This is a genomic window from Janthinobacterium sp. RA13, from assembly GCF_000745325.1.
Classification (GTDB): domain Bacteria; phylum Pseudomonadota; class Gammaproteobacteria; order Burkholderiales; family Burkholderiaceae_D; genus Janthinobacterium; species Janthinobacterium rivuli.
This window is the reverse complement of sequence record NZ_JQNP01000001.1, coordinates 115,344-173,014: the sequence shown is the minus strand read 5'-3', so window position 1 is coordinate 173,014 and position 57,671 is coordinate 115,344. Positions and strand designations below refer to the sequence as shown.

48 protein-coding genes, 1 tRNA gene and 1 pseudogene (1 of these 50 only partly in view) are annotated in these 57,671 nt (G+C 61.9%); 30 read left to right on the top strand and 20 right to left on the bottom strand.

Annotation, left to right across the window (positions count from 1 at the left end; genetic code table 11):
• Positions 1-133: 133 nt before the first annotated feature.
• Together FG13_RS00730 and FG13_RS00725 are read left to right on the top strand one after the other, a co-directional pair.
• Entirely contained in the window at positions 134-709 is a 576-nt protein-coding gene (locus FG13_RS00730; RefSeq protein WP_035817497.1) for a CGNR zinc finger domain-containing protein, read from the top strand.
• A gap of 46 nt (positions 710-755) precedes the next feature.
• Positions 756-2,136, top strand: a pseudogene (locus FG13_RS00725) (NAD-dependent succinate-semialdehyde dehydrogenase).
• A gap of 23 nt (positions 2,137-2,159) precedes the next feature.
• Here the strand turns inward: FG13_RS00725 and dmeF are convergent.
• The 5 genes from dmeF to FG13_RS00700 all read right to left on the bottom strand — a co-directional run bounded on the left by dmeF (position 2,160) and on the right by FG13_RS00700 (position 5,773).
• Positions 2,160-3,128, bottom strand: coding sequence for a CDF family Co(II)/Ni(II) efflux transporter DmeF (gene dmeF / locus FG13_RS00720; protein ID WP_035817494.1), 969 nt, complete (start codon positions 3,126-3,128; stop codon positions 2,160-2,162).
• 10 nt (positions 3,129-3,138) lie between these two features.
• Positions 3,139-3,414 (bottom strand): metal/formaldehyde-sensitive transcriptional repressor, encoded by a 276-nt coding sequence (locus FG13_RS00715; RefSeq protein WP_034756961.1) that lies wholly within the window; start codon positions 3,412-3,414, stop codon positions 3,139-3,141.
• Positions 3,415-3,451: 37 nt separating this feature from the next.
• Positions 3,452-4,282, bottom strand: a complete 831-nt coding sequence (locus FG13_RS00710; RefSeq protein WP_035817491.1) for a TlpA disulfide reductase family protein — start codon at positions 4,280-4,282, stop codon at positions 3,452-3,454.
• A 74-nt stretch (positions 4,283-4,356) separates the two neighbouring features.
• Positions 4,357-4,893 (bottom strand): DUF2325 domain-containing protein, encoded by a 537-nt coding sequence (locus FG13_RS00705; protein WP_225242253.1) that lies wholly within the window; start codon positions 4,891-4,893, stop codon positions 4,357-4,359.
• A 274-nt stretch (positions 4,894-5,167) separates the two neighbouring features.
• Positions 5,168-5,773 carry a hypothetical protein gene (locus FG13_RS00700; protein ID WP_035817488.1) on the bottom strand — a complete coding sequence of 202 codons (606 nt, stop codon included), beginning with the start codon at positions 5,771-5,773 and terminating at the stop codon, positions 5,168-5,170.
• A 223-nt stretch (positions 5,774-5,996) separates the two neighbouring features.
• Between FG13_RS00700 and FG13_RS00695 the strand changes: the two genes are divergently transcribed.
• From FG13_RS00695 to FG13_RS00620, 16 genes are all read left to right on the top strand, one after another.
• Positions 5,997-9,338 (top strand): type VI secretion system Vgr family protein, encoded by a 3,342-nt coding sequence (locus FG13_RS00695; RefSeq protein WP_081922355.1) that lies wholly within the window; start codon positions 5,997-5,999, stop codon positions 9,336-9,338.
• On the top strand, positions 9,335-10,876 hold the full coding sequence (locus tag FG13_RS00690) for a hypothetical protein (protein ID WP_035817485.1): 1,542 nt from the start codon (positions 9,335-9,337) through the stop codon (positions 10,874-10,876). The genes FG13_RS00695 and FG13_RS00690 overlap by 4 nt, the downstream gene beginning before the upstream one ends.
• Positions 10,877-10,878: 2 nt before the next feature.
• Positions 10,879-11,889, top strand: coding sequence for a PoNe immunity protein domain-containing protein (locus FG13_RS00685; RefSeq protein ID WP_081922354.1), 1,011 nt, complete (start codon positions 10,879-10,881; stop codon positions 11,887-11,889).
• 92 nt (positions 11,890-11,981) lie between these two features.
• Positions 11,982-12,248, top strand: a complete 267-nt coding sequence (locus FG13_RS28640; RefSeq protein ID WP_161784131.1) for a PoNe immunity protein domain-containing protein — start codon at positions 11,982-11,984, stop codon at positions 12,246-12,248.
• Between the two features lie 225 nt (positions 12,249-12,473).
• Positions 12,474-13,499, top strand: coding sequence for a PoNe immunity protein domain-containing protein (locus tag FG13_RS28635; protein WP_051958289.1), 1,026 nt, complete (start codon positions 12,474-12,476; stop codon positions 13,497-13,499).
• A gap of 232 nt (positions 13,500-13,731) precedes the next feature.
• On the top strand, positions 13,732-14,985 hold the full coding sequence (locus tag FG13_RS28630) for a type VI immunity family protein (RefSeq protein WP_200880237.1): 1,254 nt from the start codon (positions 13,732-13,734) through the stop codon (positions 14,983-14,985).
• A gap of 136 nt (positions 14,986-15,121) precedes the next feature.
• On the top strand, positions 15,122-16,147 hold the full coding sequence (locus FG13_RS00665; RefSeq protein WP_161784130.1) for a PoNe immunity protein domain-containing protein: 1,026 nt from the start codon (positions 15,122-15,124) through the stop codon (positions 16,145-16,147).
• Positions 16,148-16,237: 90 nt separating this feature from the next.
• Positions 16,238-17,263: a PoNe immunity protein domain-containing protein gene (locus FG13_RS28625; protein WP_051958282.1), complete on the top strand. Its 1,026-nt coding sequence runs from the start codon at positions 16,238-16,240 to the stop codon at positions 17,261-17,263.
• A complete protein-coding gene (locus FG13_RS00655; RefSeq protein WP_035817482.1) occupies positions 17,263-17,505 on the top strand; it encodes a hypothetical protein in 243 nt (80 codons plus the stop codon). Before FG13_RS28625 ends, FG13_RS00655 begins: the two co-directional genes overlap by 1 nt.
• A 176-nt stretch (positions 17,506-17,681) precedes the next feature.
• Positions 17,682-18,758, top strand: a complete 1,077-nt coding sequence (locus FG13_RS30590; protein ID WP_081922351.1) for a type VI immunity family protein — start codon at positions 17,682-17,684, stop codon at positions 18,756-18,758.
• Positions 18,755-19,780, top strand: coding sequence for a PoNe immunity protein domain-containing protein (locus FG13_RS00645; RefSeq protein ID WP_081922350.1), 1,026 nt, complete (start codon positions 18,755-18,757; stop codon positions 19,778-19,780). The genes FG13_RS30590 and FG13_RS00645 overlap by 4 nt, the downstream gene beginning before the upstream one ends.
• Entirely contained in the window at positions 19,780-20,856 is a 1,077-nt protein-coding gene (locus tag FG13_RS30585) for a type VI immunity family protein (RefSeq protein WP_200880236.1), read from the top strand. The genes FG13_RS00645 and FG13_RS30585 overlap by 1 nt, the downstream gene beginning before the upstream one ends.
• Complete coding sequence (locus FG13_RS28610) at positions 20,853-21,734, top strand: PoNe immunity protein domain-containing protein (protein WP_051958274.1); 882 nt, start codon at positions 20,853-20,855, stop codon at positions 21,732-21,734. Before FG13_RS30585 ends, FG13_RS28610 begins: the two co-directional genes overlap by 4 nt.
• A 1-nt stretch (position 21,735) precedes the next feature.
• A complete protein-coding gene (locus FG13_RS00630) occupies positions 21,736-22,653 on the top strand; it encodes a PoNe immunity protein domain-containing protein (RefSeq protein WP_081922349.1) in 918 nt (305 codons plus the stop codon).
• Between the two features lie 33 nt (positions 22,654-22,686).
• Positions 22,687-23,040 carry a PoNe immunity protein domain-containing protein gene (locus FG13_RS29245; protein ID WP_081922348.1) on the top strand — a complete coding sequence of 118 codons (354 nt, stop codon included), beginning with the start codon at positions 22,687-22,689 and terminating at the stop codon, positions 23,038-23,040.
• The gene (locus tag FG13_RS00620; protein ID WP_035817478.1) at positions 23,037-24,140 is read left to right on the top strand and encodes a hypothetical protein; all 1,104 of its coding nucleotides are present in this window, start codon (positions 23,037-23,039) and stop codon (positions 24,138-24,140) included. Before FG13_RS29245 ends, FG13_RS00620 begins: the two co-directional genes overlap by 4 nt.
• An 18-nt stretch (positions 24,141-24,158) precedes the next feature.
• On the opposite strand, the gene FG13_RS00615 is transcribed toward FG13_RS00620, so the two are convergent.
• The 5 genes from FG13_RS00615 to FG13_RS00595 are packed head-to-tail and all read right to left on the bottom strand — an operon-like array spanning position 24,159 to position 31,070.
• Positions 24,159-25,802 carry a T6SS phospholipase effector Tle1-like catalytic domain-containing protein gene (locus FG13_RS00615; protein WP_051958272.1) on the bottom strand — a complete coding sequence of 548 codons (1,644 nt, stop codon included), beginning with the start codon at positions 25,800-25,802 and terminating at the stop codon, positions 24,159-24,161.
• A 3-nt stretch (positions 25,803-25,805) separates the two neighbouring features.
• Positions 25,806-26,468: a DUF3304 domain-containing protein gene (locus FG13_RS00610; protein ID WP_035817477.1), complete on the bottom strand. Its 663-nt coding sequence runs from the start codon at positions 26,466-26,468 to the stop codon at positions 25,806-25,808.
• Positions 26,465-27,400, bottom strand: coding sequence for a DUF4123 domain-containing protein (locus tag FG13_RS00605; protein WP_161784129.1), 936 nt, complete (start codon positions 27,398-27,400; stop codon positions 26,465-26,467). Before FG13_RS00605 ends, FG13_RS00610 begins: the two co-directional genes overlap by 4 nt.
• Positions 27,401-27,402: 2 nt before the next feature.
• Positions 27,403-30,300, bottom strand: a complete 2,898-nt coding sequence (locus tag FG13_RS00600) for a type VI secretion system Vgr family protein (RefSeq protein WP_051958270.1) — start codon at positions 30,298-30,300, stop codon at positions 27,403-27,405.
• Entirely contained in the window at positions 30,297-31,070 is a 774-nt protein-coding gene (locus tag FG13_RS00595; RefSeq protein ID WP_152598639.1) for a hypothetical protein, read from the bottom strand. The genes FG13_RS00600 and FG13_RS00595 overlap by 4 nt, the downstream gene beginning before the upstream one ends.
• A 220-nt stretch (positions 31,071-31,290) precedes the next feature.
• On the opposite strand from FG13_RS00595, the gene FG13_RS00590 reads away from it, so the two are divergent.
• The 7 genes from FG13_RS00590 to tssA are packed head-to-tail and all read left to right on the top strand — an operon-like array spanning position 31,291 to position 40,571.
• The gene (locus FG13_RS00590; protein WP_051958267.1) at positions 31,291-32,133 is read left to right on the top strand and encodes a M15 family metallopeptidase; all 843 of its coding nucleotides are present in this window, start codon (positions 31,291-31,293) and stop codon (positions 32,131-32,133) included.
• Positions 32,134-32,144: 11 nt separating this feature from the next.
• Positions 32,145-32,414, top strand: a complete 270-nt coding sequence (locus FG13_RS00585; RefSeq protein WP_035817470.1) for a PAAR domain-containing protein — start codon at positions 32,145-32,147, stop codon at positions 32,412-32,414.
• A 31-nt stretch (positions 32,415-32,445) separates the two neighbouring features.
• A complete protein-coding gene (locus FG13_RS00580) occupies positions 32,446-33,882 on the top strand; it encodes a hypothetical protein (RefSeq protein ID WP_035817468.1) in 1,437 nt (478 codons plus the stop codon).
• A gap of 55 nt (positions 33,883-33,937) precedes the next feature.
• Entirely contained in the window at positions 33,938-37,690 is a 3,753-nt protein-coding gene (gene tssM / locus FG13_RS00575) for a type VI secretion system membrane subunit TssM (RefSeq protein WP_035826700.1), read from the top strand.
• Complete coding sequence (tagF, locus tag FG13_RS00570; protein WP_035817466.1) at positions 37,687-38,670, top strand: type VI secretion system-associated protein TagF; 984 nt, start codon at positions 37,687-37,689, stop codon at positions 38,668-38,670. The genes tssM and tagF overlap by 4 nt, the downstream gene beginning before the upstream one ends.
• Before the next feature lie 2 nt (positions 38,671-38,672).
• Positions 38,673-39,485 carry an OmpA family protein gene (locus FG13_RS00565; RefSeq protein ID WP_035817463.1) on the top strand — a complete coding sequence of 271 codons (813 nt, stop codon included), beginning with the start codon at positions 38,673-38,675 and terminating at the stop codon, positions 39,483-39,485.
• A 48-nt stretch (positions 39,486-39,533) separates the two neighbouring features.
• Entirely contained in the window at positions 39,534-40,571 is a 1,038-nt protein-coding gene (gene tssA / locus FG13_RS00560) for a type VI secretion system protein TssA (protein ID WP_051958263.1), read from the top strand.
• A gap of 13 nt (positions 40,572-40,584) precedes the next feature.
• Here tssA and tssH read toward each other — a convergent pair whose 3' ends face one another.
• The 8 genes from tssH to FG13_RS00520 all read right to left on the bottom strand — a co-directional run bounded on the left by tssH (position 40,585) and on the right by FG13_RS00520 (position 49,825).
• Positions 40,585-43,242 (bottom strand): type VI secretion system ATPase TssH, encoded by a 2,658-nt coding sequence (gene tssH / locus FG13_RS00555; protein WP_035817457.1) that lies wholly within the window; start codon positions 43,240-43,242, stop codon positions 40,585-40,587.
• A 55-nt stretch (positions 43,243-43,297) separates the two neighbouring features.
• Positions 43,298-44,383: a type VI secretion system baseplate subunit TssG gene (gene tssG, locus FG13_RS00550; RefSeq protein ID WP_035826695.1), complete on the bottom strand. Its 1,086-nt coding sequence runs from the start codon at positions 44,381-44,383 to the stop codon at positions 43,298-43,300.
• Positions 44,347-46,191 (bottom strand): type VI secretion system baseplate subunit TssF, encoded by a 1,845-nt coding sequence (gene tssF, locus FG13_RS00545; RefSeq protein ID WP_035817455.1) that lies wholly within the window; start codon positions 46,189-46,191, stop codon positions 44,347-44,349. Before tssF ends, tssG begins: the two co-directional genes overlap by 37 nt.
• Before the next feature lie 2 nt (positions 46,192-46,193).
• On the bottom strand, positions 46,194-46,685 hold the full coding sequence (gene tssE / locus FG13_RS00540; RefSeq protein ID WP_035817453.1) for a type VI secretion system baseplate subunit TssE: 492 nt from the start codon (positions 46,683-46,685) through the stop codon (positions 46,194-46,196).
• Between the two features lie 97 nt (positions 46,686-46,782).
• A complete protein-coding gene (locus FG13_RS00535; RefSeq protein WP_035817450.1) occupies positions 46,783-47,274 on the bottom strand; it encodes an Hcp family type VI secretion system effector in 492 nt (163 codons plus the stop codon).
• A gap of 33 nt (positions 47,275-47,307) precedes the next feature.
• Positions 47,308-48,792: a type VI secretion system contractile sheath large subunit gene (gene tssC / locus FG13_RS00530; RefSeq protein ID WP_035817448.1), complete on the bottom strand. Its 1,485-nt coding sequence runs from the start codon at positions 48,790-48,792 to the stop codon at positions 47,308-47,310.
• Between the two features lies 1 nt (position 48,793).
• Positions 48,794-49,303 carry a type VI secretion system contractile sheath small subunit gene (gene tssB, locus FG13_RS00525; RefSeq protein WP_035817446.1) on the bottom strand — a complete coding sequence of 170 codons (510 nt, stop codon included), beginning with the start codon at positions 49,301-49,303 and terminating at the stop codon, positions 48,794-48,796.
• 72 nt (positions 49,304-49,375) lie between these two features.
• Positions 49,376-49,825, bottom strand: coding sequence for a hypothetical protein (locus FG13_RS00520; protein ID WP_225240734.1), 450 nt, complete (start codon positions 49,823-49,825; stop codon positions 49,376-49,378).
• On the opposite strand from FG13_RS00520, the gene FG13_RS30580 reads away from it, so the two are divergent.
• From FG13_RS30580 to FG13_RS00500, 5 genes are all read left to right on the top strand, one after another.
• The gene (locus FG13_RS30580; RefSeq protein WP_200880418.1) at positions 49,818-50,039 is read left to right on the top strand and encodes a hypothetical protein; all 222 of its coding nucleotides are present in this window, start codon (positions 49,818-49,820) and stop codon (positions 50,037-50,039) included. The genes FG13_RS00520 and FG13_RS30580 overlap by 8 nt on opposite strands.
• 199 nt (positions 50,040-50,238) lie before the next feature.
• The gene (gene tssK, locus FG13_RS00515; protein WP_035817442.1) at positions 50,239-51,585 is read left to right on the top strand and encodes a type VI secretion system baseplate subunit TssK; all 1,347 of its coding nucleotides are present in this window, start codon (positions 50,239-50,241) and stop codon (positions 51,583-51,585) included.
• Between the two features lie 9 nt (positions 51,586-51,594).
• Complete coding sequence (gene icmH / locus FG13_RS00510) at positions 51,595-52,377, top strand: type IVB secretion system protein IcmH/DotU (protein ID WP_035817440.1); 783 nt, start codon at positions 51,595-51,597, stop codon at positions 52,375-52,377.
• Complete coding sequence (gene tssI / locus FG13_RS00505; RefSeq protein WP_081922346.1) at positions 52,377-56,186, top strand: type VI secretion system Vgr family protein; 3,810 nt, start codon at positions 52,377-52,379, stop codon at positions 56,184-56,186. The genes icmH and tssI overlap by 1 nt, the downstream gene beginning before the upstream one ends.
• A 41-nt stretch (positions 56,187-56,227) precedes the next feature.
• Positions 56,228-56,698, top strand: coding sequence for a hypothetical protein (locus FG13_RS00500; protein WP_035817437.1), 471 nt, complete (start codon positions 56,228-56,230; stop codon positions 56,696-56,698).
• Positions 56,699-56,887: 189 nt separating this feature from the next.
• On the opposite strand, the gene FG13_RS00495 is transcribed toward FG13_RS00500, so the two are convergent.
• Both FG13_RS00495 and FG13_RS00490 read right to left on the bottom strand, forming a co-directional pair.
• Positions 56,888-56,980 (bottom strand) — tRNA-Ser (locus tag FG13_RS00495).
• Positions 56,981-57,090: 110 nt separating this feature from the next.
• Positions 57,091-57,671 carry the 3' portion of an aspartate kinase gene (locus FG13_RS00490; RefSeq protein ID WP_035817435.1) on the bottom strand. 667 nt of this gene lie beyond the right edge of the window, so the window shows 581 of its 1,248 coding nt (coding positions 668-1,248); its start codon lies beyond the right edge, outside the window — the gene reads right to left on this strand; its stop codon occupies positions 57,091-57,093.

The window sequence follows — 57,671 nt, the reverse complement described above, 5'->3', positions numbered from 1 at the left end:
GGTGGCGGCGGCGAGAGTGGTGGTCTTGATATTCATGGCAATGTCCTTGTAACCTTTAAAGTGAGTATTTGAAGGTTACAAGCATTTCTGGTAACCTGTCAATATTATTTTCAGAGGTTACAAAGGATTTCAAATGACGCCGCATCCCGAGCACGCTCCGCACTTCATCGGCAACCACCTGGCGCTCGATTTCATCAACAGCGCCTTTGGCATGGGGGATGACAGCTGGGATTGCCTGGCCGACAACGCCGGCGCGCTGGCCTGGCTCAAGGCAGCGGGCCTGCTGGCACCCGACTTCAATACACCGCCTACCGGACTGGCAACGCTGGCACAGTCGCTGCGGACGGCGGCGGGACGGCTGATCGATTTGAACATGCCGCGTGAGCCAACCGACTTCGCGGTGGTGAACCGGATACTGGAGGCTGGCCGCCCTGTGCGCACGCTGGCGCAGGGCGAAGGCGACAACGTCGTATTATGGAAACGGCGCCGCGACGACAGCGCGGCCAGCTTGCTCGAACCGGTGGCAGCGGCGCTGGTCCAGCTGCTGACGCAGGGCGAGCTGGCGCAAGTGCGCCAGTGCGAAGCGCATGATTGCACGCTGCGTTTCCTCGATGTCACCAAATCGGGCCGCCGGCGCTGGTGCAGCATGGCCGTTTGCGGCAACCGGATGAAGGTCGCCGCTTTCCGGGCGCGCAAGGATGCCAGATAGCGCCGGCAGGCAACACCCTAATTTTCACTGACAGGAGTGACCAGTAATGACGACATCCAGCTATCCCGATACCCGCCTTTGATCGCCAACGCATGGGTGGAGGCCAGCGGCGGCAAATCCATACCCGTGCTCAATCCTGCCACCGGGCAGGCCATCGGCACGGTGGCCCATGCCAGCATCGCCGACCTCGATCGCGCGCTTGCCGCCGCCCAGCAGGGTTTCGAAACGTGGCGCGCCGTCGATATCGCCCGGCAGATGACGCAGGAGCAGGGCAAGCCGCTGACCGAAGCGAAAGTGGAAATACTGGCCGGCGCCGACATCATCGACTGGTTTGCCGCCGAAGGCATGCGCGCCTATGGCCGCATCGTGCCGTCGCGCAACCCGGCCGCGCAGCAGCTGGTGCTCAAGGAACCAGTCGGCCCGGTTGCCGCCTTCACGCCGTGGAATTTCCCGATCAACCAGATCGTGCGCAAATTGTCGGCCGCGCTGGCCACCGGTTGCTCCTTCCTGTGCAAGGCCCCGAAAGAAACGCCGGCCTCGCCTGCGGCGCTGATGCAATGCTTCGTCGACGCCGGCCTGCCACCGGGCGTGGTGGGCCTGGTGTTCGGCGACCCGGCCGAAATCTCCGGCTATCTGATCCCGCATCCGGTGATACGCAAGGTGACGTTCACTGGCTCGACGCCGGTAGGCAAGCAGCTGGCCGCGCTGGCCGGCGCCCACATGAAGCGCGTGACGATGGAACTGGGCGGCCGCGCCCCGGTGATCATTGCCGAAGACGCCGATGTGGCACTGGCCGTCAAGGCCGCCGGCGGCGCCAAGTTCCGCAATGCGGGCCATGTGTGCATTTCGCCGACCCGCTTCCTCGTGCACAACGCCGTCAAGGCCGAATTCACCAGCGCGCTGGTCAAGCACGCCGAAAGCCTAAGCTGGGCGATGGCCTGCAACAGGGCACCACGCTGGGGCCGCTGGCCAATGCGCGCCGCCTCAGCGCCATGGCGAAGGTAGTCGAAGACGCGCAGGCCAGAGGCGCCACCCTGGCCACCGGCGGCAGCCGTATTGGCGACACCGGCAACTTTTTCGCGCCGACCGTGTTTGCCGACGTGCCGCTCGACGCGAGCATATTCAACGATGAACCGTTCGGCCCGATCGCCGGCATCCGCGGTTTCGACAGTCTGGAGGAAGCCAACCTTGAAGCGAACCGCCTGCCGTTCGGCCTGGCCGGCTACGCTTTCACGCGCTCGATCAAGAACGCCCACCTGCTGATGAACCGCATGGAGGTGGGCATGTTATGGATCAACCAACCCGCCACCCCGAGCGCCGAAATGCCCTTCGGCGGCATCAAGGATTCGGGACATGGCACGGAAGGCGGGCCGGAGGCGCTGGAGTCCTACCTCAATACCAAGGCCGTATCGCTCGTTGGCGTGTAAGCGGGTATCGGCGACGCCGTCGTTCAGCTACGCAGCACTATCTCGATGGTGCTGTGGACGATTTCCTCGTGGATGCTTATCCGTGCGCGCAGCCGCGCAGCCGTCAGGGTGGGGTCGCGGCTGACCACCGACAGCGCGCACGAGTACAGCTGCTTGCCAACGCGCCAGACATGCAGGTCGACGATGCGCGGCGTGTCGCCCCCCTCTTCCACCTCGACCGCCTCGCGGATTTCCTGCACCACCGGGTGATCCATTTCGCGGTCCAGCAAGACCTTGCCGGTCTGCTGCGTCAGCTTTTTCGCCCACAAGGCCACCAGCACGGCGCCCGCGATGCCCATCACGGGATCGAGCCACTGCCAGCCGTAAGCCCACGCGCCGGCCAGCGCAAGGATGGCCAGCACGGACGTGGCGGCATCGGCCAGCACGTGGATGTAGGCGGCCTTCATGTTCAGGTCTTCGCCATGGCCATGGTGGTCGTGGTGATCGTGGTGGTCATGCCCATGGCCGTGGTCATGATGGTGGTCATGGTGCCCACCGAGGATCAGCGCGCACACGAGGTTGACGGCCAGGCCGAAGGCCGCTACCGCCATGGCCTGCGCATAGTGGATGGGCTGCGGCGAGAACAGGCGCTCGACGGAGGCCACGACCATCAGCACGGCCACCCCCAGCAGCAGGATGGCGCTCGTGTAGCCGGCCAGCACCTCGATCTTCCACGTGCCGAAGGCAAAGCGTGGGTCGCGCGCATAGCGGCGCGCGGCCGCATACGCAAACGCGGCCAGGCCGATGGCCAGCGCGTGCGAACTCATATGCCAGCCATCGGCCAGCAGGGCCATGGAGTTGTACCACCAGCCGGCCACGATTTCCAGCACCATCGTGGCCAGGGTGATCCACATGACGATGCGCGCGCGGCGTTCGGCCTTGCCATTGCTGCTGTCAAAAACGTGTTCGTGCTGCCAGGCGGAGAGGTCTTCCTTGATAAATGTCGTTTGCATGACGGTCTCCTTATTTAAGGTAGGTGCGCAGGATGCCCGCGATGTCGTCGGCGCCCCTGGCCCGCTCCTCGCCGGAGATATCGGGACTGGCCACGTGCTCACGCAAGTGTTCTTCGATGACTTCGGCCATCAGGCCATTGACGGCGCCGCGCACGGCGGCGATCAGCTGCAGCACTTCGCCGCAATCGCGCCCCTCTTCCAGGCCCCGCTCCAGGCCCTCCACCTGGCCCCGAATACGCTTCACGCGATTGAGCAGCTTGGTCTTGTTGTGCGCCGTGTGTCCCATGATTCACCCTCGATAAATACTATAGGGGGGTATACTATCAGAGGGAACCGGACGGCGCGATCTTTTGCAGCTTGCTGGCCAGCGAGGCGTCGGACAATTCGCCCAGGTGCGTATCGACCAGGCGCCCTTGTGCGTCATAAAACAGGGTGGTGGGCAGGGCCGAGGAACCGGCCGCCTTGCCCAGCGCCGCGTCGCTGTCGAGCAGCACGTTGCGCAGGGTCACGCCGCTCCGGTCCAGAAAAGCGCTGGCGGCAGGCGCATCCTCGCGCTGGTTCGCATACACGAAGACGATATCGGCGCGCGCCTGCTGCGCGGCGGCCAGCACGGGCATCTCGCGCCGGCATGGCGGGCACCAGCTGGCCCACAGGTTGACCACCATGGGCTTGCCGCTGGCCAGCGCCGCCAGGGTCACCGGCGCGCCGTCGAGCGCCTGCAACGCCACGGCCGGCAAGGCCGACGGCTTGTCGTACGCCAGCGAGATCCCTGCGCTCAGCACGCCCCAGGCCAGCGCGCCAGTAGCCACGCTGATGGCCAGCGGACGGCGCATGGCCGCCATGGCGGGGCGCCGGCAGCGCCACGCGGCGATGGCCAGCGCGGCCGCGATGCCGGCCGGCGCGAGAAAACCGCCATCGCGGATATTGATGATGGACCACGGCGCCACCAGATATTGTTCGTGCCAGCGTAGAACGAATGCCAGGCGCGCCGCCAGCAGGCCGGCGATCAGCATGTCGGAAACGAGAGGACCGGCGTCCGGCTGTTGGCGATACCGCCTTAGCGACCACGCCACGCCATAAGCGACGCACAGGGAAACGAACAGCAGGACGAGGCCCGTGGGCAGGGCCAGGGGACCGATTTGCAGGGACAGCATGGGCGCTTTCAGGAACGTCGGGGGACGGCCATTGTGGCCCATGCGGATTAAGCAGGCGTTAAGCGGTGCGAAGGTCAGGTGAGCAGCGCTTCCTTGCGCACGAAATGCATGGCTTGCGGCTGGTCCACCAGCACGCACTGCTTGCCCGTGCGCTTGCAGTGGTCGTGCACGCGCCAGTAGGCATCGTGGCTGACGCAGCCCGTCTGGCAAATCACCAGGTCGGCCGCCACCAGGCCCGCTTCCAGCGCCGCTACGTCGTCGGCGCCATCGTCACCGCCAGCATGGTGCAGGAAGCGCCCGCCGGCCTGCTCGATGGCTTGCTGCGCCACATTGGCGCCGGCGGCCTGCTGGCCCGCATTCTGCTCCAGATAGCTGCCCACATACAGCACGGCTTTTTCGCGCACGTCGGCCTGCAGGGCTGGCGCAGGCAGCCACTGCAGGCGCAGCAGCTCGCGCATCAGGTCCTGCACCCGCTCACCGAGCCATTCGACCCGGCGCGCCAGCCTTGCACGCGTCGGCAGGCCCGGCACGCTGGCCGCCAGTTCGGCCAGTTCATCGCGCGCCAGCGCCAGTTTTGTATCGCGGATCACGACCTGCGCCCGCGCGCGCATCAATTCAGACTCCAGCTGCGCGATGCGGGCCGCCTGCGCAGCCATCTGCGCACTGCAGCGCGCCTGCGCGCGGCCATATTCCGCCATCAGCACGCGATGCTCGCGCGCGATCATGTCCTCGTTGCCATACATACTGCCCATCATGCCCTCCTTCACCGACCGTGGCGCCATGGCGCCAGCCCATCGCTACCCCATGGATCCGCATTATAAATGAGAATCATTATTATTTATCCATGCGCGCACGCTCAGTAGGGGTATGCGGTGGCCGCCAGCGTCACGCAGCCGGCGGGCAAGACAGCAGACGCTTCCATACGTCGTCCTGCACCTCCCGCACATACCGCAGGCCATCGGGGCCACGATAGATTCCCAGCGTGTTCGGCCACGCCATATCGATGAACAACAGCCGCGCCGGATCGATCAGCAGGGACTGGCCCACATAGTTCCCCTTGATTTCTCCCTTGTTGACGGTCAGCAGGCGCGCGCCACCGGCAAGCGCCCGCTCGTCCAGCGCCACGCCGCTGCGCTCGGCCACGTCGCGCAGCCAGCGTTCACGCCAGCGCGCCTGCTCGCCGAACTGCCCCTTGGGCGGCCGATCCAGCTTGACGATGGCCGCCACGGGCCCGTCTATCCCCGCCTGCAGCGAAAAGCCCAGGCGTTCCTGCAGTTCGACCGTGTAGGCCTCACCCTTGACGTCGATCTGGTAGCGCCCCACCCCGTCCTGTACCCGCAGGTCAGCCTGATGGTAGGAAGGTTTGACGCAATTGGCGTATTGATGGACGAGCACATCGAGAAACGGCGGTTCGACGGGGGATGTCGCCGCCATGGCGGGCGACAGGCTGGCACACAACATGGCGGCAGCCACGCATTGCATCGTATTCATTCTTGCTCCGGTTATTGCACAATTTTTTTCAATGGTGGAATTGGCAAGATCCGCACTCTACCTGATAGGGAGAAAACAGCCCGCACGACATGGAACGACAGGCCCCGGCGCACAATTCAATTGAATCGCGCTTGTTAAATCATTATTTCTGAGGTGTAATCTTATAAGTAAATCATTGAATTAATTGCAAGCACACTCATCTCGCCACACGGAGTTCCAGTCCATGTCCGAATTGGTCCAAACAAGCGCGTCGTCATCATCCGGTGCAGCACCCGTCGCCAATGGCTACAGCCAGGCCACGCGCCTGCTGAAGCTGAGCACTCCCCTGGGCCCGGACAAGCTGCTGGCCGAATGCGTGCGCGGCGAGGAAGGCCTGGGGCTGGGCTATACCTTCAACATCGCCGCCCTGTCGCTCGACGCGGCCATTCCCCTCAAGTCGCTGATCGGCCAGCCCATCCTGCTGGAATTGCTCATGGCCGATGGCGGCTGGCGCCCGTTCCACGGCCACGTCACCGCCGTCGAACTGGCGGGCGCGAACGGCGGCTTTGCCCGCTACAACCTGACCATGCAGCCGTGGACGGCCTTCCTGGCGCACGGCCGCGACAGCCGCGTCTTCCAGGACCTGGCGGTGCCCGACATCCTCGAAGTCGTCTTTGCCCGCTACCAGGGCCAGGGCATGCTGGCGCCGGCCTGGCGCTTCGATCTGCTCGACCGCGCAATCTATCCGAAACGCAGCATCTGCAGCCAATACCAGGAAAGCGACTGGGCCTTTGCTGAGCGACTGATGAGCGAGGAAGGCCTGTTTTACTATGCCGAACACACGGGCGACGCGGGCAGCGCCAGCCTGGGCAGCCATACCCTCGTCATCGCCGACCACAACGGCAGCTTCAAGCCCAACACCCAGGCCAGCATTGCCTACAGCCAGCCAGGCGCCGTCATGCCGCAAGACACGATGGACCGCTGGCGCATGCAGCTGCGCCAGCAAACCAACGGCATCGAACTGTCCAGCTGGGACTACCGCGCGCTGGGCCAGCGCCCCATCAGCGCCGCCAGCACCCATGACGGAACGATGGCGCTGGTCAGCCGCGACGCGCCCGGCGCCTATGCCTACCCGTCGCGCGAACACGGACAACGGCTTGCCGAGCGCCAGTTGCAGGCGCTGACGGCGTCCAGGGAAGTGTTTACGGGCGCCGGCACCGTGCGCACCCTGGCGCCCGGCACCACGTTTACCCTGAGCGGCCAGGCGCAAACGGATGCGGCGGGCGGTGGCGACGCAGCGACCTTCCTCGTCACCCGCACGGTGCACCTGATGCATAACAACCTCGATGCGGAACTCGGCGGCGGCCTGCTGCAGCGCTTCGGCCAGGGCTTGCTCGACGCGCTGATCGGCGAAGAGGCGGCCGGCAGCCTGCATGCCGTCGGCGACACCATCAGCGAACGCCCGCCCTACCGCAACCGTATCGACGCCATCCGCAGCAAGGTCCCCTACCGCAGCACCTATGCCAACGACCACGGCCAGCTGCTGCATCCACGCCCCGTCATCATGGGCCAGCAGACCGCCATCGTCGTCGGCCCGGCAGGCGCCCAGCTGCATACGGACCGCGACCACCGCATCAAGGTGCAATTCCACTGGCAGCGGGGCGCGCAAAGCCATAGCCGGCTGGCGCATCCGGCCGCCGACGGCCACACGGGCGCGCCCGGCGACGACAGCGCCGGCACGTGGGTGCGGGTGGCCACGCCGCTGGCGCCCGTTGCCGGCGCCAACTGGGGCAGCAACGCGCTTCCCCGCGTGGGCCAGGAAGTGCTCGTCGATTTCCTGGAAGGCAATATCGATCGCCCCGTCGTCATCGGCACGCTGTACAACGGCCGCGGTCAGGCCGACGCGCAAAACAACCAGGTCAGCCAGGGTACGGGCGCGGCGACGGGCAACGCGCCGGCGTGGTTTCCCGGCCAAGCCGGCGCCCACGCCCACCCGGCGGCCTTGTCGGGCATCAAGACGCAAGCCATGCAGGCCAGCCAGGGCGGCGGCGGCGCCTACAGCCAGCTGGTGTTCGACGACAGCCCGGGCCAGGGCCGCGTCGCCCTGCAGCGCCACGCCGGCCCTCACCAGGGCACGGCCGAACTGAACCTGGGCCATTTGCGCCACCAGAGCGACAACCAGCGGCTGGCGCCGGCCGGCTTTGGCGCCGAACTGAAAACGGAACACAGCGCCGCCCTGCGCGCGGGAGCGGGCATGCTGCTGTCGGCGCATGGCCGCGATGCCAGCGGCAGTCAGATGGATGCGCAGGAAGCGCTGGAACAGCTCTGGCAAAGCTTGCAACTGCAGACTTCGCTGACTGAGCAGGCGCAGAAACATTTCGCGCTCGAAATGCCCAGCCCGGCCACAGCCGGTGCGGCCGCGCCAGCTTCCACTGCTACGCCGGATCAGGCGGAGACGCCTTCGCCAGCCGCGCAGCTCCCCGCCCTCGCCCAGATGCGGCACAGCATCGAGGTCCTGGGCGCGACGGCCGAAGGCGCCGCCACGATGGGCCAGGGCCAGCAGGCGGCGGGCGGCGAAGGCCAGGCCAGCGCGTATGGCGACCCGCAACTGCAATTATCCAGCCCGTCCGGCATCGCCGCCACCACGCCAGCCAGCGCCGTGCTGGTCGCGGGCGGCAATGGCAGCCTGACGGCGGGCGCCGATCTCAACTTTGCGGCGCAAGGCAACAGCCTGTACGCGCTGGGCAAGGGCATCAGCCTGTTCACCTACGGCAAGGCCAGCAGCAAGGACAAGCCCAACCAGGAAACCGGTATCCGCCTGCATGCGGCCAGCGGCAAGGTCAGCAGTCAAAGCCAGTCCGATGCGACACGGCTGACGGCGGACAAGGCCATCACCGTCAGCAGCACCGCCAAGAGCGTCACGGCGGCGGCCAAGCAGCACATCCTGATGACGGCCCAGGGCGCGTACATCCGCCTCGAAGGCGGCAACATCATGCTGCATGGACCGGGCAAGGTCGATTTCAACGCCAGCATGAAGGAATTGACGGGACCGGCGAGCAGCACCCCAAAATTACCTTTGTTGCCACAGGCTGGGGACGTAAGCAATTTCATGGAATTGAATTATCGCTGGGATGATTTACAGCCCATGGTGGGGGCGCCATACGCCTTGCTGTTCGACAATGGCACCCGCCTGGAAGGCAAGCTCGATGCAAACGGCTTTGCCCGTCTGGAAAACCTGCCTGATCGCAATGCCGTCGTGATCTACGGCGAAGACGAAAGGGAAGCGGTTCCCCGCCACAAGCAGAAACCGAACCAGCTGGCTGGCAGCAAGCCGAAAAGCGACGACGAGGCGCAATCGGTCCTCGAACGCTATCTGGCGCAAGAGGCCGCTTACTACAAAGACAATTTCTTTCCGGATGAGCTCGCTGAAATGGCTGAAGACTTTCCTGCAGGCGCCACCGTCAGCACACTTGAATATGATTTTCACTACGACGATTATCGCTACAAGGACGAGGACAGCATTGCAGACAAAGCCGCAAGCAAAAGCTACCGGGACTTGCACGATCAGGAAGGCGACGAGTCATGAGCGGCCTCACCCCTACCGTCCCGGCCAGCGCGATCCGTGGCGCCTCGCCTGCCAGCCGGGCGCTCAGGCAGGCCGATGACGGCATCGGTACTTGGCTGAGTGACCTCGTCACTGGTTCGGGCTCATCTCCCGCGCACATCATCATCACCGGCATTCTCGGTGTCGTCCCTGGTGTGGGACAGGCCATGGATGCGCGCGACTTGATCCTTGGCATCATTGTCATCAGCAAATCGCCGTCCGCCATCGGCGCCTGGGTGGAACTGGCCATCACCCTGGTCGGTTGCGTACCCGCCGTGGGCGATACGCTCAAGGTCGGCTTCAAGCTGATGAACAAGGGGCACAATTTTGGCCGTGTGCTGGAAGCCGTCTCGCCCAAGCTGCGCGGCAACGTCGAAAAATTCATGCGCAAGATCGACTGGAACGTACTGGCCCGTGAAAGCAAGAGCTTGTTCAAGGGTGTAATCGATACGTTTATCGACGGCATCGATAGCTGGATCGTCAAAGCCGTGGCGGGAAAGTCGGAAGTCAAGCTGTTGATCCAGGAAATGCAGGCAATCCAGAAGCGCGGACCCAAAATGATCGAGGACGCCTTCGCCGAACTGAAAAAACTGCATGGCAAGATGATGGGCCATGACCTGCCGCACAACACGGCTGCGGTCGGCAACGCGACAGGAAAAGGCGTGCAGCATGCAGCACAGGAGGCGGGAAAGGACATTGCCGGCAAGGAAGCAAAAGCCGCCAGCAAGGCCGAAAAGAGACTTGCAGCGAAAAAGAACAAGGACGTCACCGGCAATCAGGCCAAGCCCAATTCCAGCAAGGTCAATACCAAGAAAAAAGGCGAAAAGAAAAAGCAGGGCTGGCACACCGGCGTACCGGCCGAGCACATCACGGATTACTTCGTGAAGAAAAGACATGCGCTGTTCAAGAAGGCGAACAATGCCGGCAAGCTGACCGAAGAGCATAGCCTGCCGCACGCAGGACTCGATCATCTGTGGTTCAAAGGCGCTGCACTTAGCCAGCCTTTCGTTGTCGGCGAAACCAAGTCGAGCCTGTTCGATTCCTTCCGCCTGATGGCGGCGCTACCGGCCGATCTGCAGGAAAAATTCAGTTCCCTGAGGGCGGACGAAGCGGCGAATCCGACGAAAAACAATAACAAACCGAATATTTTCGAAAATGCGGACCGCGATGCCCATGCAAATCAAGACGTAAAAATAGGGAACCAGGAAGCGGATGAAAAAGAACTGAGAAAGGGCTTGAACAAGGAAAATAAAGAAACGAAGCTGCCGACGCAAATGAGCCACGAATGGATCGCCCGCTCGATAAAATCGGAGAAACTGACGGCTACCGGAGTCACCATCAAGCCGTTGATGAAAAAATACGCGGCAGGCCAGCTGCTCAATCCCAAAGCCAGCCCCCCCTATCTGCGCTGGATTTCACTGGTCACCGGTCGTCAATTGACCAAGCATCGGCAGTCAAAGGGGCGCAATCATGAAATCCAGTTGATGCTGGATATTCCAGAAAATATATTAAGGAAATAAGCATGCAGACACTGGATGAAAAGACTTTTCTCGCATCCCGTAGGGAGTTGCTGTTGTCATACGCCATCTATGTTGAAAGCAAAGACAGCCAGGACGAGTGCTTCGACATGGTGGAGGCAGGCTTGCAACAGCCCGCGGAAGTACTGCAAAATATCCCGCCAGAAAACTTCATGACGGCGACGCGCCAGCGGGCCTGGGAAGGTATCGACCAGCTCACCCTGGCCTACAGCGCCGGCCATACGACAGCCGATCTGCGCGCGCTGTATCCCACGATACTGGAATATTGGGAAGAGTTTGCCAGATATGACACGGCTTTTGACCTGCAGGCCAGCGCCGCGGAACGGGGCTTTCCCCACTTCGCCCTGCCCGATGTCGCATACGAACAAGTCAACCGGATGATCTGCCTTGGCATTCTCCTGGGTTGGGGTAATTTGCTGCCCCGCTTGGCGCCTGTCATCGATTTCAACAACCATGAAAAAGATGGGCTGGTTGAACGCCTGCTGGCATTTTCCATCGATGGCAGGGATACCGACTGGCCGGAATGCACGCGCCACCTGCCCTATTTCAAGACACTCAAGATATTCGCGGCAGAAGAAAAAGATCGTCCGGCGTTGATGCAGGACTACCTGGAAGAATGGTATTACGCCAGCCGCCGTGAACCCTACTATGACAGTCACGAGCGCGATACGTCATTTTTAGGCTACTGGTCATGGGAAGCGGCAGCCATCACCTGCCTGCTCGATATCGACGACAGCAGCTATCGCGATGCCACATTCTATCCGGCAGACCTGACGGCCTTTTTCCGGCAGGCACGCGTGGACTATGAACCGGACGGCGGCGGTCCTGTGCCGGCAAACGAGTTGCGCGCCAAGGCTGGCGACCCCTGCCCCAAGGCGGGAACGTGGGAATCGCTCGATATTCCTCCGCGTGCCATGTCGTATGAGCGGGAACAGCCCATGCTCGACCTCGAGTCAGGATATGGATTGACTGTCTGGCGATATCTGGAAAATTGAATATGCCCGCGGGGCGCCAAGCGCTCAAAAACATCCCAAGGCGGCAAGATGCCGGTTTTCGATGACTCCAACTATGGGGAAACAATTTGGTATTGGAGTACGGAACGGTATCCGGCCATGAAAATCATCCGCGCTGGTACGATGAGCATCTCAAAATCAGCGAAGAAGGCGATGCCGCCTTTTACGGCTACGTGACCTTCGAAGCGGCTGCGACCGTCTTTATGCTCGACCTGGACGACAGCCAGATCGAGCATCTCGTCTCCCCCAAAGACCTGGTCGATTATGCACTACAGTTATGGGAAGAAGGCCGCTACACCAGTCAGGAAACAGAACCACTGATACGCAAGGGACGCGTCTAGGGCGGCCAGTCCTGCCCTCAAACAGGCTTCTGGGAAACCCCAGCAAAATTACACAGCCGCAGTCATTTCGCGCAAGGCCAAGTGATGCCTGTTTTTGATGACGCTGCATACGGTGAAACCATCTGGTATTGGAGTGAAGAACAATAGCCAATTTTCCATCTGGCACAATCAGCGACTGGCCCAGCGCCGAGCTGCGCCAGCGATCAGAAAAACGACGGAAAAACAATGAGGACAACCCCGTTCGACATGCGTCGCCGACAGCAATTTCTCTACGAAGATCTTTATAATAAAACGAGAGCAAATCAATTTGCGTTAATTAACGGGGGTATTGAAAACAAAAAAATAGCCGATTCGACGCTGGAAAATTCTTCAGTGCATCAGTTTTTATATTTAGAAGCGTTCTGGATATGGATGCTCGACTATACGGCGGGCGAGCCGATCGCTGCACTGGCGCCGCGCATCGCCGACATCGTGGATAAGTTTGAAGAGTGGAATAAGGTCGATCAATTCTGTCAGCAGGAAGCAGCGCTCGAGTTTCCAGAGTTTGGGCAGTACGAATATGAGGGAGCACCGGAGTTTCCCATCCTTTCCGACTATCAGGACACACTGCAACTACTCAGCATTGCCATCCTTCTGCGCGACCATCATTCGGTTAAACGCATCATCTACATGCTACGCAGTCACCGTGGCCGCGATGGCCTGTTCGAACAATTGATTGACGGGTATGTGGAGAATGGACAAGCCCTCGACACCTGTATCATCGGCAAGCCCTATAGCACGCTGTTGCAAGTGTTCTATGAGGAAGATGAGAAGGCCACGCTCGACCTGCTCCAAAAATATTTGAGACAGTGGTATCCAGCCATGAAAAATCATCCGCGCTGGTATGACGGGCATCTGAGAATCCGGGACGAAGGCTACGCGCCCTATTACGGTTACTGGGCATTTGAAGCGGGTGCGACGGTTTTTTTACTCGACCTGGACGACAGCCAAATCGACCATCTTGTCTATCCCAAGGACCTGGTCAATTATGCACGTCAGCTGCGGAAAGATGGCCGCCACACTCGCCTGGGCACAGAACCTCTGATACGCAATGTGTGCGTCGAGGGCGGCCAGCCCTGCCCCCAAACTGGTTTCTGGGAAACCCCAGCAAAGTTACACAGCCGTAGCCATTTTGAGCAGGGCCAAATCATGCCTGTTTTTGATGATGCGGCATACGGTGAAACCATCTGGTACTGGAGTGAAGAACAATAGCCAATTTTCCATCTGGCACAGCCAGCGACTGCCCCAGCGCCGAACTGCGTCAGCGCACGAGCCTTTGAAATGGCGCCCCTACGCAGGCCGGTCAGCGGCAAGCACTGGACATTCGGCTGCCAACCCGCAGATTGGAACAGGGCGAGATCATGAGCAATCTGGATGCTGCCTGTGGCTTGACGGTATGGCATTTTCTGAAGGTATAAAAAACAACGACGTGAGAGGAGAAAAGATGAGCACAACGGAACGTTTTTTTACTGCCGAAGATGTAGAGGGAATGGTTGCGGACCTCAAGGAATGGCCAAACATGTCCTGTGACGATGGAAATCAAGATCTAGGTGTGTCTCCATTTACTACTTTCTATTTCCTCTACAACACTAAGCACCACCTTGATACGTCACTGCTGATGGTGGGTATTCATGAGGAATTTGAACGACTGACAGGGAATCCCTATCTTATCGGCACGCATCCCGACTCGGAACGTCCTCACCCTTACGGCTCAAAGCGTTTGCCAGTTCTGCGTGAATTTGCTCGAAAAACAAGAAAAACAGACTATTTCGCCTTCAATTTTACCGATCAGAAAAAACACAACTCGTCTCCTTCTACTGCTGGATATTTCTGGAAAATGCGGGATCATATGAACGATGATCCAGAACCATCAAACAGGGATTACTCATCCATTCAATTCTACTATCGCTGGTCATGGTGGAAGGACAACAAGAATGCGTGGCGGCAGTTTGTTCTGGAAACCATGGAAAAACTAAAACCTGATCAGGTTTACAGCGGCTTTTCGATGGCCAATCCGCTTGCCTTCGGTACCCGCTCGGCAGTGACCGTGTGGGAACGCTCTCTGGCGCCGCGATTTTTTGGCTTGGACATTGATTATCCTTTTTCCATGAGCGGCTCGCTGGCAGACGGCATCCGCCCGCCAACCTGGGGCTTTTTGCTATCGGATACGTGGCGTGAAAAATTGGACCTCAGCCGCGACCAGATAAAACTCGGCCTGCAGCATCCGCAAATCAGGATCGACGAGCTCGACTCCGGCCTATGGATCGAACTGGGCGAGGAGCCGGCGCTCTACCCGGTAGAGGACGGCGTGCCGGAATTGCCGGCGCTGCTCAACAAGCTGCTCAAGCCGATCCGCGACGATCATATGGCGCTGCTGGGCTTTGGCCAATGGGACGGCGATCCCAACGAACGCTTCAACGATGCCGACTCGCTGCGCTGGATGCGGCGCTTCGATGCCGACAGCGACTGGCCCAGCGCCGAGCTGCGTCAGCGCCGCGATGACGGCGGCCCGGATGACACCGCGCCAGCACAGGAGCCATTGGAATTGCGTGCCTACGCCAGCGAGGCCTGCCCGCAGGCCGGACAATGGCAAGCGCTGGACATTCCGCCGCAAACCCGGCGATTTGAACAGGGCGAGATCATGAGCAATCTGGATTCCGCCTATGGCTTGACGGTGTGGCGCTTCCTGAACGCATGAAGAAACAGCGACGGTACTGAGATTCGAGACCATCGACCTGATGCGCGATTGGAAAAGGCAATCATGCATTGCGGTTCGAGATACGCGTACCTTCTTTGACACGAATACAATTTACCCAAGAGAAAAGCACGTAGCCATGGAAGATTTACCCTTTCATCAACGACGTAGACAGCATTTTCTCCATGAAAAACTTTATCAAAAAACACGGACAAATCAACTTTCCTTGATCCGGGGAGGAGAGGAAAACAGAAAGGATGCATATTCGATAGGCGAAAGTTCCTCCGTTCATCATTTTCTGTATCTGGAATTGCTCTGGATATGGATGCTTGACTACACGGCAGGTATAGCCCTCGATCAACTGGCGCCTCGAATCGCCGATATTGTGGACAAATTTGAAGAGTGGAACGAAGTGGATCAAAGGTATCAACAGGAGTGTGCGCTGAAGCTGCCTGAATATGGTCCGTATAAATATTCGGGGGCGCCCGATTTCTCGATACTTTCCGACTACGAAGACACGCTGCAACTGCTGAGCATTGCCATATTGGTACGCGATCAGCGTTCGGTCCAACGCATCATCCACGTACTACGTAGCCATCGCGGTCAAGATGGCCTGTTCGAGCAATTGATCAGTGCTTATGTCGACAACGTCGTAGAGCGCGATACCTGCGTACTTGGCGCCCCTTATGACACCTTGCTACATGTGTTTTATGAAGAAGATGAAACGGCCACACTCACCTTGCTCAAGAAATATCTGCAACAGTGGTATCCGGTAATGAAGGATCATCCACGCTGGCATGACGAGCATCTTAGAATCAGCGAAGGGGGCTATGCCGGCTATTATGGCTATTGGGCATTTGAAGCCGGAGCGGCGGTCTTTATTCTCGACCTGGACGACAGCGTTATTGATCATCTGGTCTACCCCAAAGACTTGGTCAATTATGGCCGCAAGTTACGCGCGGAACACCGTTACACCAGTATGGATACGGACTTAATAAATAAGGCCGGTCGTGTCGAGGGAGGCCAACCCTGCCCGCAAACCGGCCTCTGGGAAACCCCAGCAAAGTTACACAGCCGTAGCCATTTTGAGCAAGGTGACAGAATGCCATTTTTCGATGACTCTAGATATGGAGAAACCATTTGGTATTGGAGTAGGGAACAGTAACCTCCATGACAGCATGGGAGATGCTTCCCTCGAAATTCGTCAGCGCTGATATATATTAACGTTCCACGGTGTTTAGCTTACAGGGAAACAATGAGTACCAGTTCATTCAATGCGCGGCGCCGGCAAAAATTTCTCCATGAAGACATTTACCATAACACGCGAAAAAACCAACTCGAATTATTTGAAGGACAACTTCTCAACAAAAATATCGCTGATTCGACACAAAGTCAAACGGTCATTTACCAGTTTTTGTATTTGGAAGCGTTCTGGATATGGATACTCGACTATACGGCAGGTGAACCGCTTGATGCACTGGCGCCGCGCATTGCAGACATCGTGGATAAATTTGAAGAATGGAACGAGGTGGATCAACTCTATCAGCAAGAATTGGCGCTCGATTTTCCAGAAGATGGGCCATATGAATATGAGGGTGCACCGCAGTTTTCCACCCTTTCCGACTATGAGGACACACTACAACTGCTCAGCATCGCCATCCTGCTGCGCGATCAGCGGTCGGTGCGACGCATCATCCACGTGCTGCGCAGCCACCGTGGCCACGATGGGCTGTTCGAGCAATTGATTGGTGCATATGTCGAGGACAGTCAAGACCTGGACACCTGCATTATCAGCAAGCCCTACAACACTCTGCTGCAAGTATTCTATGAAGAAGACGACAACGCTGCCTTAGCCCTGCTCCAGAAGTATTTGAAACAGTGGTATCCGGCCATGAAAAATCATCCGCGTTGGTACGATGAGCATCTCAACATCAACGAGGAAGGCTATGCCGCGTATTACGGTTACTGGGCCTTTGAAGCGGGGGCGACCGTCTTTATACTCGACCTGGACGACAGCCAGATCGACCATCTGGTCTATCCCAAAGACATGGTCGACTATGCGCGAACATTATGGGAAGAAGGCCGCTACACCAGTCAGGAAACAGAGCCACTGATACGCAAGGGGCGTGTCGAGGGCGGCCTGCCCTGCCCGCAAACAGGCTTCTGGGGAAACCCAGCAAAATTGCACAGCCGTAGCCATTTTGAGCAAGGCCAAATCATGCCTGTTTTTGACGATGCGGTACATGGCGAAACCATCTGGTACTGGAGTGAAGAACAATAATGAGTACAAGGGACAGTTTTCTTGGCAATGACGATATCGAAGAATTTGTTTCCGATCTCAAGGAGTGGCCGAATTCATCTTATGGAAATGACCAGATCACACATAATGTCAGCCCTTTCGTCAGATTTTATTTTCTCTACGACAGCAAGCATTATCTTGATACGTCACTGCTGATGGTGGATATACATGAGCAATTTGAGCGTCTGACGGGAAACCCCCTATCTTATTGGCGCGCACCCTGATTCGGAACGTCCTCACCCTTACGGCTCAAAGCGTTTGCCAGATCTGCGTGAATTTGCCCGAAAAAATGGGCCAGTAGCGAGTCGCATTGCTGCGTGTACCGGAAGACTGCATAGGCGTCGCAGCGAAGGAACCTAAAGAAAAAGAACGAACAGGAAACCAGATTGAGGAATAGACGATGAGCACAACGGAACGTTTTTTTACTGACGAAGATGTAGAGGGAATGGTTGCTGACCTCAAGGAATGGCCAAACATGTCCTGTGACGATGGAAATCAAGATCTGGGAGTGTCTCCTTTTATTACTTTCTATTTCTTATATGATACCAATCACTCTTTAACAACATCGCTACTGATGGTAGACATCCACGAAGATTTTGAGCGTTTAACTGGAATGCCTTATCTTTTCGCCACGCATCCAGATTCAGAACGGCCACATCGTTACGGGTCCAAACGCCTACCTGATTTGCGGGAGTTTGCGCACAAGAGAAAACCCGGTCAATCATTCATTTTCGATTTTTCTGATCAAAAAAATCACAGATCATCTCCTTCCACAGCGGGATATTTTTGGAAGATGAAAGATTACATGAACGATAATTCAGAACCGTCAAACAAGGTTTACTCATCCATTCAATTCTACTATCGCTGGTCATGGTGGAAGGACAACAAGAATGCGTGGCGGCAGTTTGTTCTGGAAACCATGGAAAAACTAAAACCTGATCAGGTTTACAGCGGCTTTTCGATGGCCAATCCGCTTGCCTTCGGTACCCGCTCGGCAGTGACCGTGTGGGAACGCTCTCTGGCGCCGCGATTTTTTGGTTTGGACATTGATTATCCTTTTTCCATGAGCGGCTCGCTGGCAGACGGCATCCGCCCGCCTACCTGGGGCTTTTTGCTATCGGATACGTGGCGTGAAAAATTGGACCTCAGCCGCGACCAGATAAAACTCAGCCTGCAGCATCCGCAAATCCGGATCGACGAGCTCGACTCCGGCCTATGGATCGAACTGGGCGAGGAGCCGGCACTCTACCCGGTAGAGGACGGCGTGCCGGAATTGCCGGCGCTGCTCAACAAGCTGCTCAAGCCGATCCGCAACGACCACATGGCGCTGCTGGGCTTTGGCCAATGGGACGGCGATCCCAACGAACGCTTCAACGATGCCGACTCGCTGCGCTGGATGCGGCGCTTCGACGCCGACAGCGACTGGCCCAGCGCCGAGCTGCGTCAGCGAGCAGCAAAAACGACGGGAAAACAATGATCACCGCCCCGTTCGACGTGCGGCGCCGGCAGAAATTTCTCTACGAAGATCTTTACCATAAAACGCGGGAAAATCAACTCGCGATAATAGATGTTGAACTCGAAAATAAAAGAATAGCCGACTCAATGCAGGGAAATGCTTCCGTCCATCATTTTTTGTATTTAGAAGAATTCTGGATCTGGATGCTCGACTATACCGCTGGTGAACCAATCGAGGCACTGGCGCCGCGCATCGCGGGTATCGTGGATAAATTTGAAGAATGGAATGAAGTCGATCAACTCTATCAGCAGGAAGCGGCGCTCGATCTTTCAGAAGATGGGCCATATGAATACGAGGGTGCGCCGCGGTTTTCCATCCTTTCCGATTATGAAGACACGCTTCAACTGCTCAGCATTGCCATCCTGCTACGCGATCAGCGGTCGGTGCGACGCATCATCCACGTGCTGCGCAGCCACCGTGGCCACGATGGGCTGTTCGAGCAATTGATTGGTGCATATGTCGAGGACAGTCAAGACCTGGACACCTGCATTATCAGCAAGCCCTACAACACTCTGCTGCAAGTGTTCCATGAGGAAGATGAGAAAGCTAGCTTGATCCTGCTTCAAAAATACCTGAAACAGTGGTATCCGGCCATGAAAAATCATCCGCGCTGGTACGATGAGCATCTCAACATCAACGAGGAAGGCTATGCCGCGTATTACGGTTACTGGGCCTTTGAAGCGGGGGCGACCGTCTTTATACTCGACCTGGACGACAGCCAGATCGACCATCTGGTTTACCCCAAAGACCTGGTCGATTATGCGCGAACATTATGGGAAGAAGGCCGCTACACCAGTCAGGAAACAGAGCCACTGATACGCAAGGGGCGCGTCGAGGGCGGCCTGCCCTGCCCGCAAACCGGCTTCTGGGAAAACCCAGCAAAGTTGCACAGCCGTAGCCATTTTGAGCAAGGCCAAATCATGCCTGTTTTTGACGATGCGGTACATGGCGAAACCATCTGGTACTGGAGTGAAGAACAATAATGAGTACAAGGGACAGTTTTCTTGGCAATGACGATATCGAAGGATTTGTTTCCGATCTCAAGGAGTGGCCGAATTCATCTTATGGAAATGACCATATCACACATAATGTCAGTCCTTTCGTCAGCTTTTATTTTCTCTACGACAGCAAGCATTATCTTGATACGTCATTGCTGATGGTGGATATACATGAGCAATTTGAGCATCTGACGGGAAACCCCTATCTTGTTGGCACGCACCCTGATTCGGAACGTCCTCACCCTTACGGCTCAAAGCGTTTGCCAGATCTGCGTGAATTTGCCCGAAAAACAAAAAAAGAAGACTATTTCGCCTTCAATTTTACCGATCAGAAAAATCATATTTCCTCTCCTGCCACGGCAGGATATTTTTGGAAAGTTCGGGACTATATGAACGACGACGCGGTGCCATCAAACAGAACCTATTCGTCGATTCAATTTTACTATCGTTGGTCATGGTGGCTCGAGAATAAAGACGCTTGGAGAAAATTTGTCCTTCAAACGGCTGGAATCCTTGATGCTGCACAGGTATACAGCGGCTTTGCCATGGCGACGCCATTGGCGTATGGCTCCCGATCAGAAGTCTCAGTCTGGGAACGTTCTCTGACAACCCATTTTTACGGACTTGATATCGATGATTATCTCGGCATGCACGGTGAATTGGTGGTAGGTATCCGTCCCCCCACGTGGGGCTTTCTGCTGTCGGACACCTGGCGCGAGAAACTGGATATCAGCCGCGAGCAGGTCAAGCTCAGCCTCCATCATCCAAGCATCAAAATAGAAGAACTCAGCGTGGGGCTATGGATTGAATTGGGCGAAGAGCCGTCGCTTTACCCGGTTGAAGATGGTGTCCCGGCACTGCCGGTATTACTCAACAAATTGCTCAAGCCGATACGTCATGATCATATGGGCCTGCTAAGTGGCGCCCAATGGAATGACGATCCCAACGAACGCTTAAACGACGCCGACTCGCTGCGCTGGATGCGGCGCTTCGATGCCGACAGCGACTGGCCCAGCGCAGAACTGCGTCAGCGAGCAGCAAAAACGACGGGAAAACAATGATCACCGCCCCGTTCGACGTACGGCGCCGGCAGAAATTTCTCTACGAAGATCTTTACCATAAAACGCGGGAAAATCTGCTCGCATTAATTGAAGTCCGACTTGCAAATAAAAAGATAGTGGAATCAACGCTGGAAAACTCTGTGGCGCATCAATTTCTGTATTTGGAAGCGTTCTGGATCTGGATGCTGGACTACACAGCGGGTGAACCGATCGATGCACTGGCGCCGCGTATCCCCGGCATCGTGGACAGGTTTGAAGAATGGAATGAGATCGATCAATTCTGTCAACAGGAGGCGGCGCTCGAGTTTCCGGATTATGGGCCGTACGAATACAACGGAGCGCCGGACTTTTCCACCCTTGCAAATTACGAGAACACGCTACAACTACTCAGCATTGCGATATTATTGCGCGATCAACATTCGGTCTTACGCATCATCCATGTGCTACGCAGTCACCGTGGCCAGGATGGCTTATTTGAGCAATTGATAGGCGCATATGTTGAGGATAAGCAAGATCTCGATTCGTGCATTCTCGAAAAACCCTATGATACTTTGCTTCAGGTTTTCTATGAAAATAATGAGAGAGAGACACTCAAACTGGTCCAGAAATACCTGAAACAGTGGTATCCAGCCATGAAAGGTCATCCCCGCTGGTACGACGGGCATCTGAGAATCAGGGACGAGGGATACGCTCCCTATTACGGTTACTGGGCATTTGAAGCGGGTGCGACGGTTTTTTTACTTGACCTGGACGACAGCCAGATCGACCATCTGGTCTACCCCAAAGACCTGGTCGATTATGCGCGCCAGCTACGGAAAGAGAGCCGCCACAGCAGCGTGGAGATGAAACCATCGGCCAAACGAGAACGCGGCGAATAAAATGAAAAATCCACCATTCGATGATCGCCGCCGCCAACAATTTCTTTGTCGGCAGTTATATGAAAAAACCCTGGAGAATTCACGTGCGCTGCTACAAGTTCAGCTAAGAAACAAGGAATCAGCTGAATGCGCTGGAGACACCAGTTTGGCTTGCCATTTCCTATATCTGGAAAATTTCTGGATCTGGATGCTGGATTACACCGCTGGCGTGCCAATCGAGGAACTTGCGCCACGGCTGTCCGATATCGTGGACAGGTTTTCGGAATGGAACGAAGCCGATCAACATCAACAAAAGAAAATGTTGTCGCAATACCCCGAGTATGGCCCATACAAATACAGGGCGGCGCCAAATTTCGGCGACCTTTCCGATTATGAAGATACGCTGCAATTACTAAGTGTCGCCATATTATTGCACGATCAGCGCTCGGTCATGCGCATCATCCGCATATTTCGCAGCCACCGAGGACAGGACGGCCTGTTTGAACAGCTGATTGGCGCATATGTGGTCGATAAGATGCCCCTCGATACCTGCGTACTGGGCCAGCCCTACGAGACGTTGCTGCAGACGGTATATGAAAGCGATGAAGGTGCGGCACAAACTCTCATTAAAAAATATTTGAAGCAGTGGTACCCTGCCATGAAGGATCATCCACGCTGGTACAACGGCCATCTGCGCATTAGCGACGAAGGCTACGCTCCCTATTACGGTTACTGGGCATTTGAAGCCGGTGCAATGGCCTTTGTGTTTGACCTCGATGACAGCGGTATCGATCATTTCGCCTACCCGACAGATCTCGTTGCGTATGGGCGTGCACTGCGCGAGGAAAACCGTTATACCAGCATAGATATGAATGCGGCGGGCGATGTCGGACATGTCGAAGGCAAACAGCCCTGCCATGACACGGATTTTCGGGAGTAAGGATGCAGACTCTGGACGAACACACTTTTTTGGCTGGTCGAACGCCTGCTGGCCTTTTCCGTCGATGGCAGGGACACCGCCTGGCCAACATGCACGCGCCGCCAGCCCTATGTCAAGACGCTCAAGATATTTGCGGCAGAAAAACAAGCGCGTCCGGCATTGATGCAGGACTACCTGGCAAAATGGTATGACGCCAGCCGCCGCGAACCCTACCATGACAGCCACGCGCGCGACACGTCATTTTCGGGCTACTGGTCATGGGAAGCGGCAGCCATCACCTGCCTGCTCGATATCGACGACAGCAGCTATCGCGATGCCGCATTCTATCCCGCCGACCTGGTGGCATTCCAGCGTCAGCCACCCTCCATGCGATTGGATCCAGCATGAGCAACAAACCCGCCGTGATGGCAGCCTGTCTCATTTTCGCCATGCCCGCGCTTGCGCACGCCACCGACGGCCCCTTCCCAGGGATTTACTCCGTCATCGATCCCGTCACGGGCATGACACAGGATGTGCTGAAGATCAAACCCTTCATCGATGGCGAATTCAACGTCTTTCCCCGTTTCGCGGGCGAACGGGCATGGGCCGGCGTGCTCTCCGCCAAGGTCATGGGCGCCAAGGATCGCTACCTGGCGGAAGCATTATTCCCTCAGGACGGCAAGGTGCGCGCCCTGGCGATAGAGGACATCGGCTACCTCTACTACACGCCCGGCGGAAGTTATTCGCGCGACGGCCGCTCGGATACCGGCTACCTGAGCCATATCTTTGCCATCGGCATCAAGTCCATGCAGCGCCGTCCGCTGCTGGCAGGCCATGCCGAACGGGGCGAGCGCGGCCAGCATGACTACCGGCCTGGGGCCGATGAGGCAAAGATAGCGGTCAGCACCTTGAACTACAGCGCCCGGCCCATCCAGGTCGGCGTCAGCGATGCCGGCAATCCGGCCAACGCCGTCGATACCGATCCCCTGAACCCTTACATGAGCAGCGCCGCCAATTGCTGTTTCTACCTGCCAGCCGCCCCACAGAAGCCGGTACAGCTCAACATCGAGTACCACTGGCTACCGGACGGCAAGCCGGAAACGCGCACCTTGCCGCTGCCGGCCGGCACCGCCACCGAGGAACTGCTGGTCATCGTGCAGGCCGATGGCAAGCTGGCGCTGGAATTTCGCGCCCCGCACGCGTCGCTGTCGATGACGGCCGATGGCAGTGTCGAGGCTGGCAATGGCCGGCTGTATCCGGCCCTGCCCGCCGCCGAGCGCAAGGCCGTGCTGGCCGCGGAACTGGCGCGTCAAAAAAAATCGCTACAAGACATCACCAGGAAACTGGAGAAAATGCCCGCGACGACATCGATGCAGCTCACGCAGCAGGTGGCAGAACAGGTCGCAGAGCGGCAGAGCGCCGTGACCTATCTGGAAGCGTTTTCCGCATGCAAAGCGGCCGTGCGCGAGTGCGACAAGCAAGCCAGGGCGGCGGTCCGCGCCAGATAGCGGCAAAGCCCGTTTCTGCTAGGCTATCGCCGTATCGCCACCTGCCGACGCTTCTTTCGGCACCAGCATCGCCTCTTTTACGCCGCCCAATTCCGGTTTTGAACCCTCATATCGCCAGTAAAGATATTTCTTGCCTCGTTTCCCCATGAAATACTGCCGGTTTCGGGACCAGCGACTGGCTTCAACAAAGCCGATACTGGCGTCAGTCATCTGATTCTTGAATCCCGCAACAGAATCATGCACATAACGATCGAAGAATTTGTCAAATAAAGTCCGCTCCGCAACCGACATCGACTTTCGGAGCTTGCCTTTCCAGGCATCGTAGATCGCGTCTTCCAGCGGTTCCGTGGCACTACGAAAAAAGCCTGTTTTCTTTTCTGCGATGTTCTGCACGTCGCGTTCCCATTCGCTGTCCGTCGTGGTCATGTATTTATCCGGCGTGGCATACATGACGGACTGCCCCTTTGCGATGATGGCTTCGCGTTCTTTGCGCGCCGCGCGCTGGCGTTCCGTGCGCCCCCAGCGCCAATGATAGTAATTGTTCATGTGGCTGATGACTTGTTTCTCGAGCCGCTTGTCTGCGCTGACGTGCTTCATGTAGGTGTCGAAGCATCCCTGCAATTCGCTGCTGATGTTAAACAGCGAGCCATATTCCTGAAGAACCTCTTCGGGAGACTTGAACGGCACCCCCGCCGCATATGCCGACAGATACATATTGCACAGCGGAATGCGCGACAACTCGTTTGAGCGTCCTTCCTGATTCATGTCGTCATAACCGCCGCCCACGTCGGAGTGTGCCCCGGGATAAAGGGTTTCCCGGCAGTTTGAGTCAGTGGCCTGATCGATTCGAATAGAATCGGATGGAAATTTCTCCCGCACTTCATGCGCTGCGACATAATGTTCGCAGAAGCGCACGTATGGTGGAATACGCAGATCGGCGGCCCATTCCGCATGGCCGCCCTCGTCTGCCAAATACATCACGCCCCCCCACACAGGTCCCAGGTAATATTTGAGATCGGACTCAAGGCGACTGCCGCCAAACCCCACCGAGGCCACGGTATCAAAAATGCCGAGGAAGTAAATCACCAGACGCGGCTGAATAAATCCACCACTTTTGGTCCAGATCAGTCCATCTCCTTGCTGATAACATTGTCCTGCCAACTGACGCACAAAGGCCCGCGCCTGGGCTGCCCCCCGACTGAAGCCAAACACCGCAACATTGATTTGATTTACATGCGGCATGTGTTTGTCCACCCGCATCTTGAACTCCTTCAGCATCCAGCTGATCCGGGCCTGCCCTTTTGCAGCAGATGCCATGCCGAGCGCCCCATCGATTCCATCACCACTATCCTGAACCTCTGGAAACGGCGTGCCGACCCCTGGCGCATATATCGCGTAGGTCTTGTTTTTTTCATCTTCAGCCGTATGCGCAAATTTTCCCAATTTCGCAATATTGCTGTACTTTACCTTCGACGAAGCCAGCGAGCCATTGCCATCTTTTTTGAAATTATTTCCAGTGCCGTCAAAAAAACAACTGATCCAGACGGGCTTTCGGCAATCCGACTCCTTCGCACATTTTTCCAGTTCCTTGCGATAAATTCCTCGCGCAAGCCGCTCACTCTTCGTGACGTCGCTAAGCCGGCGTATCGTTGGATTGCTCATGGTCTATTCCCTGTGCGGTGTCCGCGGTATGCCATAAAAAGGATTCTCGATTTCCTGCTTGCAGAACTGGCCTTGGGGAAGGCGCGCCGAATGCAGTTTTACCTGCTCGGCAGCAAGCGGCGCCTGCGTCTTGAATGTGCCCAGATGTGCCTGAACCGTACCATCGGCAAGAAAGTGCAAAAGCACGATGGTTGGGCGCTCGGGCCCTTTGGCGGGCAGGATGTCAACAGTAGCCTGACACCAGCGGCTTCCAGGAGCACTGATCCTGGAAGTGCGTTCGTCATAGTCGACACTCGATTTTCCATCGTGGTAGGTCGTATCGAAAACCACGCTCCAGACCACGCGCACGCGCAGCGGTTTATCCACAGGACTATCCCAGATGAAACAGCAATTTCCACTGCTGAAACTGACTTTTTCACCATTGTCCATTTCCGCCTCGCTTGCGTCGCGAAAAAAAATGGAACCGCCGCTGGGCGCTTCATCGACATTGAATGGCAGTGAAATGCCCTTGAATGCGATCGAATAAATATCGTACGGCGTGTAGTTATATGACGTCGTAGTGAAGGTTTTCTCGTTTAATTCCTGTTGCAAGCGTTCTTCCTTCGCCCTGGAATCGCAAGCGGCCAAAATAAATAGGCACAACACGATGGAGGCCAGTTTTTTCATGTCGGAATCGCATTCATATTGGAAGAGGAAACTTCTTCGAGCGCAGCCCATTGCCCAGGAGTCCAGGCCAGGATCCGGTCACTGAAGGACTGCGCCGTTCCTTCGGCCTGCAAAGCGATGGCGGCGAGTGGCGCCAGATGAAAATCGGCACCTAACATGAGCGACAACATGCAGTAACTTTTCAAGTCTGTGGGCGAACTTAATCCATATGCCTGCGCCCTGCCCAGTTGTTCAAAAAAAAAGTCGTAGCGCTGATCCGGAGGCAAACCATCGAGCGCCTGCGGATCATCGCTCTCCATTTGCTTCATCAGCATGTACGGCGATGCTCTATGCATCAGTTCGAGATATTGATGTTGTGTCAAAAGCATGCGTTCACTGTCAGGCGGGGCAGGCGCCTCATTTTTCTCGCCCGGTACAATTTGTGGCACCCCACGCACGTCCTTGTACAACCAGCCCGTGATGCCTGCGAGTGCAGTCTTGCGCTGCGCCGTTTCCAGCACGTCCAGCCAGTGCGGCAGGATAAGCGGATCGTAGTAGCGCATGATCCACTCGGTACCGTCATCGTGCACCACCTCTGTCAACCAGGTCAGCCGTTCTAACAATTGCTGCAGGGGCTGGCCAGAAACAATCAGCGACATAAAATGGGCGCTGCCAGCAGTGCACAGCAATTTGGCGAGCAAGGGACATTTCTCGCGCTGTATATGCCGCAACAATATCGGGCCAGCGTACAGGGCGTCCGGCTCAGCCAATTCACCCAACAGGGAATACAACTCAACGCTGTGATCGCCAGGCAAGCGGATACGGGCCACACCATCCAACTTGGCACCATCAATCAAGCTGTAGAGGGACTCCCCCTTGTCGAGAGCAGGACTATCGAGCAGCGCAAGCAACTGCAAACCACACGCGGGGGTCCCGCCATCGTTTTCGCGCATGATCATTCCCCCTTCGCGGCAAAGGGCGAGCCGCTCCTGGCCGCATTTAACAGGCATTCCTTGCAAATACTGCGAGGCATTACCGGCAGTGGATAGCTTGCACGGGATGGCCCGTCAAAACTCTTCTTGCCGGCATGCACCGTGATCTTGCCGGGGCACTGCACGGTGATGTTGCCGCCCTCGATGGTGATGTTGGCGCCGCCCGCCGTCGACAGGCGGATGCTTTTCGCCGCCGCCCAGTCGATGTGCGCGGCGGCGCTGACGATATTGACTTCCTCGCGCGCCTGCACGTTGAGCACGTCGGCCTGCGCCTGCAGGTCGATGGCTTGTTTGGCGGCAATCAGTTGCAAGCCGATATTGTTCTCGCCCGCCTTGACGACGCCGGCCAGCGCGCCGATGGCCTGGCCGCTGTGCACGCGCAACTGGCCGCCACCGACGAACTGGGTGTCCTGGCCGCTCATCAGGGAGGTGGTTTCGCCATTGACCAGCTGGATATCCTGGCCCGCCAGCACGCCCAGGCCGGCGCGGGCGGCGATGGCGATGATGGCGTCGCTGCTGTGCGGCAGCTTGTCGTCGCCGGGACTGGTCGGCTTGCCCGCTGCGTCGCTCCTGGCGGCGGCCGTATTTTCCTGGCTCAGCATGCCGGAAACGCTGGTCAGGAACGCCGGCAAGGGTGCCGCCTTTTCGTCGAGCACGCTGGCATTCGCCTTGGCCGGGCCCAGGTGGCTGGCATACGCGACCGTCTTGTGCGTGACGGCGGCGGCGCTGAAGGTTGCACCCAGCTTGGCGGCCTGCTTGAGCAAGACCATGCCGGGCGCATTGTCGCCGGCCGGATCGCGCGCCTGCGCGTCGTGGTTGACGAGGTAGCTGGAAATCAATAGCCCGGCGCCGGCCCGCACGGCGCCGTAAGCGTCGGTGCGCAGCTCGGCGCCCGTGCCGCGCAGGCTGCCCCGGTAATTGTCGGCTGCATGGATCAGGTGGCCAAGATTGAGTTCGCTTGCCGCATGGCTGCTCTTGAGCTGGATGCGCCCTTGCTGGTCGGTATCGTCGAACAGCAACTGGTTATAGCCAGAGCCGGAGCCGGCGGCGCCGAATTCCTTGCTGCGGATGCCCCATTGCGCCGCGCCGTTGCGGTGGCCGGCGCTGCCGCCAGCCGCGCCATGCCAGAGCGGGCTGTTGCCGCCGGCCACGTTGCCCTGCGCCGATGGTGCATGGTCGCGCGCCGGCTCGAAGACGCTGGCGTCCGCGGGCTTGTCCGTGATGCCGCCCGGCGTGGGCGCGACGCCGCCCTCGCCTTGCCCGTTGTACAGGGCGCCGACGATGATGGGCCGGTCGATATCGTTTTCCAGAAATTGCACCAGCACTTCCTGGCCGATGCGCGGCAGGAACTGGCTGCCCATGCCGCCGCCGGCCGAGCGCTGCGCCACGCGCACCCAGCAGGTGGCGCTGCCGTCAAGTTGCCAGTGGAAACGGATGCGTACCCGGCCCAGCTTGTCGCAATGGATTTCGCTGCCGCCGCTGGCGCTGGTGCCGCCGTCGGCGCCGACGACGATGGCGCTCTGGCTGCCGCAGGCCGTCGGTTTCGGGTGGTGGCGCGCGTCGCCGCCGTCATGCACGGGGCGCCATGGCGTATCGGCCGCGATCGCTTCAATATGGTTGGCATAGCCGCTCTCGGCCGCCTGCGCGATCACTTGCTGGAATTGCGCGATATCGCGCGGCGCCAGCGCCTGGCCAGCCAGGCTTTCCTGCAGCAATTCGGGGATGGGGCCGAACAGTTCAGCCAAGCCCTGCCGCGCGGGCGCCGGCAGATTATTCACGCCCACGCTGCATACGCGCAGCACCACCAGTGCCGGCGCCTCGGCGCCGTCCTGCTGCAGCGGTCCCTGCGTCAGGGTAAAGCGCGTGCCGGCACGCAAGGTGCGCACGGTCGAACGCGCCTGCCAGCGCTCGCCGCGCGCTTCGATCGCCTGCATCTGCAGCAAGGCGTAGCGTTCGGCCTGGGCCGCACTGGCATAGAAATACTGGCCCGGCGTGTCATAGCTTTCCAGCGCGGGCGCGTTTTTCCCGCCCGGCGCCAGCCGCGTCGGCACGCTGGCGCTGACGGCTTTCTTGGCCTTGTAATCGTAGCTGAGCACGCTCGCCACCGCCGTGCGCAAGACGCGCGCCCGGCTGAGCGCCTGGATGGAATCGGCCTGTTCCATGGCCCGCGCGCCATGAAAACGGATGCCGCCGCCTTGCGCGCTGCTGGCGTCTTCCGGCACCGCGCTCAAGGCGCTGCTGTCGGCGAACAGCACCAGGCAATGGCCGCCCTCATGTTCTTCAAAACGCCAGGCCAGGCCTTCTTCGCTCAGCAGGCGCGTGACGAAAGCCAGGTCCGACTCGCGGTACTGGCAGCAATAGCTGCGCGGCTGCGCCTCGGCCATGAACGGTCCCGTGTCGCCGCTCCAGCGCCAGTCGGCTTGCGGCGCGTACGCCTGGAACACGCTGTCGACGATCTCGATTACGCTCTTGTCTTGCCAGACGCGGCTGTTGCGTACCTGGCTCAACAGCCATAGCCACGGCGTCAGGCGCAGCCGGAAACGGGCCAGTCCGCCATCGCTGCCCAGCATGGCTGCTGCGCTGATATAGCCGGAAAACTGCGTGCGCGTGCCATCGGCCAGGCTGGCGTGCAGCGCGGCCGGCTTGCCCAGCAACGGCGCCAGCGCCACATTCGCCTGCGTGGACAGCACTATGATGTCGCGCGCGCCCACGGTTTGCAATTGCTCGTCGGCGACAAACGCTTCCACCAGCCACTGTGCCGTCCCGCCCTCGCCGCCGTCCAGCGACAGCTCATACAGCCGCGTCACGCTGCTGAAACCAGCCAGGGAAGCGTTGACCTGATCGGCGCTGGCGGCACTCATTTTCCGCCTTTCGCGGCAACTTGCCCGGCCTTGCATTGCGCGTTGCCGGCATGACCCTGGCAGGCGCGTGCGCGGCACGCCACGGCGGCGTCGCGCTTGAGCGCCGCGCATTGCTGCAACTGGGTCCGCAGGCCGGAAGCGGTTTTCTTCGGCACTGGCGCGGCCTGCGTGTGGGCCAGCAGGGCCGACAGCAGGGCGACATCGCTGTCTTCGGCGCGGCGCGCGGGCGTGGCAGCCGGCCCTTTCACCGGTGGCTTTTTGGCTGCAGGACGGGGGGCCTTGACCGCCGGTTTCACGGCAGCCGGTGGCGGCGATGGCGTTTCCAGCGCCTTGCTCAGCACATCGTCGGGATGCGCGGCACGCGCGTTCCCGGCAGCGGCCGTGGCGGCTGTGGCGGTCGCGCCGGCATCGAGCATCTCGCTCAGGCTCTGCTGCGGCGCCTCGTCATGGATGCTGGCGACGGCCGGCGGCGGCGCCACGGCGGCGGGTGCGGCGGTGGCGGCGGGCAGGGGAAGCGGCGCAGCGTCGTCGCCAGCCCGTTCTCCGCGCTGGCCCAGCCAGATGCCTGCGGCCAACAAGAGCAGCAGCGCGGCCACCGCGCCCATGCCCCCGCGCAGCGCCAGACTGCCGCGCCTGGCCCTGACGGGCGAGCCGGTATTACCACCCTCGAGCGTGGTCAGGATGCGGTTACGGTCGGCCTCCGCCTGCTGCGCCTGGGTCAACAGGCTGGGCCGGGCCGGGAGCCGGGGGCTATCGTCATGAGTTCGCAAAATGTGCGCTCCTGTAATATTTGCAAGACTTTACGCTATTCAACAAAATCATGACGCGTGCCATAAAATCAACAGTGCGCACCCCCCGCACAATTGAAAAAAGCCCCCCTTAATTATCAGTTTTGTAAGATATACTTCCAGGCAATATCCATCGCTTCCCTGTTTTCCCTGATGGACAGCACCGTTCCCCGCAGCCAAACATTTTTTGATTGAGGTTAGCGTGTTCCTACTCGCGGTAGCGCTGTATTTCATCCTGGCATGCCTGATCAGCTGGCTGATCCTGTTTCCTGCCGGGCGCGATTTCGTGCTGCACGCCGTCGATGGCGCGGAGCAGCGCCTCGCCGCCTGCCTGCAGCGCGTGGCCAGGCGCCGGCAGACGGGCATGGCCAGCCTGGGACTGCGCGGCGCCACGCTGTGGGCCCGCACTGCCGACCTGCTGCGCCGTCATTACCTGCTGTGTCTCGCAGGCGTGGTCGCGATCAGCCTGCCGACCCTGCTGGCCCTGATGGCCGACAGCAAATCCATGCTGGGCGCCTACGATGTGTCGACGCGGGAAATGAATACGCAGGTGGCAAGCCTGTTGCAGGGCGAGCAGCTGGTGCCGCCCGTCGACCTGCCGCCGCTGGTGTTTGCCACCGAAGAAGTGCGCCAGGAGCGTCCGCTGCTGGTATCGGCCAGCCGCAACTGGACCTTGCTGAATGTGGAATACGCCCAGCGCCTGCTGCTGGTCTTCAAGATCATGAAGGAAAAACATGGCTACGAGATGGCGCTGCTGGAAGGCTACCGCAGTCCCGAGCGGCAAGACATGTTGGCAGGCATGGGCCCCAACGTCAGCAACGCGGCCGCCTTTCAAAGCTGGCACCAGTACGGCCTGGCGGCCGACTGCGCCTTCCTGCGCAATGGCAAGCTGGTCATATCCGAGAAGGACCCATGGGCCATGCGCGGCTACCAGCTGTATGGCGAAGTGGCCGAATCGGTCGGCATGACCTGGGGCGGACGCTGGAAGATGATGGATTTCGGGCATACGGAACTGCGCCTGCCCGGCGTCATGAAAAAACACTGAAGGGAGCGCGTATGGCGGGTCCGGTAATCAGATTAGGCGACAAGACATCGCATGGAGGCACCGTGCTGGAAGCATCGGCGGTGAGCGACAGCGGCGGCATCGGCATGGCGCGGGTCGGCGACAAGGTCGCCTGTCCCCTGCCCGGCCATGGCGTGTGCCCCATCGTCAGCGGCGACTCCAGCCTCATCGTCGATGGCAAGCCCGTGGCGCGCCACGGCGACAAGACCAGCTGCGGGGCGCTGCTGATCGCCAGCCAGCAAGCCACCACCGACCAGGCATGACGACCCTGCCCATATGCGGAGGAGCCCGCTGATGCGCCCCTGGTTGCGACGCTGCCTGCTGACCGTGTCCGTCTTTGCGCTGAGCTGGACGGGCGCCATCGCCTACTGGCGCGACAGCACGCGCATGCCGACGCCGGGCGAGCTGGCCGGCGCCATGCTGGCGCTGCCGCTGGCCCTGCTATTCATGCTGTGGCTGGGTAAAAAAGTGCTGGCCAGGCTGCTGGCCGGGCCAGCCCTGGCGGCGCCGGGCCCTGCCGCGCCCCTGCAGGCCGAGGCGGCGACACCTCCCGCGGCGGCGGTGCCGCTGCATATCGTGGCCGCCAGCCTGCGCATGCCGGGCGGCGCCACGCCGTCAGAATTGCTGGCCGCCATGCGCTCGCGCCAATGCCGTCCCGCGCTCGACGGCCAGTTGCTCGATGCGGACGGCTATCCCCTGCTGTGCGCCAGGGTGGACGGCATCGACGAAGAGCTGCAGCAGCAATTGCTGGCCGCCTGGCTGCGCGAGCATCCGCAGGCCGGCCTGGCCAGCGAACCGTTTCCCTTCAATCCGGAAGACTTGCGCGCGCTGGCCCTGGGCGCCGTGGTGCTGGCCGAACTGGTGGACGAAGCCCTGCAGCATGCGCTGTCCGCAGGTGCACCGGCCTCGCCAGCCAGCGCGCTGCCCATGCTGCGGCTGCACCTGCTGATGCCGGCCTCGTGGAACGCCGCACAGCACCAGGCCGGCGACGCCTGGCTGCGCCATCTGGCGCGCGAACAGGGGTGGCCGGCGCAGCAATTGCTGCCGCCCACCGAGCCGGCCACCCGGCAAGCGGCGCCGTTTGCCCTGTTGAACCAGCTTGCCGGCCACGCGGCGCCGCTGCAGCCGCCCTGCCTGTCCATCGTGCTGGCCTGCGATTCGCACCTGGGCGAGCTGCGCGTGCATGTCCTGGCGAGCCAGGAGCAGCTGTTCAGCGCCAGCCAGACGAATGGACAGATTCCCGGCGAAGGCGCGGCCGGCCTGCTGCTGGACATCCCAGGCGCGGCGCCACCACTGGACGAGCCGGTGCCAGTCCTGCTGCACCGCGCCGCCACGGGCGAACGGCCGCAAGGCGCCAGCCAGCGGGGAGCGGCCGACAAGAACATGCTGGCGGACCTGGGCAGGCAGGCGCTGGCGGCGGCCGGCGACGATGCGGCGGCCGGCATCGCGCTGGTCAGCGCCGATACCGACCAGCGCGCCAACCGCATGCTCGAACTGATGCAGTGCGCCGGTGCCCTCTTGCCCCAGCTGGACCTGGGCGAACAGGTGCTGGGCGTCGGCGCCGCATGCGGCCAGTGCGGCGCCGTCACGACGCTGGCCGCCCTGGCCATGGCACGGCAGGCGGCAGCCGACGACGGCGCGCAAGTTTTATGTTTCAGCAACCTCGATCCACTCCAGCGCGGCGCCCTCGTCATTGGTCCGCCCGCGCAAAACAGTCACAGCACCACCTGATACACAGCGACGTCCCATTCACGCACCTTAACGGTTTGCACACGATAAAACTATGATGCAACGATTCTGGCACTTCCTGACTTCACGCACCAGCCTGCTCATCCTCGGCATCGCGGCCGCCGTCCTGCTGCTCTTCGCCTGCGCCGTCATTTTCGACTGGCCAGCCATCCGGCTGCTGCCCTTCCTGGCCGCGGCGGCGCTGCTGGGCGCCATCGTGTGGTGGCTGCGCCGCCGCCGACGCCGGCGCGAGGGCGCCAGTTTCAACAGCATGCTGGAGCAGCAGGCGGCCGGCGCCGCGCCCAAGGCCGGCCCGGTGCAGCGCGAGGAAACCGAAGCCATCCGCAAGCGCATGCTCGAAGCGATCAATACCATCAAGACATCGCGGCTGGGCCAGCTGTCGGGCGATGCCGCGCTGTATGAATTGCCGTGGTACATGATCATCGGCAATCCCGCCGCCGGCAAGAGCACGGCGATCGCCAATTCCGGCCTGCAGTTTCCTTTTGTCGACAGCAAAATCGTGCAAGGCATGGGCGGCACGCGCAACTGCGACTGGTTTTTCACCACCGACGGCATCCTGCTCGACACGGCCGGGCGCTACGCCATCAACGATGAAGACCGCGCCGAGTGGTTCGGCTTTCTCAACCTGCTGAAAAAACACCGCAAGCGCGCGCCGATCAACGGCATCATCATCGCCGTCAGCATTGCCGAGCTGACCGGCAGCAAGCCCGAATTCGCCATCGAACTGGCCAAGAACCTGCGCCAGCGCGTGCAGGAACTGACGGAGAAGCTGGAAGTCCATGCGCCCGTGTACGTGGTATTCACCAAGGCCGACCTGATCACCGGCTTCAGCGAATTTTTCCACGATGCCGAGCGCTCCGAACGCGACAAGGTCTGGGGCGCCACCCTGCCCTACGGCGTCAACAACTCGAAGCAGGACGTGCTGGAACAGTTCGACCAGCGTTTCGACGAGCTGTACGATGGCCTGAAAGACCTCAGCCTGGCCAATATGTCGCTGCTGGGACGCGAGCGCATGCCGCCCGGCGTGTTCACCTTCCCGCTGGAATTCAGTTCCGTGAAAGGGCCGCTGCGCGCCTTCATCGCCACCCTGTTCGAGGAAAACCCGTTCCAGTTCAAGCCCGTCTTCCGCGGCTTCTATTTCACCAGCGCGCTGCAGGAAGGCGCTTCCGTCTCCGCCTCGTCGGAACGGGTGGCGCAGCGCTTCGACCTCAAGCCGCAGCCGCAGGAACACCAGGCTGTCCAGGCCCAGGACCAGCACGGCTACTTCCTGCTGAACCTGTTCCGCAAGGTGATCTTCGCCGACCGGGAACTGGTGGCGCAATACGCCAGCCCGCGCAAGACGCGCTTGCGCTATGCCACGTTTTTCACCGCCATCACGCTGGCCGGCCTGGCGCTGGGCGGCTGGAGCTGGTCCTACCTGGCCAACCGCCAGCTGGCGGCCAACGTCCAGGCCGACCTGGAACAAGCCATCAAGGTGCAGGACAAGCGCCTGGATCTGCAGTCGCGCTTCCAGGCCCTGGAAATCATGCAGGACCGCATCGAGCAGCTGGAAGCGTACCGCAGCAAGCGGCCACTGGCGCTCAGCCTGGGCCTGTACCAGGGCGATTTGCTGGAGCGCAAACTGCGCGAGGAGTATTTTTCCGGCCTCAAGGAAGTCATGCTCGCGCCGGTGGCGCAATCGCTGGAATCGTTCCTCGCGGAAGTGAACGCGGGCGCCGACCAGCTGCAGCCGCTGACGGCCGTGCCAGCCGGCACGACGGCCGCGACCACAGCCAGTGCGCCAGTCAGTGCGGCAAGCCAGCCCTTCAAGGATGCCGCGCCGACGAATGTCGAGGATGCCTACAATGCCCTGAAAACCTACCTGATGCTGGGCGACAAGTCGCGCGCCGAGGCCGGCCACCTGAACGACCAGCTGACCCGCTACTGGCGCGGCTGGCTCGACGCCAACCGGGGCAACATGCCGCGCGAACAGATGATCCGCAGCGCCGAGCGCCTGATCTCGTTCTACCTGACGCAGATCGACGATCCGTCCTGGCCGCAGATCGAGAACAAGCGGGCCCTGGCCGACCAGTCGCGCGACAGCCTGCGCCGCGTGGTGCGCGGCATGCCGGCGCGCGACCGCGTGTATGCGGACGTGAAGGCGCGCGCCGCCACGCGCTTCCCGTCGATGACGGTGGCGCGCATCGTTGGCGAGCAGGACAAGGAACTGGTGCTGGGCAGCTACGCCATCCCCGGCACCTTCACGCGCGACGCGTGGGAAAAATACATTCAGCAGGCGTTCCAGGAAGCGGCCAACCGCGAATTGCAAAGCGCCGACTGGGTGCTCAAGACGGCGTCGAAGGATGACCTGACCCTGGAAGGCAGCCCGGAACAGATCCAGAAGGCGCTGGTGGAACTGTACAAGACCGATTACGCCAGGGAGTGGCAGAAATTCCTCCAGGGCGTGAGCATCCGCGAATTGAACGGGTTCGACAACGCGGCGCAGGCGATGAACCGCCTCGGCGATCCGCAAGCGTCGCCCCTCAACAAGCTGATCGAGACGGTGTACCAGGAAACCTCGTGGGACAACCCTTCGCTGCTGGGCCAGGGCTTGCAGCGCGCCCAGCGCGGGGCGATGGACTGGTTCCGCGAAACGGTGCTGCGTCAGAAGCCCGCCGTCGCGGCGCCGGGCCAGGCCGGCGGCGCCATGCCGATGGGACCCGTCGGCCGCGAATTTTCCGGCGTGGCGCGCCTGGTGGTGGCGCGCGACAAGGAAGCCTCGCCCATGCGCGGCTACCTGGCGGCCCTGTCGAAGCTGCGCGTGCGCTTCAACCAGATCAAGAACCAGGGCGACACGGGCCCCGGCGCCAAGCAGCTGATGCAGCAGACGCTCGATGGCAACGGCTCGGAGCTGGCCGACGCGCTCAAGTACGTGGACGAGCAGATGCTGACCGGCATGAGCGACCAGCAAAAGCAGGCCATCCGCCCGCTGCTGGTGCGCCCGCTGATGCAGACCTTCGCCGTCATCGTCAAGCCGACCGAAACGGAGATCAACAAGGTCTGGCTGGCGCAGGTGCTCGAACCGTTCCAGAAAACCCTGGCGCCGAAATATCCGTTCGCGCCCGACTCGCGCATCGAGGCAAGCAATGCCGACATCGGCCAGGTCTTCGGCCCGGAAGGCGCCATCGCCAAGTTCTTCAACACCACCATCGGCCCGCTGGTCGTGCGGCGCGGCGACGCCATCAGCGCCAGGACCTGGGCCGCGATGGGCATCACCCTGGCGCCGCCGGTGGTGGCCAGCCTGCCCGGCTGGGTCGCCCCGCTCAGCGCCAACGGCGTGGCCACGGCGGCCGGCGCCGCCGAAGCGCAGACGCGCTTCGACCTGCAGGCACTGAATGCGCCCGGCGCCGCCGAATACACGATCGAGATCGATGGCCAGGCGCTGCGCTGGCGCGGCCAGCCGCAGCCCTGGGTGCACATGGTCTGGCCCAACCCGCAGGGCGTACCCGGCTCGCGCATCAGCGCCATCACGCCGGAAGGGCGCACCGTGGTGCTGCTGAACGAACCGGGGCATTTCGGCCTGAAGAAGATGATCGACTCGGCCAGGCGCACACGCAAGGAGGGCGGCGTATTCGAACTGAGCTGGGAAAACAGCGGCGTCACCGTGACGGCCAACCTGAAGATCGTGACCGCGCCCGCGCCAGCCGCCACCTCCGCCGGCAACCAGGGTTTCCGTGGCCTGAAACTGCCGGAATCGGTCGCCATCGGCGCGCCGGAAACGGCCACCGCCATCGCCGGGAACACGCCATGAGCCGCCCTACCGTTACCCAGATCGGCTATTTTGGCAAGATCCCCAGCCGCGGCGACTTCATCAAGCACGGCGACAATCCGCCCCTGCTGAAGATGCTCGATGACTGGCTCGCCAACGCCATGGAACTGATGACGGCCGATGCGCGCTGGAAGCTCACCTACGATGCGCTGCCGCCGCTGCATTTCGCCTTCATCGGCCCGCGCCGCGGCCGCGCCATCGCCGGGCATATTGCCGCCAGCAGCGATGCCTCGTCGCGCCGCTTTCCCTTCCTGATGATGGGCGCCATGGAAGTGGCGCAGCCGGCCGGCTTTGTACCAACCAGTCCGCTGGTGCTGTCGCGCCTGTGGAACCGCCTCGATGCCCTGAGCGCCGAGATGTGCGGCGCGGCGGCCGGCGCCGCGCTGCCGGCGGCCGCCGCGGGCGCCAGCATCGAACTGGACTTGCGCGGCAGCGCCTACGAGGCCGCCTTCGACGATTTTCTCGCCTTGCAGACGGTGGGCGCGCTCGACGCCCTGCTGGCGCCCACGGGTTTTGGCGGTTCCGTGCGCCAGGTGCTGCTGGCCCTGGGCATGCTGCTGCAGCCCGTCATGGCCAGCAGCTCCAGCCGGCTGGAAAAAAGCCTGGAACTGCCGCTGCCGGCCGACCCGCTGTACCGCAACCTGGTGGCGGCCTTCTGGATGCACCTGATCTCCCCGTTCCTGGCGCGCGCCGACTTCGAACTGGCGCTGTTCATCACCCGCATCCGCGGCCGCCATGCGCTGGTGCTGGGCTTTTGCGGCGCCTCGGCGCAGACCCTGCACGCCATCATGGAACCGCAGGCGGCGCTGGAGCACCACATCGCCTTCGACGACCTGGCCTGGGTCGAGGAACACGCCGACAGCGACTACGCCATCAAGAAAGCCTCGAGCTACCTCGCACAGGCCAACCTGTCACTCAAATCGGCGCACGACACGTTTCGTGCCGCCTTCATCGGGACTTGATCATGCGCCACATCCACCTTGCCATCCTTCTCAGCCTGGTCTTCGCGCCGGCCGGCGCCAGCGCGCAAAGCGCCGCCGCGCCGGCGGCCACTGTCTCGGCGCCCGCCGCCGCCACGCCGCAGCCGGGCCAGGTCCTGGCCAGCGGCACGGTGCCGGACGAAGCGGCCAAGGCGGCGGTGCTGGTGCGCCTGCGCGAACTGTACGGCGCCGACAAGGTGGTCGACCAGATCGCCGTCGGCCAGGTCGCGCAGCCGGCCAACTGGAACGCCTATGTGCAAAAGCTGCTGACGGCGGACCTCAAGCAGATCCGCCGCGGCCAGCTGAAGATCGAAGGCAGCGTGGTCAGCGTGCGCGGCGAAGTGGCCAACGAGGCGCAGCGGCAAAAGATCGCCAGCGACTTCGCCACCAGCCTCAATCCCACGTACACCGTCAACAACGGCTTGCGCGTGTCCGCCTCCGAGCAGAACATCCTCGACGGCGCGCTGGCCAACCGCACCATCGAATTCGAGAGCGGCAAGACCACGCTGACGCCGTCGGGCCGCGCCATCCTCGACGAAATGAGCGCGGCGCTGCACAAGCTGGCGGGCCGCAAGGTGGACATCATCGGCCACACCGACAACCTGGGACTGCGCGCCAGCAACCAGAACCTGAGCCAGGCGCGCGCCGAGGCGGTCAAGACCTACCTGGCCGGCAAGGGCATCGACGGCGATCTGCTCAGCGCTTCAGGACAGGGCCCGGACCGTCCCATCGCCAGCAATGACAGCGCCGATGGCCGCGCGCGCAACCGCCGCATCGAATTTCGCATGGTCCAGTAAGGCCGCCATGCCGCCAGCAAGCCATCCGCCCCACTGCCGAGAACACACATGATTTCAGCCGACCAGCTCCTACTTCCCATCAGCGCCGAGCAGCCATGCGGCGTCGACCTGTCCTTCTCCACCGACTTCGACGCCATCGGCCAGGCGCGCAAGTTCGACGACCCCACGCTCGACCAGGGCGAGTGGGTCACCGACCTGAAGGAAGCCGACTGGGCCTTCGTCCAGCAGCGCTGCGCCGCCCTGCTGGGCACAAAGAGCAAAGACTTGCGGCTTGCCGCCTGGCTGGCCGAAGCCAGCGCCAGGCAAGACCATTTGCGCGGCCTGGGCGAAGGCTATCGCCTGCTGGCCGGCCTGCTGCGCCAGTACTGGGACCTGGGCCTGTACCCGCAGCCCGATGGCGACGACCACGAGCAACGCATCGGCAACCTGAGCTGGATCCTGGCGCGCACGCCATCCCTGGTGCGCGCCATGGCGCTGACGGACAAGCAATCGGGCGGCTGGTCGACCATCGACTTCGAGACGGCGCGCAAGCGGGCCGCCAGCAACCAGGACGGCGTCAACGGCACCAGGCTGGTGGACATGGAGGCGGCGCGGCGCGCCACGTCGGCGCAGTTCCGCGCCGCCTTTGCCGCCGACGCCCAGTTCTGCCTGGACGCGCTGGCCGAGCTGGAACAGGCCGCCGATAGCCGCCTGGGCAAGGATAGTCCGGGCTTTTCGCTGGCGCGCGAGGCGCTGCAGGCGATGCAGCTGGCCCTGCCCGCCGCAGCCGTCGCCATCCCTGCCGCCAGCGTCGCCGCCGCACCGGTGCCGGCTGGCGGCCTGGCGGCACCGGCCGCCGTACCGGCGCTGCCGCCGGCGGCGCCCGGAGAATTGCAAAGCCGCGCCCAGGCGCTGGCGCAGCTGCGCCAGGTGGCGCAGTACTTCCGCCAGACGGAGCCGCACAGCCCCGTCTCGTACTTCGCCGACAAGGCCGCCAACGCGGGCGAACAGAATTTGCACGAATGGCTGCGCGGCGTGGTCAAGGACGGCGCCTCGCTGGCCCACATCGAGGAGCTGCTGGGCATCGCGCCCGGCAGCGGCCACTGAAGCGGCTTGACGCCTATTTGATCGTATACCGGAACTGGCCCTGCTTGCCGGCGCTGGCCTTGATACGGCTGATGCCCTGCCCTTCGGCCATGCGCGCCAGCACGGCTTCGGCGATTTCCGGCAGCAGGCTGCCATTGAGGATATTGTCGACATTGCGCGCGCCCGAATCGACTTCGGTGCAGCGCGCCAGCACCGCCTCGACCAGCACCTCGTCGTAGATAAACTCGGCCTGGTGATTGGCGGCGATGCGCGCGGCGATGCGGCCCAGCTTCAGGCCGATGATACGGGCCAGCACATCGTCGCCGAGCGGATAAAAGGGGATCACCTTCAGGCGCCCCAGGAACGCGGGCTTGAAGACCTTCAGCAATTGCGGGCGGATGGCCAGCTCCAGCTGCTCCGGCGTCGGCAGCTGCTCTGGCGGCAGGTTCAGGCACGCCTGCATCATGCTGGCCGACGCCACGTTCGAGGTCAGGATGATGATGGTATTCTTGAAATCGATCTCCCGTCCCTCGGCATCGTCCATCACGCCCTTGTCGAAGACCTGGAAGAACAGCTCCATGACATCGGAATGCGCCTTTTCCACCTCGTCGAGCAGCAGCACGCTGTACGGATTGCGGCGCACGGCCTCGGTCAGCACGCCGCCTTCGCCATAGCCGACATAGCCGGGCGGCGAACCCTTCAAGCCCGACACGCTGTGGGCTTCCTGGTACTCGCTCATGTTGATGGAAATGAGCTTGCGCTCGCCGCCATACAGCACGTCGGCCAGCGCCAGCGCCGTTTCCGTCTTGCCGATGCCGGACGGGCCGACGAACAGGAACACGCCCTTCGGCTTGTCCGGGTCGTCCAGGTTGGCGCGCGCCGTGCGCACGCGCTGCGCCACCGCCTCGATCGCGTGGGGCTGGCCCAGCACGCGCTCCTGCAGCAAATCCTTCAGCCGCAGCACCGTCTTGAGTTCATCCTTGACCATCTTGCCCAACGGGATGCCGGTCCAGCCGGCGACGATTTCCGCCACCACGTGGCCGTCGACCTGCACCGGCACCAGCGGCGTCTCGCCCTGCAGCGACGCCAGTTCGGCCTGCAGCGCCAGCAGCTCGCGCCCCTGGCCCGCGTCGGCCGGCGTGCCCTCCTCGAGCTGCCGGCGGATCGCCTGGATCTGTTCCGACAGCGCCTTTTCGCTGTCCCAGCGCGCGGCTAGCTGCGCGTGTTCCTGCGTGGCGGCGCCGCGTTCGGCGTCGAGCAGCTGCAGCCGCGCGCCGTGGCGTGCGCCGCCGCTCTCCTCGCGCGCCAGGGCCGAGGCTTCCGCATCGATGCGCTCGCGCCGGCGCGCCACGCTGTCGAGCAGGGCCGGCGTGGCGCTCTGCCCCAGCGCCACCCTGGCGCAAGCCGTATCGAGCACGCTGATGGCCTTGTCCGGCAGCTGGCGGCCGGCGATGTAGCGGTGCGACAGGCGCACGGCTTCGGTGATCGCCTCGTCGAAGATGCGCACCTTGAAATGCTGTTCCATCAGCGGCGCCATGCCGCGCAACATGGCGCACGCCAGCTCTTCGCTCGGCTCCTCGATCTTGACGACCTGGAAGCGGCGCGCCAGCGCGGCATCCTTTTCAAAATATTTTTTGTATTCGCCCCAGGTGGTGGCGGCGATGGTGCGCAGCTCGCCGCGCGCCAGCGCCGGTTTCAGCAGGTTCGCCGCATCGTTCTGGCCGGCGCTGCCGCCGGCGCCGATCATCGTGTGCGCCTCGTCGATGAAGAGAATGATGGCGTGCGCGCTCTTGCCCACTTCGGCGATAACGTTTTTCAGGCGGTTCTCGAACTCGCCCTTGACGCTGGCGCCGGCCTGCAGCAGGCCCATGTCCAGCGTGTGGATTTCCACGCCCTGCAAAATGTCGGGCACGTCGCCCTGCACGATGCGCAGCGCCAGGCCCTCCACCACGGCCGTCTTGCCGACGCCCGCCTCGCCCGTCAGGATGGGATTGTTCTGGCGCCGCCGCATCAGGATGTCGATCGCCTGGCGGATTTCCATGTCGCGCCCGATCACGGGATCGACCTTGCCGGCGCGCGCGCGGGCCGTCAGGTTGACGGTGAACTGATCCAGCGCCGGCGTTTTCGACGCCGCCGCACCGGCCAGTTCCCCCACGGGATCGCCGCCGGCGTCGCCCGCATCCTCCTGCCCCGTCGCCGCCTCGCCGGCTTCCTGCGACCCCTCGGTCAGCTTGTCGAGCCCGTGCTTGATCTCGTCGAGCTTGAATTCGTGGAACAGCGCCGAACCCCGGTAGGCCAGCTGCGCCAGTTCCGGCTCGGTCAGCAGCGCCTGCAGCAGGTGGCCGCTGCGGATGCTCACCTGCCGCCCGGCGCGCAAATCGAGCGAAGCGATCAGCCAGGCATGCTCGAACAGCTTGGGCAGGCGCACGGAAAACACGGGCGTGCGCGTGTTGCCCGTCTGCAGGCGCGCCACTTCGGCGCGCAAATCCGCTTCCAGCATGCTCACGCTGACGCCGCTCCTGCGCGCAATCAGCACGAAATCGCTGCGCGGCTGCTCCAGCAGCGCGAGGAAGACGTGCTCCAGGTCGACTTCATACTGCCCCAGGCCGACGCAAAGACTGGCCGCCCGCGTGGCGGCCGTGCGGCAGGTGTCGTTCAACTTGCTGATCAGGGTTTTCAGGTTGATGCTCATGGGGCGGCGGTCCTTGTCGGGTAATGGTTGGCGAAATCGGTGGAGCGGCGCGAGGTCAGGCCGGCGCATGCAGTTCATAGCGGACATCGGCGCGGTCGCGCGCCTCGCCGCCGGTGATCAGGAAACTGTCCCAGCCCAGCCGCCCGCCGCTGCGCGGCACCGTCAGCGCTATGCCCTGCACGTCGGCGGCGCGCAGCACCAGCTGCACTTCGTATTCCAGGCACAGGCCGGTGAACATGGCGAGCATCTTCTCGAGCGCGAGGGCGGCCGCGCCGCCAGGCAGGAAGGCGTCGAAGTGGCAGCGGGCCAGCGGGCCGATGGTCAGCCGCAGGCGCAGGTCGCGCTGCCAGACGCGCGCGCCGACCATGGCGGTGGCGCCCAGCAAGGCGTTGCTGCCGCCCAAGGTGCTTTGCTGCTCGCGCGGCACGTCGTACCAGCAGCCGACAAACTGGCTGACGGCGATGCGCTGCCCGAAATACTCGGACAGCACCTGGCCGATCAGCACGGCCGATGGCGGCCGGTGGCGCATGGCGGCGGCAAAGTAGCCCACCGATTCATCGAGCACGCCGGCGCCGTCCCCCGCCAGGCGCTGGCGCAGCGAGGCGTTGCCCAGCCCCGCCAGCGACAGCAGCAGCGGCAGGAACTGGTCCTTGCCGTCGAGCTGGTATTTGAGCTCCAGCCGGTACTTGCGCCACGCTTCATAGAACAGGGCCAGGGCGCGGTTCGAAAACGTGTCGAGGAAGGCGCGCGGCCCCTCGTCCTTTTCATACAGCTGGTGCGTGGCGATGCGTTCCGTATAGTGCAGCGGCAGCGCGCCGGCGACGCCGAGAAAGCCCATGAAGGCCGGCGTGACACGCACGTATTTCAGCTGTCCGCCGCACAGCGCCGAGCCCAGGGCGCTGGCGTCCGAGGCCAGTTCGCGCGGTTCCGGCGCCAGCGCCTCGATCTGGCTGGGGGCGAAGTCGAGCGAAACGGAATTCTGGAAGCGCAGGAAGCTGGCCACCGCATCGTCGTGCGGCAAGCCATTGCGCCTGAGCCAAAGCTCCAGCATGCGTACCGCCTGGAAGTACTGGAAGCGGCAAGGCTGGGCAAACAGGCGCTCGATTACACTAGGCTGGAATCGCCGCTGCGTGGTTTGCATCGCCACAGCTCCTCTCCTGATTTTTTTGCCAGCACCACCAGTTGCGTGAAGCTGTTAGCATGCACATACAAGCCCAGGAAGCACTCGATCACATGCGCAAAGGCGTGGATGCCGCTGCCGACGAAGGCCTCTTCGTCTATCGTCAGCCGCACTTCGACGCCGCGCACCAGGCAGGCGAAGGGATTGCCCGGCAGCCAGGCATTGACGGCCTGGTGGGCGATGGCCGTGATGCCGCGGATTTGCCGCTGCGAAGTGGCCGAGCGCGGCAAGTCGTACAGGGTCAGCATTTCCTGGAACGCTTCCAGGCCGCTGCCGGCCAGCGACAGGTGATTCAGCGCCAGATGCGAAATCAAGCGCCAGTGGGCGCCCCGTCCCCGCTCGAAACGGTGCGACTCGCTGGGTTTGCGCAGCAGGCTGATGCTGCGCACGCTGGAACCGCCTTCGAGGAACAGGTCGCCGCCGTGCAAGCCGTAGGTCAGCTGCGCCGGCAAATCGCGGTTGGTGCAGCTCAGCTCCAGGCTGAGCGTGTCCGTTTCCACCGCGGCCGGATCGAAATCGATGTCGACGATCGATATCTGCGTCTCGTAGCCGGGACTCTTGCCGGCGAGGATCTCGTCGCGCCGCATGACCCAGTAGTGGCCATCCCTGGCCGGGGTCTCGCCATGGCGCAGCGAATAGAAGGGACGGAATTCCACCACGGATTCGCCCTGCGGTGTCTGCCGCACCAGCTTGACCGAGTCGATCGACTGCACCTCGAACGCATAGGCGCGGCGCGCATCGGCCAGCACGGGATAGCTGGCGGCCGTGTGCGTGAGCCGGATAGGCTCGCCGCGCTGGCGGAACAGGTTGACCACCGGCGTGCAGCCCAGCAGCAGATTGTGCGTGTTCATCGTCCCCAGCAGGCGCGCCGTGTTCGAATCGGTGCGCAGGCCGCTCAGCGCCAGGTGCAAGGTGATGCGGCGGCAGCCGGACGGCAGCGCGGCGCACAGCGCACCGAGGTCGATGTCGAAGAAATTGAATTTTTCGGGAAAGCAGAAATACTCGGTCAGCAGCCGGTAGGCCGGATGCGAGCGGGCGGAAAACGGGATCAGCGCATCGTCCTCGGCAAAGCCGGCGCTGCGCACCGGAATGCCGTCGAGCGCGACCCAGCTGCCGCTGCCGTCCGCCTCGGCGTAGGCCTTCACGGTGCGCATGAACAGGGCGTCGCGCAGCGCCGCGCAAAACGAGGGCTGGCCATCGATGAACACGCGCAGTGACGCCAGTCCCAGCTGGCCCGGCGACAGCTGCGCCGCGCTCGACTCGATGGTGATGCGCACGCCCGAGGTGGCATTCGCCGGCAGCAGCACCTGTTCCGGCGCCTCGATGATGGCGGAAAAAGCCGCATGCGTGAGCGCCAGCGGCGCCACCGTCACGGGGTAGGCCGTACGAAAGGTGCAGGCCACGCCCTTCACGGGGCGCGTCGTCAGCTCCGTGCCGCGGGCGATTTCCGCCGGCGCCGTCAGCTGCGCCGCGGCGGCGGCGTAATCCATGCGCGCGATCGAGCACGAGGGAAAAGGCCGCAGGTAATGGGGATACAGCACTTCGAACAGCGCTTCGGTAAATTCGGGATAATCGTCGTCGATGCGCTTCGAGATGCGCGAATTGAGCAGCGCGAACGACTGGATCATGCGCTCGATGTGCGGGTCTTCGCACACTTCGCCGCCCATCAGCAGGCGACCGGCGATCTTCGGGTAGCGCTCGGAAAACTCGCGCGAATAGCGGCGCAGGAAACCCAGTTCGCGCTCGTAATAGGGCAGCAATTCGTCCAAGCTCAGGCTCCCGTGGACGCGGCGCGGCGTCCCTTGCTGATCGTGTAGTGCAGGCTGGAAGGCTGCAGGATGGCGTCGAAGCTGACCGGTTCGTGCGCCGCATGCACCACCAGCAGCGCGCTGATGGCGAAATTGAGGCGGTTGATCGAGCCTTCCTCGATTTCCAGCGATGCGCGCACCTGGCGCAAGCGCGGCTCGTGGCGGGCGATGGCCTTTTCCAGGCACTGGCAGATATAGGCGCGGTCGTCCGTGCTCGACAGGCTAAGCCCGGCGAAATCGTTCAAGCCGTACGTGATGATCGACTTGCCGCATTCGGGAAAGGGTTTGAGCAGCGCCTCGGGCAGCACGGCGCGCGTGTTGAGCAGCGCTTCGAGATCGCGCGCCACGGTGTCTTTCAAGTCCTCGAGCGAAAGGCGCGAGACGGTGCCGCTGGAGGCGCCGTGCACGGGCGTATCCATCAGGCGGTCGAACAGGCCCGGCGTAAAACCTTTCATGGGTTTCCCGTTTCTTGGGTGGCGTGGACGCCGCTGCCGGCGGCCAGGAAAGCCAGCGGCGGCAGAGCGCGCCGCTGGCGTACGCGGTCAGGTACGATCAGGCCGTCTTGTTGGCCGACAGATCCCAGCCGCCCGAGGTGTTGCCGCCCGAACCGCCGCCCACTTTTTGCTGCGTGTATTTCCACTTGACCTTGGAGTACTTGAGCGCCAGGTCTTCGCCGAGTATGTCGCCCGCGGCCACCGATGGCGCCACGCTGCTGATCATCACGTTCTCGAGTTCGATTTCGAAGTACTTGATGCGCTCGCCCTGGCCATCGGCGCGCAGGAACTCGAGTTTGGCTTTCGGGATGGTCTTGCCCGAGGAGCACGTCTGCAGCAGCAAGGGGCTGGCGAGATCGGCCATCTTGGCGATGACGATATCCTTGTGCTCGGTACGTTCGGCGGTATGGCCGCCGCCTGTCGAGGCGGTCGCCGATTTGGGTTGCAACACCTGCCACTGGACCGACTTGCACTCGATCCAATCTTTGTGGCTGTTATCCGTGGATTCGCCTTTGATGCCATCAATTTGCAAGTATACGTCGATTGCCATGTCATTCCTTTCAAGGGTGTGAAGAAAAATACATTACGATTTGGTCGACTGCGGAAGCTCCGCGACCAAACGGAGTGAAACGGACAATTCGTCCAGCTGGAAATGCGGACGCAAAAAGGACACGGCGCGGTACACGCCGGGCCGGCCCGGCACTTCCGCCACCTGCACCGAGGCTTCGCGCAGCGGAAACTGGGCTTTCTGTTCCTGGCTGGCGTTATCGTCGAGCAGCACGTACTGCGTCAGCCAGCGGTTGAGGAAATCTTCCACGTTGGAGGCGGCGGCAAAGCTGCCGATCTTGTCGCGCATCATGGCCTTCATGTAGTGGGCGATGCGCGACACGGCGAAGATGTATTGCAGCTGCGCCGACAGCACGGCGTTCGCGTTGGCGGCGTCGGTATTGTATTTTTTCGCCTTCTGCGCCGACTGGGCGCCGAAAAACGCTGCATAGTCCGTGTTCTTGCAGTGCACCAGGGAGATGAAGCCCAGGTCGCTCAATTCCTTTTCGCGGCGATCCGTGATGGCGATCTCGGTCGGGCATTTCAGCGCCACCTCGCCCTCGTCCGTCTTGAAGGTATGCGTCGGCAAGTCTTCGACCAGGCCGCCCCCCTCCACGCCGCGGATCGCCGCGCACCAGCCGTAATCCTCGAAGGCGGCCGTCAGCTTGGTGCCGAACGCGTAGGCGGCGTTGCACCACAGGTATTTCTGGTGGTCGGTGCCGTCGACGTCCTCGACGAAATTGAAGCCGTCGACGGTGGCGCCATCGAGCGGATTGAACGGCAGCCGGCCCAGGAAGCGGGGCAAGGTCAGGCCCACGTAGCGCGAGTCTTCCGATTCGCGCAGGGATTTCCACTTCGCATACTCGACCGTGTCGAATACCTTGGCCAGGTCGCGCGGCTTGCCAAGATCGCTGTAGCTTTCCAGGCCAAACAGTTCCGGCGACGCGGACGAGATGAACGGCGCGTGCGCGGCGGCGGCCACATGCGACATCTGTTCGATGAAATACATGTCTTCCGGCTGGCGGCTGAATTCGAAGTCGCCCAGCAAGGTACCGAACGGCGCCCCGCCGAAGGTGCCGAATTCCTCTTCGTAGACCTTCTTGAACATGGTCGACTGGTCGAACTCCAGCGCGCTCTGGAAATCCTTGACCAGTTCGCGCTTGGTCGCGTTCATCAGCTTGATTTTCAGGTTCGTGCCGGTGGCCGTGTTCTTCACCAGGTAATGCAGGCCCGTCCAGCTGCTTTCCAGCTTCTGGAATTCGGGCGCGTGCATGATGGCGCTGAGCTGCGCGGAAATGAGCTGGTCCAGTTCGGCCACGCGGGCATCGATGGTGGCGGCCAGGTTGTTCGATACCACCACCGTGCCATCCATGACCTGGCTCACCAGTTCGGAAATCAGATCCTTGGCGCGGGCGTGTTCGACGCTGGACTTGGCCACCTTGCTCTGCTCGACGATCTGGTCGAGCAAATCGATTTCGGCGGCGCCGGCGGCGCTCAATGCGGGGGTCAGTTGTGCGGACATATCAATCTTTCCTGACGTGCGAATGTTGTTCCAGCTGGGCCAGTTTTTCCGTGCTGTTGAGCACGTCATTGAGGATGTCTTCCAGCTTGTCGTTGCCGGCCAGCTTGTTGCGCAGGTCGGCCAGCTTGGTGCGCGCTTCGAGCAGCTTGCGCAGCGGCTCGACCTGCCCGACCACCGCTTCCGGGCGGAAATCGGCGATCGAGCGGAATTTCAGTTCAACGCCAAACTGGTCGCCTCCGGCGCCCAGTTCATTCGGCACGCGGAAGGTGGCGCGCGGCTCGATGCCCTTCATCACTTCATCGAAATTATCGCGGTCGATATCGACGAACTTGCGGTCCTTCAGGCGCTTCTGTTCGAGTTCGGAATTGCCGCCGAAATCGCCGACCACGCCGACCACGAAGGGCAGCTCCTTGTTTTCGATGGCGTCGCCGATCTCGACGTCATACGTCATCTGCACGCGTGGCGGGCGTACCTTTTGCAAGCGCTTCTGCACACTATCTTTCTTCGACATGACATCCCCTTCCAAATATTGGCGGCATCGGCGATGCGCCTGTTGAACTGCGGCGTAGCTGTGCCTGGCTGACTACTTCAGGGCATTGAATGGATTGGCGCTGCCCTCGTCGGCAGTGCGCTTGCTTGGCTGCTTGCGCGACGCGCGCACGGGCGGCTTGTCCGGCGGCGGCACCAGCACGGTTTCGCCGAGGCTCTCGCGCAGCAGCTTGGCCAGATCCTGCGATTCCGCGCGCAGCGGACCGGACAGGTTGTTCTGACGGCTCAGGTCAGCCAGCGCCCGCGTCGACAGGCGCAGTCCGCTGATGGCGATCACGCTGTTGGCCAGCTTGTCGGCAGGATCGCGCACCAGCACTTCCTGGGCGTTGAGGATGGCTTCGCCATACTGGCCGGCATCGTAGCGGCTTTGCGCCATGCGCACCCAGGGCTGCTTGTCGGCGGGCGCGGCGGCTGCGGCCTCCTGCCACAGCGCCAGCGCCGCCGCCTTGTTGCCCGTGTCCACGGCCTGCGTGGCCTTGGCCATCAGCTCCTCCAGCGTCGGCGGCGCCGCGGCGGGCGGCGCTTTGGCCACCGGCGCCGTACTGCAGGCGCTGAGGGCAAAAGCACAGGCGATTACTGCAAGCGTGCGTAGCGAAACCGAGCGTGTCATGTTGGGCTTTCCTTCAAAAAAGAAGACTGTTTGGTGGACTGAAAAGTTGCTTTTTATAGTTGCTAATTATCTATTTTTCGGAGCGTAGCATGATTTGAAAAAATACTGCGTTCAATAGAAAATACGCGAAAACTCACATTACTCACGCCAAAAACGTACAGTACGCGCCATTATTCAAGATAATGTTAAGGTTCTTGCAGTTGCGAAAAAAGCACCACCTTGCGCGATGCGAAGCATGATTTTCAGTCGCTGCCGCGCCTCACTGTGTCTGGCATAGAGGGCAATCCATGAGCATGGCAAACAAATTGTTATGGGGCGAAGGGCTGTTCCTGCGGCCCCAGCATTTCCAGCAGCAAGACCAGTACCACGAGCAGCGCCTGCACGAAAGCGTCAAGGCGCTGCATCCGTATGCGTGGGGCGTGAACCAGTTGCAGATCGACCGCGATGCGCTGGCCAACAACAGCTTGCGCCTGCTGGAACTGTCGCTGGTCTTCCAGGACGGCGAAATCTACAACGCCGCCGGGAGCGATGAACTGCCCGACGCGCTCGACCTGGGCAACGTGCCGTCGTCCTTGCAATCGGTGACCTTTCACGCCGCCTTGCCGGCGTTCAAGCCATTCGGCGGCAACTTCGCCGCCAGCGGCCAGCCCAACAACGCGGCGCGCTATGCCCAGGCCAATCTGAGCACGCCGGACCTGTACACCCAGGCCGCGCAGGCCGAACTGACCTACCTGAAAAAAACCCTGCGCCTGGTCGCCGATGCCGAACCGCGCGATTCCTACGTCAGCTTCCCCCTGCTGCGCCTGCGGCGCCTGTCGACGGGCGGCTTCGAGCAGGATCCGGCCTTCGTGCCGCCCAGCCTGTCCATCCGCAGCGCGCCCCTGCTGTTCCTGCAGCTGCGCCGCCTGATCGACGCGCTGCAAGCCAAGGTCAACGCGCTGTATGGGCATCACCGCGAGCCGAGCAAGAGCGTGATCGAGTTCCGCTCCGGCGACATGTCCTCGTTCTGGCTGCTGCATACGGCCAGCGCGGCCTACGCCTCGCTCAGCCATTATTTCCATCATCCGGCCCTGCATCCGGAGCGGCTGTACGAACAGCTGCTGGGCCTGGCGGGCGGCCTGATGACCTTTTCAAGAAGCCATGCGCTGGCCGACCTGCCGCCGTACCGGCATGCCGATCCCGGTCCCGCGTTCGCCCAGCTGCACGCCATGATCCGCGAATTGCTCGACACCGTGATCTCGTCGAAATACTTCGCCATCGCGCTGACGGAAACCAAACCGTCCTACCATCACGGCAAGCTCGACTCGGAAAAGATCGATGCCAAGACGGCGTTCTACCTGGGCGTGTCGGCCGACATGGCCGGCGTGGAACTGGTCGACGTGGTGCCGCTGCGCTTCAAGGTGGGCGCACCGGACGACGTGGAAAAATTCGTCCTCTCCGCCCTGCCCGGAGTGCGCCTGCAGCATGCGCCGCAGGTGCCGGCCGCCGTGCCGGTGCGCCCCGACATGTTTTACTTCACCATCGAGGCCAAGGGGCAGATGTACGAACGCATGCTGCAGGCGCAGTCGCTGCTGGTGTATGTCCCGTCCGGCATGCGTGAACTGAAACTCGAACTTGTCGCCGTCACTTCCTGAGGTCCAACGATGCACTCCAGCGCTACCCCTTCCCTGATGTCCGGCGGCCAGGCCGCCTATGCCTCCAGCATGGCTGCCGGTCCCGGCACCGAACACACCTTGATGGACTTGATGTACGACGGCTTTTACGCCCTCTTCATGCTGAAGAACGGCAGCGGGCCGCAAGACAATGCCGATTTCATCAGCAAGATGACGCACTTCCTCGATGAGTTCAGCCGCGGCGCGAAAAAACAGGGCGCGTCGGCGGACGACATCGATGCCGCAAAATATGCGTTCTGCGCGGCCGTCGATGAAATCATCCTGCGCTCGCCCTACAGCATCCGCGACGAATGGGCGCGCCGGCCCTTGCAGCTGGTGCTGTTTGGCGACCAGCTGGCCGGCGAAAACTTCTTCATCCGTCTCGAAGCGCTGCGCGCGCGCGGCAGCGCGCACCTGCAGGCGCTCGAAGTCTTCCACATGTGCCTGCTGCTGGGTTTCCAGGGCCGCTACATCCTCGAAGGCCCGGAAAAACTCAACTATCTGACGGCGCGCCTGGGCGATGAAATCGCCCAGATGAAGGGCAAGAAAACCGGCTTCGCCCCGCATGCGGAGCGGCCCGACCAGATCATCCACAAGCTGCGCAACAACGTGCCGGTCTGGGTGCTGTGTTCGGTTTTCGCCCTGATCTGCGCCATGGGCTACCTGGGGCTGCGCACCATGCTGGCCAAACAGACGCAAGCGCAGATCAATGCCTACAACGACATCGTCAAGCTGGCGCCGCGCGTGGCTAACCTGAGCATTACCCTGCCGTGATGAGCGACGCACAAGCAAGCCCCGCAGCGACGGGTCAGTTCGGCACAGGCCTGAGCCAGCATGCGCGGCTCATCACCCTGGCCACGGCGCAGCAGTCCGGGCAGCCGGAATCGCTGATGGCGGAACAGTTCGAGGGCCGCGAGGCCGTCAATGAACTGTTCCGCTTCGAGGTCGACGCCCTGAGCACCGCGGCCAGCCTGGACCTGGCGTCCTTCATCGGCGAGGAAATGACGCTGTGCCTGCTGCAGCCCGACGGCAGCCAGCGCGCCTGGCACGGCATCTGCACCGATTGCGCCTGGATCGGCGCCGACGGCGGCGTGGCGCGCTACCGGCTGCGCCTCGAGCCGGCCCTGGCCCTGCTGCAGCTGCGCCGCGACAGCTATATTTTCCAGGACAAGAGCGCACGCGACATCGTCACCGAGCTGCTGGCCGACTACCCGCAGCTGCGCTTCGAATTCGACGTCAGCCAGGCCTTGGCCACGCGCGCCATCTGTACCCAGTACCGCGAAAGCGACTTCGAATTCTTCGCGCGCCTGCTGGCGGCGGAAGGCCTGAACTGGCGCTTCGAGCACGACCAGCCCGGCGGCGCGCAGGAAGGCGGCGATGGCGACGCGCAGGCCAGGCACAAACTGGTGATCTTCGACAGCAAGGCCGCCGCGCCGCAGACGCCGGGCGGCGCCGACATGCGCTTTCACGGCGTGCGCGCCACCGATACGGACGACGCCATCGACCGCTTCGGCGCGCGCCGCCAGGTGCGGTCGAATGCCGTCAGCATCAGCAGCTGGCATCCGGAACAGGTGACGGCGCCCGCCGCCGAGCAGGTTTCCAGCCTGGAGGCGGGGCAATTGCCGCAGCTGGCCGTGTATGACGGCGCCGGCGAACGCCGGCACGCCGACCGCGCGGCGGCCGGGCCGCACAGCGAGCGCATGCTGCAAGCGCTGGAACTGGACAACAAGCAGTTCGACGGCGCCGGCGCCGTGCGCCGCCTGGCCGCCGGCCACGCCATGCGCCTGCTGCAGCACGAACAGCATGCCGATGGCGCCAACGCCTTCACCGTGCTGTGGGCCGAACACCAGGCGCGCAACAATGCGGGAACAGCCGGCACCAGTCTGGGCGGCATGCTGTCGACGCTGGCCAAGAAGGCCGGCCTGGGCGGCGTGGCCGACTGGATCGCCGGCCAGATCGAACCGGGCACCTACCGCAACCGCTTCGGCTGCGTGCGCACCAGCGTGGCCATCGTGCCGCGCGCCACCGCCGCGCGCGCGCCGGCCGTGGCGCTGGGCCCGCAGACGGCGCTGGTGGTGGGACTGGCCGACAGCGTGGCCACCACGGGCCGCGACCACCAGGTGCGCATCCAGTTCGCCTGGCAGCGCGGCAGCGCCGCCAATCCGGGCGGCCTGGCGCACAATACCGACCAACAGGGCAACGCGCCCGGCAACGAGGCCTCCGGCGCCTGGGTGCGCGTGGCCGAAGCGCTGGCCGGCCCGAACTGGGGTTCGCAATTCACGCCGCGCCTCGGCACGGAAGTGCTGGTCGACTTCATCGAAGGCGACATGGACCGCCCGCTGGTCGTCGCCCAGCTCTACACGGGCAGCGACACGCCGCCGTATGCGGCCGGCGAGGATTCAGGCGTCAACCACGCGGGCGTCCTGTCGGGCATGCACAGCCACAATTTCGACGGCGCCGGCTACAACCAGTGGGTACTCGACGATACCCAGGGCCAGCTGCGCACCCGGCTCGCTTCGAGCAGCGCCGCCACCGAACTCAATCTGGGCTACCTGGTGCAGCAAGGCGCCACCACGGCGCAACGGGGCAGCTACCGCGGCAGCGGCTTTGAATTGCGCACCGATGCCTGGGCCATGCTGCGCGCCGGCGAAGGCATGCTGATCTCGACCACGGCGCGCGCGCGCCAGGGCGCCGGCGTGACGTCGAGCCAGCTCGACACGAAGGAAGCGCTGGCCCTGCTGCGCGGCGCCTGTGAACTGAGCAAGACGGTGGCGACGTCGGCTAGCCAGCAAAACGCCCTCGTCAGCAAGGATGCGAACCAGGCGCAGCTGGACATGGCGACGCAGATCGACCCGCAACAGGATGGCAAGTACCAGGCCGCTGTCGGCGGCCAGGAAGCCAGCAAGGCGGGCAGCGGCACGCGCGCGCCCGATGCGGCGCAGCCCGTGGAACGCTACGCCCAGCCGCTGGTGGTGATGGAGTCGCCCAGCAGCATCAACTGGGCCACGCCCGCGTCGACCGTGCTGTTCGCGGGCCAGCAGTTGCACTGGACGGCGCAGGCCGACCTGCACCTGACGGCTGGCCAGACGGTCGCCTCGGTGGCGGCCAACGCGGCCACGCTGTTCAGCCAGGAAGGCGGCATCAAGGCCGTCGCGGGCAACGGCCCCGTCTCACTCGAAGCGCATACCGACCAGCTGGAAATCCTCGCCGATCAAGCCGTCACGGTGATCTCCGTGAGCGACAGCATCGACATCAAGGCCAATCAGAAAATCGTCCTGCAGGCGGGACAATCGTCGATCACGCTCGAAGGCGGCGACATCACCTTCCGCTGCCCCGGTCATTTCACGGTCAAGGGCGGGCAGCATGTCTTCAACGGCGGCGCCAGCGTCGCCGCCGGCCTGCCGCCGCTGCCCGACAGCCGCTTGAAACTGTTCGACGAAGGCTTCGTGCTGAAAGACCGCGACACGGGCGAACTGATGCCGCGCCAGCCGTACCGCGTCAAGCGCGCCGACGGCAGCATCGAAACGGGCATGACGGACGCCAGGGGCTTGACCCACATCGTGGCGGCTGCCGCCGTCGAGCTACTGGTGATCGAACTGCTCAAATCGCCGGGCGAGTTGCCCGAGACACCGGACAGCCCTGCGCCCGCGCCAGATACGCGCGCCAAGGCGCCCGCGCCCGGCACGACGGCCAAGGCGCCGCCCAAGCCCGAGCCGAAATTCAAGGAAACGGGTACGTCGAGCACCAGCCCCGTCGACAACAAGCAGCGCAAGGAATTGCTGATCAAGCGCCCCGCCTGCTGGATCGCCGACTATGAAAAGGAGATCGACGTCTCCAGCGTGCCGCGCTACAACAATACTTTCGGCACCAATGGCGCGCCGCATAATTATTTCGACACCGTGCGCTACAAGATCTACGTGCCCGTCAAGTCGAATACCAGCATCATCGCCGAATTGCGCGTCAAGGTGGTGACGGTGCTGTCGGCCGAAGACCAGGCGCTGGAAGCGCGCGAGAAGGGTACCCCACAGGCCGCCACGCGGGCCAAGCAGCGCGCCGCCGTCATCAAGTACGTCAAGGAAGTCGCCAGGACGGGCCTGGAACAACACTGGAACAATAAATTCCGCATGGAGATCGTCGATCCGGAATGCGGCACGCGCATCCTGCCCATCGTCTACCGGGTGGAGTACGTGGAAAGCAGGGAGCACTACACCATGCAGATCCACAAACGCTACGACCGCGAAGGCGTGACCGGCACCGTGATCGACGTATCGATGGCCACCAACGCGCAAACCCACGCGCATGAATTCGGCCATTGCTATGGCATACCGGACGAATATTCCTATGTCGACGGCGATGACGAAACCGTCAAGTACATGAAGCCCGACGGCAGCTGGGATGCGCCCGTACCGGCCCTGGCGGACGGCACGGAACCTGACCCGGCGGTTGCCAACATCATGAGTGCCTACGGCTCCGTGATTGTCCTCAAGCGGCACGGCTGGCAAATCGCCATCGAAGTACAAGAATTGCTGCGGGCAAAAATAGGACGGAAAATCAAATGCGATATCATCCTCAATGGCTCGTGACCGGGCTCTTTGCAACCTCCCTACACCTCACAGGACACGCCATGCCGAACGACGTACTTTCCGTTAGCGCCCATTGCCTCGACAATCCGGCCTGCATTTTCACGGGCAGCGACATGCGCATCGAGGTCGTCATCAAAAATACCGGCAGCGCGGCCGTCGGCTATCCGCTCGACTACATCCAGCAGCGCGGCCCCAACCTGCGCCTGGTCGACAACGTGAGCGAACAAAGCCAGGTCCTGAAGACGGGCCTGGCGAACCATGCGCTCAAGCGTGCCTTTACCACCATCGCGCCGGGCCAGTCGATTGCGCTGCAAAGCATCATCAAGCATACGGAGCTGCTGCTGTTCCGCAAGGAATTCGTCGACGTGACGGCGGAAATCGGCGTCTCGGCGGGGATCCGGATCGGCGGCGCCGCCGCATCTGACGCTGGCGAGGAAACGTTGCCGTTCAAGGGCGGGACGAGCTTGAAGATTATTGGCAGGGATACGCTGGAGCGGGAGGCTAAGCGGTGATTTTGGCCGCTACGGCTTGAGATGAGGGGACGGCGCGGGCCGCTGCGCGGCCAGCGGGGCCGCGCGGGGCGCGGCAGAATGGCGATTCGGATAGCCTCGCGCCCCTTAGGGCGCTGCGTCTTCGAATCCCACCGTTCCGTCCAGACAAATAAAAAAGCCTCCCGCAGGGGAGGCTTTTTTATTTGATTCTGGCGGAGACGGTGGGATTCGAACCCACGATACAGGTATAAGCCGTATGCATCCTTAGCAGGGATGTGCCTTCGGCCACTCGGCCACGTCTCCTAGCTGATTACTCAACTATGTCTCTGTAGCTAACTGCGCTGCAGCGACGAACGTCATAATATCGATTGCCCCCCCTTTGGTCAAGGGCGTGGGGCAATTTTTTTGGATATTTAAGCTTTTTCCAGCTCGAACGCCTTATGCAGCGCGCGCACGGCCAGTTCCATGTACTTTTCATCGATCAGCACGGAGATCTTGATCTCGGAAGTGGAGATCATCATGATGTTGATGCCCTCTTCCGACAGGGTGCGGAACATTTGCGAGGCGACGCCAACGTGGCTACGCATGCCCACGCCGACGACGGACAGTTTCGACACTTTCGCGTCGCCCGTGATGCTGGCCGCGCCCAGCGATTCGCGGTTCGCTTCCAGCACGGCCAAGGCGCGCGTGTACTCGCCGCGCGAGACCGTGAAGGTGAAGTCCGTTTTACCGTCGACCGACTGATTCTGTATGATCATGTCGACCTCGATGTTCGCATCCGCCACCGGTCCCAGGATGTGGTACGCCACGCCTGGACGGTCGGGCACGCCGAGCACGGTGATTTTGGCTTCATCGCGGTTGAAGGCGATGCCGGAGATGACTGCTTGTTCCATGTTTGTATCTTCCTCAAACGAAATCAGGGTGCCTGAATTGGCTTCTATTTCCAGCGGCAACATCGGGTCGGTCAGCGACGACAGCACGCGCGTGGGCACGC

What these genes read in the sequence shown, in the direction of transcription:
- FG13_RS00610 (WP_035817477.1), bottom strand. Translation starts at nt 26,468, where the DNA reads ATGAAAAAACTGGCCTCCATCGTGTTGTGCCTATTTATTTTGGCCGCT.
- FG13_RS00705 (WP_225242253.1), bottom strand. Translation starts at nt 4,893, where the DNA reads ATGCGCGCGCGGGCGCAGGTCGTGATCCGCGATACAAAACTGGCGCTG.
- FG13_RS00565 (WP_035817463.1), top strand. Translation starts at nt 38,673, where the DNA reads ATGCGCCACATCCACCTTGCCATCCTTCTCAGCCTGGTCTTCGCGCCG.
- tssC (WP_035817448.1), bottom strand. Translation starts at nt 48,792, where the DNA reads ATGTCCGCACAACTGACCCCCGCATTGAGCGCCGCCGGCGCCGCCGAA.
- tssE (WP_035817453.1), bottom strand. Translation starts at nt 46,685, where the DNA reads ATGAAAGGTTTTACGCCGGGCCTGTTCGACCGCCTGATGGATACGCCC.
- FG13_RS30585 (WP_200880236.1), top strand. Translation starts at nt 19,780, where the DNA reads ATGAGTACAAGGGACAGTTTTCTTGGCAATGACGATATCGAAGGATTT.
- FG13_RS00655 (WP_035817482.1), top strand. Translation starts at nt 17,263, where the DNA reads ATGAGTACAAGGGACAGTTTTCTTGGCAATGACGATATCGAAGAATTT.
- tssG (WP_035826695.1), bottom strand. Translation starts at nt 44,383, where the DNA reads ATGCAAACCACGCAGCGGCGATTCCAGCCTAGTGTAATCGAGCGCCTG.
- icmH (WP_035817440.1), top strand. Translation starts at nt 51,595, where the DNA reads ATGCACTCCAGCGCTACCCCTTCCCTGATGTCCGGCGGCCAGGCCGCC.
- FG13_RS00535 (WP_035817450.1), bottom strand. Translation starts at nt 47,274, where the DNA reads ATGGCAATCGACGTATACTTGCAAATTGATGGCATCAAAGGCGAATCC.
- FG13_RS00615 (WP_051958272.1), bottom strand. Translation starts at nt 25,802, where the DNA reads ATGAGCAATCCAACGATACGCCGGCTTAGCGACGTCACGAAGAGTGAG.
- FG13_RS28630 (WP_200880237.1), top strand. Translation starts at nt 13,732, where the DNA reads ATGAGCACAACGGAACGTTTTTTTACTGCCGAAGATGTAGAGGGAATG.
- FG13_RS00605 (WP_161784129.1), bottom strand. Translation starts at nt 27,400, where the DNA reads ATGCGCGAAAACGATGGCGGGACCCCCGCGTGTGGTTTGCAGTTGCTT.
- FG13_RS28610 (WP_051958274.1), top strand. Translation starts at nt 20,853, where the DNA reads ATGATCACCGCCCCGTTCGACGTACGGCGCCGGCAGAAATTTCTCTAC.
- FG13_RS00695 (WP_081922355.1), top strand. Translation starts at nt 5,997, where the DNA reads ATGTCCGAATTGGTCCAAACAAGCGCGTCGTCATCATCCGGTGCAGCA.
- tssK (WP_035817442.1), top strand. Translation starts at nt 50,239, where the DNA reads ATGAGCATGGCAAACAAATTGTTATGGGGCGAAGGGCTGTTCCTGCGG.
- FG13_RS00685 (WP_081922354.1), top strand. Translation starts at nt 10,879, where the DNA reads ATGCAGACACTGGATGAAAAGACTTTTCTCGCATCCCGTAGGGAGTTG.
- FG13_RS00500 (WP_035817437.1), top strand. Translation starts at nt 56,228, where the DNA reads ATGCCGAACGACGTACTTTCCGTTAGCGCCCATTGCCTCGACAATCCG.
- FG13_RS00665 (WP_161784130.1), top strand. Translation starts at nt 15,122, where the DNA reads ATGGAAGATTTACCCTTTCATCAACGACGTAGACAGCATTTTCTCCAT.
- FG13_RS28635 (WP_051958289.1), top strand. Translation starts at nt 12,474, where the DNA reads ATGAGGACAACCCCGTTCGACATGCGTCGCCGACAGCAATTTCTCTAC.
- FG13_RS00520 (WP_225240734.1), bottom strand. Translation starts at nt 49,825, where the DNA reads ATGGCCAAGGCCACGCAGGCCGTGGACACGGGCAACAAGGCGGCGGCG.
- tssB (WP_035817446.1), bottom strand. Translation starts at nt 49,303, where the DNA reads ATGTCGAAGAAAGATAGTGTGCAGAAGCGCTTGCAAAAGGTACGCCCG.
- FG13_RS00690 (WP_035817485.1), top strand. Translation starts at nt 9,335, where the DNA reads ATGAGCGGCCTCACCCCTACCGTCCCGGCCAGCGCGATCCGTGGCGCC.
- FG13_RS00600 (WP_051958270.1), bottom strand. Translation starts at nt 30,300, where the DNA reads ATGAGTGCCGCCAGCGCCGATCAGGTCAACGCTTCCCTGGCTGGTTTC.
- FG13_RS00620 (WP_035817478.1), top strand. Translation starts at nt 23,037, where the DNA reads ATGAGCAACAAACCCGCCGTGATGGCAGCCTGTCTCATTTTCGCCATG.
- FG13_RS00630 (WP_081922349.1), top strand. Translation starts at nt 21,736, where the DNA reads ATGAAAAATCCACCATTCGATGATCGCCGCCGCCAACAATTTCTTTGT.
- FG13_RS00715 (WP_034756961.1), bottom strand. Translation starts at nt 3,414, where the DNA reads ATGGGACACACGGCGCACAACAAGACCAAGCTGCTCAATCGCGTGAAG.
- tssA (WP_051958263.1), top strand. Translation starts at nt 39,534, where the DNA reads ATGATTTCAGCCGACCAGCTCCTACTTCCCATCAGCGCCGAGCAGCCA.
- FG13_RS00710 (WP_035817491.1), bottom strand. Translation starts at nt 4,282, where the DNA reads ATGCTGTCCCTGCAAATCGGTCCCCTGGCCCTGCCCACGGGCCTCGTC.
- tssH (WP_035817457.1), bottom strand. Translation starts at nt 43,242, where the DNA reads ATGAGCATCAACCTGAAAACCCTGATCAGCAAGTTGAACGACACCTGC.
- FG13_RS00700 (WP_035817488.1), bottom strand. Translation starts at nt 5,773, where the DNA reads ATGAATACGATGCAATGCGTGGCTGCCGCCATGTTGTGTGCCAGCCTG.
- tssI (WP_081922346.1), top strand. Translation starts at nt 52,377, where the DNA reads ATGAGCGACGCACAAGCAAGCCCCGCAGCGACGGGTCAGTTCGGCACA.
- FG13_RS28625 (WP_051958282.1), top strand. Translation starts at nt 16,238, where the DNA reads ATGAGTACCAGTTCATTCAATGCGCGGCGCCGGCAAAAATTTCTCCAT.
- tagF (WP_035817466.1), top strand. Translation starts at nt 37,687, where the DNA reads ATGAGCCGCCCTACCGTTACCCAGATCGGCTATTTTGGCAAGATCCCC.
- FG13_RS30590 (WP_081922351.1), top strand. Translation starts at nt 17,682, where the DNA reads ATGAGCACAACGGAACGTTTTTTTACTGACGAAGATGTAGAGGGAATG.
- FG13_RS00645 (WP_081922350.1), top strand. Translation starts at nt 18,755, where the DNA reads ATGATCACCGCCCCGTTCGACGTGCGGCGCCGGCAGAAATTTCTCTAC.
- FG13_RS00730 (WP_035817497.1), top strand. Translation starts at nt 134, where the DNA reads ATGACGCCGCATCCCGAGCACGCTCCGCACTTCATCGGCAACCACCTG.
- dmeF (WP_035817494.1), bottom strand. Translation starts at nt 3,128, where the DNA reads ATGCAAACGACATTTATCAAGGAAGACCTCTCCGCCTGGCAGCACGAA.
- FG13_RS00580 (WP_035817468.1), top strand. Translation starts at nt 32,446, where the DNA reads ATGCGCCCCTGGTTGCGACGCTGCCTGCTGACCGTGTCCGTCTTTGCG.
- tssM (WP_035826700.1), top strand. Translation starts at nt 33,938, where the DNA reads ATGCAACGATTCTGGCACTTCCTGACTTCACGCACCAGCCTGCTCATC.
- FG13_RS00585 (WP_035817470.1), top strand. Translation starts at nt 32,145, where the DNA reads ATGGCGGGTCCGGTAATCAGATTAGGCGACAAGACATCGCATGGAGGC.